Genomic DNA, 55,381 nt, shown 5'->3' with positions numbered 1-55,381 from the left:
CGACCTGAAGATCGGCCAGGAACACGCGGGCCCGGAGCCAGGCCAGCGGCCGGCCGCCGTCGCGCAACGCCTGGGCGGCCAGTCCGGTGCTGTTGGCGTTCGCGACCCCACCGGCGTTGGTGAACCCACCGTCGGCGCGTTGCACCGAGAGCAGCCAGTGCAGCCCTGCGGCGGCATCAGCCTTACGACCGGCGGCCCGCAACGCCTGCACCGCGACGGCCGTCGCGTCCACATCGGACATACAGGCCGGCTGCGCGGGCAGCAGCGGATAGCCGCCGTCGGGGCACCGGGTACCCGCCAGCCATCCAGCGGCGGTCGCCGGCGCACCTTGCGCGGTGCGGTCCAGCGCGAGAATCGCGAAGGACTGGCTGAACGCGTTGCTGAAATCACCCCACGCCGACCGGTCGGTGAAGCGGCCGCCGGGCGTCTGGAGCGATTCCAGCCGGGCGATGAGGTCGACACCGCCGACGTCGGTCGGGTCACCGCCGCGGACCGCGACGGCGAGTGCGAGCTTGGCGGTCGCGCCCGCGTACGCCTCGGTGGTGCCGTCACCGATGTACCCGTCACGCACGTCCGGCCGGGTCGCCCAGGCCAGGGCTTGCGCGCCGAAGTCGTCGGCGACACCGGCGGCGGCGAACGCGAAGACCGCGTCCAGGGTCAATCCCTGGTCCGGGTACGCGACCCCGTCGAAGACGGCCTCGAAGCGTTCCCCGTCGACAAGCTGTCGGGCCAACCAGCCCGCGGCCGCATCGGATCGGACGGTGCCGGCCTGCGGGGGCGCGGCGATCGCGGGTGTGGTCAGAGTGAGGGCGGCGAGCACACCGCAGAGCAGGGCGAGCAGGCGGTGCCGGCTCAGGCGGACGACCATCGGACGCGCCTTTCCGGCCCGGCGGTCGTCAGAAACCCGGCCCGCCCGGCGACGGCGCGGCTGGCCGGCCTCCGACCCGTGGGCCACGACGGGTGGGGAGCAGAAATCGCGGGTGCGGCAGGTATTCGGGCTCGCCGCCAGGGATGCTCCCGGCGGCCTACCGTTGCGGGCCAGCGCCGGACTTCGACCGGACTTCCCCCGCACACACACGCGGTTGTTCAGTTGTCGCGCCAGTCTCGTCTGCTCCCACAGCCACTGTCAATCCGCTACCGATCGCACACGGTGGGTCGTGGCGGCGCGGTTCGTGGCGATCGCGGCCACGGGCCGACGCTCGGCGTCGGAGTGATGGGGCAGCTCGCCGCAGGTACCCGGGCCGGACGGTCGTCGGACCGGGTCAGGATAGGGTGGCCGACGGCGCTGGTTCGCCCGACCGTAGCTGGTGGGGCGTCGTAAGAGGGAACCCGGTGAAAGTCCGGGACTGCCCCGCAGCGGTGAGTGGGAACGACAGCCGTCACCACGCACTGGGCCGCCCGGCCTGGGAAGCGACGGCCAGTAGGAGACCGGCCGAGTCCGGCACCGCCCACGAGTCCGAAGACCTGCCCGCGCTGCGTACACAAGGTGTGTGCGCTGCCGTCGACCTCGCGGGCGGGTCGGGCGGGTGACGCGCCGACACGGCGCGTCCTCGACGTGCGCGCCGACGGGTCGGTGGCTTGTTCCCGAGGACGGACGCCACAGTGCACGACACGACCACTCTCGCCGGCCGAGCACCGTCGGCCTCCCACCTGACCCTGTCGCAGATCATGGACCAGCACCACACCAACCTGATGGGCACGGTCCACGGCGGCCGGATCCTCAACCTCATCGACTCCGTCGCCGGAGTGGTCGCCGCCCGGCACTCCGACGGCCCGGCCGTCACCGCCGCCATCGACGAGACCGCCTTCCTGCGCGCGGTCCGCGTCGGCGACGTCGTACACGTCGACGCCCGCATCACCTGGGCCGGCCGCAGCTCCATGGAGGTCACCGTCAAGGTCACCGCCGACCGGTGGGACCGCGCCGTACCACCGACCGACGTGGCCACCGCCCACCTCGTCATGGTCGCCGTCGACGACAACGGCCACCCCCGCCCGGTGCCGCCGCTGCTACCCCAGACCGACGGCGACCGGCGCCGCTACCGCGAGGCACAGATCCGCCGCGAACACCGGCTGACCCTGCGCCGTGCCCTGCTCGACGGCACCGAGGAGTCCTGAGATGCTCGGACTCTCCACGGCAGCCCTCGCGTAACCCCACCGCACAACTGGTTCTGCTCGGCGCCGTCTTCATCGCAGTGAAGGTCACCGTCGACATCGGCCTCGGCGCGGGCGCCGGACGCCTCGCCCGACGGGCGGCTGACGGCCGCTGGTCACGGCGCGTCAACCAGGTCTGCGCCGTCGCGTTCGTCGCGCTCGGACTACGACTGGCCGCCGGCTGACCCCTTCGGCGTGGCCTTACAACTCCTTGCGGTGGTCCAGTCGGACGGCGCGCAGTACGACGTCGTTGACGTGGTGTGTGCTGATCGCCCCCGGGGGGCGCGACCGGGTTTCGTGCACGTCGATGCGCCAGTTACCCGAGGCCGTGATCTCGGCGGCGATCTCGTCGATGCCGACGTACGCCTGGGGGTCGTACATGCGGGTCTGCTCGGCGGGATCCGACGGCTGCTGGAGCGGCGTCAGGTCGTGGCCGACGACGAGCAGCGTCCCACCGACGGCCACGGCGTCGAGCAGGTTACGCAGTCCGCGCTGCTCGGGGGTGCGCTGGAACGAGCCGTACTGCAGGGACACCAGGTCGTAGGTCTCGCCTGCGAAGGCGGCGGGGTCGTTGGCGTCGCGGTGCAGCGTCCGAACGTCGAGTCCGCGACGGTCCGCTTCGGCCCGGATGCGGTCCAGTGCCCTGCTGGAGACGTCGGAGGCGGTCACCTGCCAGCCGCGTTCGGCCAGCCACAGGGCGTCGGCTCCTTCACCCGCGCCCACGTCGAGCGCCCATCCGGGGGGCAGGTCCGTCGCCTCCGCCATGAGTGTGCCGTTCGGGTTGGCGCTCCACATGCGTTCGTGGTCCCCGTAGCGGCTGTCCCACTCGATCGCGACGCCGGACGGGCGAGCACCCGCCGTGGTGTCCTCGGCCGCGAGGCTGAAGGCGATCTGAGCGCCGATCCAGCTACCGTTCGCCGCGGCCTGTAGGACCTGGGCGCTCGGGTCCGTCAGGTTCCCGGCGGCGAAGACGCCCGCCACGCTGGTCCGTCCGGTGGGGTCGACCGCGACGAGGTCGCCGAGTCCGCTGGGGTGGGCCGTGGTGTCGATGCCCAGCCCGGCGAGCATCTCGACCCGAGGGCGGAACCGGGCGCCGGTGAGGATCGCGTCGGCCGGCAGGCTGCGGCCGTCGGCGAGCTCGACGGCGAGTGACCCGTCCGGGTCGGCGTCGGCTAGCCGGCGCACCGCACTCTCGATGACCGGGACCCCGGAGGCGACGAGGGTCTGCACCGCGGCCGGGTCGATCCCCGTGGCGTCATGCAGCACCACGGTCAACTGGTCGGTCAGGTGCCGCATCAGCTGGGTCGGGTGCAGTCCCATCGGCGTCGTGACGATCTGTACGACCTGCAGGTCGCGGACCTCCCAGCCATGGCAGAACGGACAGTTGATCACCTGGCGGCCCCACCGCTCGGCGAGGCCCTCGATGTCGGGAAGCTCATCAGCGATGCCGGTCGCGGCCAGTACCCGGCGGGCGACGAGACCATGGCCGCCCGAGAGTGCGAGGTGGAACCCGTCGTCCTCCTTTCGGACCGCCAGGACGCGGCCGGTCAGGACGCTGCCACCATAGCTACGGATCTCCTCGCGCCCGATGGCCCGCATCGCCTCGGGCGGGGTGCCCTCGCGTCCGAGGTAGCCGTGCATGTGCGCGGCCGGCGCGTTCCGCGGCGTGCCGTCGTCGACGACGATGACCGAGCGCCGCTGACGAGCGAGCTGCAGCGCGGCCGCCAGACCCGCCGCCGATCCTCCGATGACGGCGACGTCGCACCGGCGGACGATGCTCTGGTGCGGTGTGTGGTCGGAGGCCCCGTGGGCATGATCTGTCATGCGTCAAGCGTAGGAACACCTGGCGGCACCTGAAAGGCGGCTTGCGAGATTCGCAAGACATCCTCATGCTGGAGAGATGAACGACGGCAGCGACGTAGAGCGGCTGGCGCGCACCCGGCTGCGAAGCATCCGCACCACGCTCGGCTACTCCCTGGACCAGCTCGCCGAACGCACCAACCTCAGCCCGTCGACGATCAGCCGGGTCGAGACGGGCAAACGGACGCTCAGCCTCGACGTGCTCGTGCCCTTGGCCAACGCGCTACAGGTCAGCCTCGACGTCCTTTTCGAGGCAACCAGCGACGAGGACGTGGTGATCCGCCCCGTGCAGCACCGTTCGGGCTCGCGCACCACGTGGCCGCTGAGCCGCGTCGACGGGCGCACCATGGCGATGAAGGTCCGGTTGGAGCCTGAGGCGACGATGCCGGCGCAGCGGGTCCATCCGGGGTACGACTGGTTCCTGGTGCTCGAAGGCAGGGTGCTGCTCTGGCTCGGCGAACGGCAGATCGAGGTCGAAAAGGGCGAGGCAGCCGAGTTCTCGACGATGACGCCCCACTCGATGACAGCGCTCGACGAGCCGGCCGAGCTGATCATGGTCTTCGACCGCGAGGGGCAGCGCGCACACCTGCACCAGTGAGCGTGCAACCGGCACGGGTGGAGACCGGCCGGACCACACCGATCACGCGGCATCGCCAACGCGGCGATCTCGTGGGCCGCCGCACGACCGAATTCCTTCCTCGGTCGGCGCGACGGCCACGTCGACCCGGCCGTCGCCGAGGTTCACACCGTGCCGAAGAAACTCCTGAGTGCCGGCACCCGGCGAATCAGGAGTTGGTCCAGCGCGAGGATCACCAGCAGCGACAGACCGAACAGGGGCAGGAACACGCCGAGGACGGCCATCGCGGCGAGCAGGAGCCAGTTGCCCCAGATCGGGAGTTTCGCGCGGGGCGCGGCCAGCCCGGAGGCAGTGCCGCGGCGGGTCCACCACATCATCGGCCCGGTGACGCACATGAAGATCACGGCGAGGCAGAACAGCGTGGACAGGATCTCGTTCGCGACGCCGAGACGCCGTCCCTCGTGCAGGGCGATCCCGTGGGACACGACCTTGGCCATGGCGCTGTAGTCGGCATAGCTGTACTGGCCGACCTTCTCGCCGCTGTACTGGTCGACGTGGACCGTTGTCTCCTGGGTGACGTCGGACTCGGCGGGGTTGCCGACGTTGTACCACTGGCTGCTCATCACGCTGAACACGCCTTCTTCGCCTTCGGGATACATGATCAGGTACGGCCCGGGAGCGCCCTGTGCCTGCGCCGTGGCGACGGCCTTGTCGATCGAGATCGGTGTGCCGGCGCCGGTGCTGGTGCCCTGCGGCGCGTTGCCGGAGGCCCAGCCGGCGGGCGCCGACTGGCCGTCGCTGTTCTCGATCTGCTGCCGGATGGTGGACTCGGCACCGGGATCCTCACCCCAGAGCGAGATGTTGCCGTGCGCCGCGAGTTCCGACGCTTTGGCGCCCCAGAAGCCGGTCCACGGCAGGCCGGAGACGACGAGCAGCAGGACGCCGAGCCCGACGGGGAGCCCGACGATGGCGTGCCAGCCACGGACCCGGGCACCGCGTCTGCCCTTGGCCTGGGCGCCGCTGCGGGCCTTCCGGCCGAGGAAGAAGATGATGAAACCGGTGATCGTCAGCACGATCCCCCACGAGGCGCCGAGCTCGACGATCCGGTCTCCTACGCCACCGTCGCCGATGAGCAGGTCACCGTGGATGCGCTCCGCCCAGGTGGAGACGAGTTGGTCCTGGCTGAGCGCACCGGTGACCTCGGAGGTGTAGGGGTTCACGTAGACGTTCGTGGTGCTGCCGTCCTCCTGGGCGGCGACGAACAGGGTGGCCCGGTCGCCGATGCCGTCCTGGACGGACAGGATCGAACGATCCGGGAACTCGGCGCGAACCGCCGCCTCCTGGGCGGACAAGGCGGCCCGCTGGGCGCCCTCGACCACGGAAACCTTCAGCACCCCAGGATGCGTGAGGGAGTCCACGTCGTCGCGAAACATGTAGATCATGCCGGTGACGGAGAGGGCGAAGAGCACCGGAATGACGATGAGCGACCCGTAGAAGTGCCAGCGCCAGAACGCGGCGAACCAGTTCGTCCTGCGGACTCTCGCGGCGGGCGCCGGCATCTCCGCGGGAGGCGGCGCTTCGGTCTCTGAGACGGTCATCGAGGTGGGCCCTTTCAAGGGTCGCCGGTCGCCCGGGTCACATGGTCTAAGTTGTAGTCGTGCTTGAGGCCCCATGGGTTCCCGTATTGACGGTTGTCTTTTTACTTACCGGTCTCGTCTGCGTCGCCGATCTCGTCATCCGCCGCCGGGCGGTCTCCCGTGACCAGCCCTTCTCCGACGAGGAGCTGATCGGCATCAACCACGGCGCGATGAGCGCGGCGATGATCCTCATGGTCTGGGTGATGGTGGAGGGCGCGGTCGCCTGGGCACAGATCGCGGTCTTCGCGATCCTCGCCCTCGCGCTGCTACCCGCCTACCGACGGACCCGGCACGCAGCGGACCGCGCCGATCTGTTCAGCCATGCCGGGATGGACGTGGCGATGATCTGGATGCTCGCGGCCATGCCCACACTCATGTCCGAGATGGGAACCGGCGGCGCAGGCTCCGGACACTCCCACGGCGGCGGCGCCTCCGGCGGAGTACCCGTGCCGACACCGGCATGGGCGGACACGGTCAACATCGCCTTCGTGGCACTCGCCGCTGCCACCGCCCTGTGGTGGCTCTACCGCGCCACGACGAAGTCCCGCCACCGGCTGCACTCGCTCAGCTACTCCGTCATGGCCGCCGGCATGGGAGCGATGCTGCTGCTCATGAACGTGTGAGGTGCCGCCTGGACTCGGCCTGGGACGACACCACACCGGGCTTGCGTCACCCGCACATGCCGCGCCACACGTTCGATGACCATGCTCGACGCCGGCGTCAGCCTCCGCGACGTGCAGATCGCCGCCCGCCACGCCGACCCGCGAACCACCATGCGCTACACCCGAGCCCGCGAGAACCTCGACCGGCACCCCACTCGCCCCGCCGGGGTCGGCGAGGGCCCGAACCGCGTTCCCCCAGTCCGGGCCCCTGCGTCCGTGTTGCTCAGTGTGCCGACAGCGTTCCGCTGATCTCGTTCGGAATCGCGGGCAGTTCCACCGAGCCGACCACCTTGCCGGTGGCAAGGTCGAGTCGGTGCACCTGCTTGGTGGCGGGCTCGGTGATGTATGCGGCGTCGTCGCGGACGAACAGGGCCGGACGCGGCTCCTGCCAGTTCATCGGCTCCTTCCAGGCAGCGACCACGGGCCAGGCGTTGGTGATCTCGCCGGCGGCGGGGTCGACGACGTGCAGCTTGCCGTCGGTGCCGAGGATCAGTCCCTCACCCCGCGGACCCCGGCCCAGCGAGCGAAAGCTGTAGCTGACGCCCTCGGGCATCGGCACCACTTTCAGCGAGTTGGCGGCGGTGTCGATGAGCGCGAACTGCTCGGGGAACTCCCGCTCGGCATCCGGGTCGATCTTGTAATCGCCGAGCAGGACGGGCGAGGCGTCGCTGCCGACCTGGGTGGCGACGGCACCGTACGCCCGGTCGCTCTTCACCTTGACGAAGGCACCGTTCTTGAACAACAGCACCCCGTCCTTGCAACCGAGCCCGACAACATCCCCCTGCGCGACAGCCTCGCCGTGAACGCCGGCGCACTCCTCACTGCGGGCAATCTCCTTGCCGTCCTTGTCAAGCGCGATCGCGCCGGGGCGCGATTCCTCGGTGCCCAGGGTTACCACAAGGGTGCCGTCACCCAGCTCCACTGCCACGCCGTGGTGCGGCTGCGCGGTCTTGTACTGACGTCCGGCGGGCTTGCCGTCGGCGAGACCCTTCGGGTCGAAGCTGTGTACCTCGCCGGTGCCGTCGGTGAACAGGATGGTGCGGTCGCCGTGCAGTACGACGTGGCCGGGCTTCGCGCCTGGGTAGGTGATGTCGGTCATCCGGCCGGCGGCGGCGTCGAGCAGCTCGAAGCCGGACTCGGTGGAGACGAAGACGCCGGTACCGTCGCCGGCCGGGTTGATCCGGTTGAACCCGTCGAGCGCGACCGTGCGCGCCACCTCCAGGGTCTCGCCGTCGAGCACGTGGATGCCGCCCTGGTAGGTGACCGCCACCGGCTCCTGCACCGAGACGGCCGGCGATGCGGACGGGGAGCCACTCTCACTCGTCGTGTCGGACGCGCAGGCGGTGAGCGCCAGCGCGGCTACCACCATTGCGGCCACGCCGGTGCTTGTGCGTCGGTTCACTGCATTCCCCTCCATAACGAAACTGACAATCGTTTTCATGTACCGTACATGAGTGTCCCCGACCGGTGTTGCCGGGGTCAGCTGCCGCTCAGGCCGCCGATGATTGCCTCGGTGTTGAAGCGCATCATGTCCAGATAGCTGGCGGCGTCGCCGTCCGCGTCGCTGAGCGATTCCGAGTACAGACCGACCACGCGTACCGTGATGCCGGCCTCGGCGGCGAGGACCTCGGCAAGGCGTGCCGGTTGCGCGGTGTCGGCGAAGATGGCCGGCACGCGGTGGGTCTCGATGGCGGTTACCAGCGAGGCTAGATCGCTGGCGCTCGGTGAGGCCAGGGTCGTCCCACTCGGAATGATCGCGCCGACGACCGCGAGATCGTAGCGTTCGGCGAGGTAGCCGAAGACGTGATGGTTGGTGACCAAAACCCGCCGCTGCTCTGGAATCCCGGCGAACCGCTCGACCAACTCCGCGTCCAGATCACCGATCTCACTCGCGTACGACTCGGCGCGCTGACGGACAACGTCGGCGTCCACACCGTCGACGTGCTCGATGATCTCCTCGGTAAGCAGCCGCAGAGCGGTAACGACGCGCGTCGGGTCGGTCCAGAAGTGTGGATCCGGAAGACCGGCGGCGTCGCCGCCCCGGTAATCGATCGGCTCGATCCTCGCGCCCACCTCCACGGTGGGCACCCCCTCGGTGCTCGCCGCCTGCACATGGTGCAGCACGGCCTCTTCGAGTCCGAGACCGTTGTAGACGACCAGGTCAGCCGTCTGCATGGCGTGCGCCTCCCGCGCCGAGATGGCGAACGAGTGCGGATCGGCGTTGGGCTTCATCAACACGCTGACCCGAGCCTGATCGCCGACGATCTTCGAGACGATATCGCCGAGGATGTTCGTGGTCACGACGATGCGCGTACGATCCGGCGAGGTGCAGCCGATGCCGCCGGCCAGCAGGACAGCCGTCGCGACGAGCACCGCCAGGAGTTTGGGCACCCTCATCGACCGACCTCCACCGCAAGATCCGGTTGCTCGGCGACCCGCAGTTTCCGAGCTGTACGCAGGCCGTCGCGGTAGTCGATCTCGTGAATGATCCGGGCGGCCGGTTCGGCCAGATAGGCGCGATCGATATCGAGCGTCAGGTTGGCGGCCGGCACGGATGTCTGCGCGAGCACCTTCCCGGTTTCAAGGTCGTAGCTGACGAGCGTGCCGGTGCTGTCGAGAGCAAGCACCGTGCTCCCGTCCGCCGGTGACGCCGCCGCCACCAACTGGCGTCCGGTGACGGGGAGGTACCGCAACGTGGCCTGGGCGGCGTTAACCGACCAGATTCCGGCGCGATCCGCGACCGCCGCCTCGTTGCTGCGTGGCCGGTATCCGAATGGGTCTGCGGATACCGGCGTCCGCGGACTCGGCAGGGCTTTGGCATTCAGCTTCTCGCCCTCGAGCTTGACGCGGACGAGGCTGTTCTCGCAGGTGATGACCGCACCGCCGCGCAGCACCGCCCAACCGCGCGGGGCGGCGCAGGGAACCTCCAGATCGCCGGTAGGTTCGCCACGCTCGTCCATGGCGACGATCCGGTCCGCCGGCCGGCCGGGGTCGTCGCCGACGGCGACGAGAAGTCGTTCCGCGTACGGCACCGCCAGCGCCGTGGAACTGCCAGAGTCGATCGCGGCAAGCCGGGTGACCTTGCCAGCTTCAAGGTCACGCCGGTCGAGGACGGTGATCTTCCCGTCGGCGGTACCGATCGTCGTGTGAGCCTCGAAGCCGGCGACTGCCGTGATCGGCGCGTCGAATGTCAGAGCCCCGACCGACCGAGCCGGTGCCCGGTAGTAGTGCACATGGTCGGTGTGGTCAACCGTCCAGACTCCGGCATCGACGACCTCAAGTGCTCGGTCACCGTCGCCGACGTAGACGAAACGGCCGTCCTCGGAGATCCGCTCGGCACCGAGCGACAGACCGATCTCCCCTTCCGAACCGCTGATGAGGTCGAGCAGGTGCAGCCGCTCACCCCCACGGGTCACGTACGCGATGGCCGACTGGGCTTCGGGCAGTTCTTCGGCACCGGCGACGTAGCCGTGCGGTGTCTCCTCGGCCACCGGTGGATCACCTGACGAGCCGCACGCGGACAAAATGAGCGCTACTCCCACGGCGGCGATACCGGTGAGGCGTCTGGTACTGGCGCTGATCACGAACTTCCTCTCAAGGGTGGATCGGCGATGGGCGCGGATACGTGCGATCGGAGATGCCGTACCGCGGTGGTGATCCGCCGCGCCGCGAGGGTCACAAAAAAGATCAGTACGGCGACGGCGGCGATCGTGGCGCCGGCGGCGGTGGCGGCATACCAGGAGATCCACAGGCCAAGCACGACGGCGGCCGCGCCGAGCACGAAGCTGGTCAGCATCACCGCGGGCAGCCGTCGCGCTACGAGCAAAGCCGCCGCCGACGGTGCGATCAGCATCCCGAAGGCGAGTAGGGTGCCGACGACGCTGAAACCGACCGCCATCGTGAGGGTCAGCAGCGCCAACATCACCGCGTTGGCCAGGTCCGGTCGCAGGCCGAGCGTCCTGGCCTTGCGCGGGTCGAAGGTCAGCGCGAGGAACGGCCGGTAGCACGCGGCGGTGACCGCCGCGACCACGGTGACAGCGCCGCCGAGCAGCAGCAGGTCGGGGCGCTGGATCGCCAGCACGTCGCCGAACAGGAAAGCCGTCAGGTCGGTGGCGAACGACCGCGAGTGCGACACGATGATGACCCCGACCGAGAGCATCCCGACGAACAGCAGCCCGATGCCGGTATCCCTGCCGAACTCGCGGCTGTGCCGAAGGGCGTTGACCCCGGCCGCCATGGCGAAGGCACTGGCGGCGGCCCCGACAACGAGGTTGCCGCCGAGAATCGACGCGAGAGCCACACCCGGCAGCATCCCGTGGCTCATCGCCTCACCAAGGAAGGTCATCCCTCGGGCGATCACCCACACGCCGACCAACGCACACACTCCGGCCAGCAGCACACCGCCGACGAGTGCGCGGACGACGAAGGACACGGTGAACGGCTCGACCAGGGACGACATCACCCGGCCGACTATACTGAAATGAAAACCGTTGCTGTTTAGGGGATGCGTTGAGCTTCGACGTCCTGACCGCCGAACACGTCGGCTTTCGATACGCCGACGTCCCCGTCCTGAATCATGTCAACCTGCGCGTCGAATCCGGGTCCGTGACAGCCCTGACCGGTGCGAACGGCTCCGGCAAGAGCACATTGCTGCACCTGCTGGCGGGCGTCGCGCAACCGACCGAAGGCACCATTCACCGTCGGCCGGGCACCCGCCTCGCCCTCCTGCCGCAGCGCACCGGTGACATCGACGCTCTACCGCTGACCGTCACCGAATGCGTGCAGATCGGGCGCTTCACGCTACGCCGCCGCCTCAGCCGCGAAGATCGCACGTCGGTAATGAAGATCATGCAACGGCTGGAGATCGCACACCTGGCCCGTCGACGGCTGCGCGAACTCTCCGGCGGCCAGCGCCAGCGCACCCTCATCGCGCAAGCGCTCGTCCAGGACGCCGACGTCTACCTCCTGGATGAGCCGACCGCCGCCCTCGACACCCATAGCCGACAGCAGGTCCACGAACTGCTCGCCGAACACGTCGCCACTGGCGCTGCGGCGGTCATCGCCAGCCACGATCCCGCCGAGACGGCACTGGCCGAGCACACCATCCACCTCGAGCGGTGATACACGGCGGCTGATATCGGGCGGCGAGTCGCGCGTCAGGTGTCGAGGCCTGCGAGGTTGAGGCGTTCGAGCAGGCTGGGCCTGCGGGCATGTACCGCCCGTAGCTCGGCCAGCCGCTGTTGGAACGGCCCGCTGTCTCCGTCGCGTTCGGCGAGGTCGCGCAGGACCCACGGAAAGTCGACGCGTGGGAGACTGGCACTGTGGTGAGCGTCCTGGAGCGTGAGGTCTTCTCGGAGGCGGAGGCTGCCCGGCTGCTGCGGGTGGCGCAGTCGACGCTGCACTACTGGCTGGAGGGCGACGAGCGTAAGGGGCGCAGACACAAACCTGTGCTGCGCACGGAGCCGCGCGGCGCCCGTTCGGTGACGTGGGCTGAGTTCGTCGAGGCCGGGCTGTTGCGGGAGTACCGACGTACCCACCGGGTGCCGATGGTCGAGTTGCGGGCTTTCATCGACCTGCTCCGCGAGCAGTTCGGGGTGCCCTACCCTCTCGCAGACCGCCGGCCCTACGTCGCCGGCAAGAAACTTGTGCTGCAAGCTCAGGCCGAGGCCGGTCTCGACCCGGAGTACTGCCTGGTGGCTGCCGTCGGCAATCAGCTGCTGCTCACTCCTCCATCGGCGGCGTTTGTCGAGCGGGTCACCTGGGACGGCGATGTCGCCGCCGGCTGGCGACCGGACCCCAACCCCCAGTCACCGGTGCGGATCCTGCCAGATGTCCGGTTCGGTCGGCCGTCGATCAAGGGGATCAGCACCGAGGTGCTCTGGGAGCAGGACGAGGCAGGGCTGGACGTCGAGGAGATCGCCGAGACGTACCAGCTCGACGTGCCCGACGTGCGGTGGGCGCTGGCGTACGAGAACTCCCAACGCGCGGCGTGAGCAGGATCAAGCCTGCCGAGGTCCGGTTCTACATCGACGCCGACCTCCTCGGCCTCGCGCGCCTCCTCGCCGGACTCCGATCCGACGTCACCTACCCCGGCGACCCCGGCACGGTCATCCACAAACGCCAACGCCCGCCGTGCCCCATCGCCTCACCCGCCGTGAAGGACTCGGAGTGGATCCCGCAGGTCGCCAGCCGGGGATGGCTGATCATCACCCGGGACCGTCACATCCAGGAACACCGACTGGAGATCACCGCCGTACGAGAGCACCGGGCCAGGATGGTCGCCCTGACAGCCGCCGACGCGGGCAGCGTCTTCGGCCAGTTGGAGGTCGTGATGAGCCGCTGGCGCGATATCGAGCGCTGCCTCGCCGAGCCGCCACCCTTCATCTACGCCGCCACCCGAACCACGATGCGGCAGATCCCGCTGACCTGACGCGGTCGTAAACTGATCGTCTGGTTCCCCCGCCGACCCTCACCGCGGCGGCTTGAATAGCTGGGGTGCGGTCCTCCCTACGCAAGTGGGGGTGCTCCGGGTCCACTGGACCCCATTACTCAGCTCATCGCGTCCTTCCCACGCACGCGGGGGGGCTCCGATGGGACAACTGGCCCGGTCGCTGGTCCTCCCCACGGCGGTGTTCCACTCTGCGACTTCAATCGTGTCCGCGGTAGGTCCTCCCAACGGAGATGGTTGTTGCTCCGGCTGGGTGGGTGTGAGCCCGATCTGAGCCCAGAGGATCCGGTATTCGGCACCACCAAGCACCATGGAGGAGGATCCGCAGGGGCATCTAGCTGGACAGATAGATACCCCTGCGGACTGCTAAGCACCCGGGATCACGGTTCGGGTTCAACTTCTAATCCCAAGGCCGCAGGTTCGAATCCTGCCGGGCGCGCCCTTGTCACTTCGGCGTCAGCGGTCAGCAGTGCGTCGGTTCTGCCGCAGCAGAGCCAGTAGCCCGTGGCCGTCCTCGGCGCGGGCGTCCGGTCGCAGGTCGGGGTGGGACGGTTCGCGGTCGGTGCGCGGCGAGCGCATCAGGATGGCGGCTCCGGCGCCGGCCCGACGAGCGCAGGCCACGTCGCGGTGCACGCTGTCGCCGACGAACCAGCAGTCCCCGATCGGTACGCCAACGGCGTCGGCGGCCAGCCAGGCCAGCCGGGGATTGGGCTTCCGAAGGCCGGCCTCGTCGCTGTAGAACTCGGCCACGAACAGGTCGGAGAGCCCGGCTGCGGCGAGGAAGTCCCGATGGGCGGCTCCGCAGAGGGCGTTGCTGACCACCGCCATCGGCAGACCCGCATCGGCCGCGGCCCGCAGTGCCTCCGGAATCCCCGGGCGGACATGCCATTCCGGTCGCCAGGCCCAGGCGTACGCCAGCGGGGTTGCCGCCTCCTCGACCGCAGTGCGGGCCTGCGGGGGCCAGGCTCGGGTCACGAAGTCCGCCCACACCCGGGCGTGCGGCAGCTCGATCGGGTCGCCGGAGCGGCCGACGTCGTCGCGCCACCGGGCGTAGGCCCGACCGCCCTCGGTCAGGTCGACGGCGATCCGCTCCGCCGGCACTACGCCGCCCACCAGGTCGAACAGCCGACGCACCAGCTCCGGTGGTGCCGGTGGCTGTCGCGGTGCGTCGGCCAGGACTCCGCCGAAATCCAGCAGGAGCGCGCGCGGTGATCGGAGCATGTGGTCATCTTTCCGCACCAGGTGTGTGGGCTGAGCGCGGACCGCTTGCCGTCGTTTCGCACCGGCGGCACGTCTCAGCCTGAGCCAGCGAGCACCAACGTCAATCTTGGACAGTTTCCGTAAGCGAAGAACGGGAACTGTCCAAGATTGAGGCAACCTGGCTCGGGCGGTCAGGTGGGCTGGCAGGGGGTGCCGTTGAGCTGGAAGGCGGTCGGGCGGTCATTGGTGCCGGAGTAGGTGGCCTGGAAGCCGAAGCTCACCGTGCCGTTTGTCGGTAGGTTGCCGTTCCAGGCGGCGTTGCGCGCGGTCACGTTCCTTCCGGACTGGGTGACCTGCGCGTTCCACGCGTTTGTGACCTGCTGGTTGCCGCTGAACGCCCAGGTCACGGTCCAACTGGTCAGGGCGGTGCCCCGGTTGGTGACCCGGACGTCCGCGGTGAAGCCATTGCTCCACTGGTTCGCCGTCCAGCTCACCGTGCACGCAGCCGGCCCGCTGGTGGGCGGCGGTGTGGTGGGCGGCGGTGTGGTCGGGGGCGGCGTGGTGGGCGGGGGCGTGGTGGGAGGCGGGGTGGTCGGGGGCGGCGTGGTGCCGTCGCGGGGTGGGAAGCGGAGAATGCGGTCGTCGGTGGCGGCCGGGGTGCCTCGGCCGTCCCGGTTGCTTGTGGTGACCCAGAGCCAACCGTCCGGGCCGTACTCGACCGTGCGCAGCCGCCCGTAGCTGCCCGTCAGATCGGCGGTGGGGGTGCCGACGCCCCCGGAGCCGTTGAGCGGCACGTTCCAGAGTCGGTTGCCGCGCAGGCTGGCCACGAAGAGGCGGTTCCCCGCGATCGTCGCACCGCTCGGGGAGGCCTCCGCAGGGGTCCAGGTGAGCAGCGGGTCACGGAAGCGTGGGTCGTTGGCACGGCCCTCCACTGTGGGCCAACCGTAGTTGCCGCCGGCGACGATCAGGTTGATCTCGTCCCAGGTGTTCTGGCCGAACTCGGTGGCGTACAGCCGGCCCTGGGCGTCCCAGGCCAGACCTTGCACGTGGCGGTGGCCGAGGCTGTAGACAGGTGAGCCGGCGATCGGGTTGTCCGGCGGGGCGGTGCCGTCCGGCCGGATACGCAGGATCTTTCCGTTGCGGCTCTGCGGGTCCTGCGCCGAGGCGGTCTGTCCGGCGTCGCCGACGCCGACGTAGAGCATCCCGTCCGGTCCGAACGCGATCCGGCCGCCGTTGTGGATGGCCGCCCGGTTCAGCCCGGTGAGGATCGGTTGCTGGGTCTGCGGTGCGGTGAGCCGGAACCGGGCGATCCGGTTGTCGGTCGCGGTGGTGAAGTAGACGTAGATCCAGCCGTCCTGGGCGTAGGTCGGCGAAACGGCGAGGCCGAGTAGGCCGCCCTCGCTGACCGGAGTCACCCCGGAGACGGTGACGATGGGCTCCGGCGACTGGCCGGGCCGGACCCGCACCACCTGCCCGGTGGGGCGCTGGGCGACCAGGGCGCTGCCGTCCGGCAGGAAGTCCATCCCCCACGGCACCTGGAGGCCGGTGGCGACCGTCTCGGGTCGGGAGAAGTCGAACTCGCCTACCGCGAGCAGCGCGGGTGGCGCGTCGTCGAGGGCACCGGCCGGGCGTTCGGCGTTCGGGACCGCGCCGGCCAAGCCGGCGACGCCGACGCTGCCGGCGACCAGACCGGCGGTGAGTACGGCCCCGACCGCGAGTCGGATCTTCATGCCACCCCCTAATGCATTGAAAGTGGTAAATGTAGCACGCGACTTCGAACGCGCCGGCCGCCACCACCCCACCGGATATCGCTGGCCCGGGCCGTGACGCCGGCCGTACGGTCACCGCCATGCAGATACGCGACGAGTTGGCCGCCGATCGGGATGCCGTCCACGAGTTGCACCGGTTGGCCTTCGGCAGCCACGGTGAGGTGGTGGCGGCGTTGGTGCGGGCGCTGCGCGACGACGATCCGGAGGCCCTCAGCCTGGTCGCGGAGGAGGATGACGAGATCGCCGGGCACGTGCTGTTCACCAGCAGCCTGCTCGACGCCCCGCGTCGACTCGTGACGGTGCAGGTGCTCAGCCCGCTCGCGGTCACACCCGACCGGCAGCGGCGTGGCATCGGTGGCGCCCTCGTCAGACACGGCCTGCGACTGCTGGACCAGCGCGGCGCACCCGCCGTCTTCCTGGAGGGAGACCCCGGGTACTACTCCCGCCTCGGCTTCGCCGCCGCCGGCGAGCTGGGCTTTCGCCGACCATCGCTGCGCATCCCGGTGCCCGCCTTCCAGGTGGCCAGGCTTTCCGGGTACGAGCCCTGGATGACCGGAACCTTCGTCTACTCGGCCACCTTCTGGCAGCAGGACTGTGTCGGCCTACGCGAGGAGCACAGCGGCTGAGGGTGACGGATCGGCGACGCAGGGTCCAACTCGACGTCACCCACGGTCATCAGCGCCACTGCCGTGTGTTATTCTCCGGCGTCGATCTCCGCAGCGCGGACCCGGATCGGGTCGTTTGTCGCAAAGGACGCTTTCCCGATGCCGGCCGTGCCAGACCCGATCACGTCACCCGCCAGGGTGGACCGTCCAGCCGCAGGCGCATTCGCGTTCATCTTCACCCGGTTGCCGGCGCTGCTGCGGCTCTCCTGCGGCCTGTTCTGTCTCGCGGTCGCCCTCGCCGTCCGTACCCCGCCGGTACGTGTGGAACTGCTGCTGCCGACAGTGGCGGTACTGACCGGGTGGTCGGTCTGGTACGCGCTGCGTGCCTGGCGGGACGGGGTCGGTGCGCCGGTCGTCGCCGTCGACGTGACGCTCACCAGCGCGGCGTGCCTGGCTATTCCGGTCCTGGTCGCACCTGAGGTGCTGCCCGGTGAGGCCAGCTGGATCGCCGTGCTGGCCAGCACCACCGTGATCAACGCACAGGCGACCGCCCCGGCCCGGTTGTCGGTTCCGGCCGGGCTGCTGGTCACCGTCGCCTACGCGACGGGTGCGCACCTGGCCGGAAACTCGACCGAGGCGAGGGCCCACGCGGCCACCCTGCTGGCCCAGACCGCCTGCACCGCGATGATGACAGCGGTGATGCGCCGACGCATCGTCCGGGCCGACACCGCGTTCGTGGCCGCTCAACGGGCCGCCCGTCACGCCATGGTCGCCCGGATCGCCCGCGAGGCGGAACGGCAGCAGAACCGCGACCTGCACGACACCGTCCTGGCCACGCTCACCATGGTCGGGCAGGGGGCGGTGGCCGGTCCGTCCACGGCGCTACGCGAGCGGTGTGCCGCAGATCTGCGTACGCTCGCCGCCCTGGCGGAGGCACGCTCGGTGCCGCACGACGCCACGGCCCGGCTGGACGAGCGACTCCGGACGATGCTCGCCCGGTTGCCGGGCCTGCCGGTGGCCGCCGACCTGCCACCGTGCACGGTGTCGGCACCCGTCGCGGAGGCCGTCGCGGAGAGCGCGCACGCCGCGCTGGCGAACGTGGCCAACCATGCTCCCGGCGCGCGGGCGACGCTGCGACTGCGGCAGTTCGCCGGTGCCCTGACCGTCGACGTGACCGACGACGGCCCCGGTTTCGACCCGGCCACCGTGCCGGCCCACCGATACGGCCTGCGCGAGTCGGTACGCGGTCGGATGGAGACCATCGGCGGTCGGGCCGACATCGACTCCGCGCCAGGTCGGGGCACCCGCATCCGGTTGGAGTGGTCGGATGTCGGCTGAACCGGGTACGACATTCCTCCCGCAGCACACCCGGCCAGCTTCGGTACCGACCCCGAGGGTCACATCCGGCTCGGACGAGGTGGGCGCGGTCCGGGCGGCCGCCGCGGTGGCCCACACCTCCGACCGGGGGGCCCGGATCGTCGCGGTCACCATCGCGCTGGTCTGGCACCTCGCCATCGGGCTGCCGGCGGTGCTGACCGCCGGCCCGGCGCTGGCCGTGCCGCAGGTGGTGCTCGGTGGCTGGTTGCTGGTGGCGGTGCTCGGTGTGATCGCCGGGATCCGGCTGCTCCGCGACGCACCGCTGCCCGCCGCGCCGCTGGCCGGGCTGCTGCTGGTCGTCGACGTGGCGGTCTTCGCCTCGGTGGGCAGGGCACATCTGTTCAGCCCGGCCAACTGGGTCTGGGGCACCCTCGCCTGGTTCTTCCTGGTGGTGCTCTGGGGACGGCCGGTGCACCGGCTGCTCGCGCTGCTGGCCGCCCACGCGGCCACCGCGCTGACCGCCGTCGTGCTGCACGGCGCGACGGGTGCCGCCGACCTGGCCCGTGCCACCATGGCCCTCTACGGCACGTCGTCACTGCCGGTGGCGGTCTTCGCCGGTGCGGCGGCGCTCGCCACGCTGTCCCGGCAACGGGCGGCCACGGCGGCGACCACGAACGCGATGGTGGCCGAGCGGGAAGCCGCCGAACAGGCCCGGCACGAGCGGGGCGAGCGGTTGAATCTGGTCAGTCGTGCCGCCAGCGAGGTGCTCACCGAGTTGGCCGACGGGCGGGCCGACCCGGCCGACCCGGAGGTGCAGCGGCGCTGCGTACGGGCCGCCGCCCGGCTGCGTCGCCTGATCGCCGAGTCCGACGACGTGCCCCACCCGCTCCTGCACGAGCTGCGGGCCGCCGTCGATCTGGCCGAGCGCAACGGCCTCCCGATCGACCTGGTCACAATTGGTTCACCGCCACCGTTGCCGGTGCGGGTCCGCCGGAGCCTGGCGGACCCGCTCACCGCAAGCCTCGCGGATGCCCGGGACTGGGCCCGGTTGACAGTGGTCTCCGGCCCCGACGAGGTGGTGGTCAGTCTCGTCACACCCGACCGGGAGGGGCCGGACCCCACCGGGCATCCGGCCGAGGACGTCGACGGGCAGGTAGAGCACCTCTACGAACGGGACGGGAAGATCAGATGGACGCAGACGCGCTGGCACCGGTGACGCCGGGGCGGCCCGTCGGGGTGGCGATCGTGGATGACCATCCGGTGGTCATCGACGGGGTGCGCGCCTGGCTCGCCACCGAGCCGCGGTTGACGGTGCTGGCCACCGGCGACGATCCGGACGAGGTGTTGCGGGCCGCGCCGGAGGCCGACGTAGTCCTGCTCGACCTGCGGCTGCACGGCAGGTTGGTGTTGGACAAGCTGGCCGAGCTGAGTTCCGCCGGGCGACGCGTGGTGGTCTACTCGGAACACTCCGACCCCGCGACAATGCTGGCCGCGCTGGACGCCGGGGCGGTGGCGTTCCTCGCCAAGCACGAGGGACGGGAGCACTGCGTGGCCACCGTGCTGGACGCGGCGAGCGACCGGCCGTACGTCCCACCGGCGCTGGCCGGCGCGATGGTCGGCGATCCGCGCCCGGACCGGCCGGTGTTGTCCGATCAGGAACGTGAGGCGCTGCTGCTGTGGTTCCAGTCGATGTCGAAGGCGTCGGTGGCCCGGCGGATGCGGATCAGCGAGCACACCGTCAAGCAGTACGTCGACCGGGCGAGGATCAAGTACACGCGGGCCGGCAGACCAGCCGCCACGAAGGCGGCACTGCTCGCCCGGGCGATTGAGGACGGACTCGTCCGACCGGAGGAAATTGGTATCTACCGGTCGCGTGCGTCAACCGATCAGCCGACCCCCTAACGGGCGTCATGACAGCGGTGGCCGCCTGGGCGAGGCTCGGGGGTAGATGCCGTCCGCACCGGAGGTTCCGACGATGCCCGATGACGTCTCCCCGTTCTTCATCGCACCGCACCGGTTCGACGCGGTGGGCGACGGCACCGGCCCGGTGCTGGACCGGCGGCACGAGCTGGTGCCGGAGTCCGGCGAGCAGGTGCTCGATCGCCACCGGGTGGACGTTGCCGGATACCTGCTCGGTCCCAGCGACGCCTACCGCGCCTGGGCGCTGCCCGCCCCGGTCGCCGTCACCGTCACCGACCACCGCCTGACGTATGTGGGCGGCGGCACGCAGCTCGCAGTCGTGGGGCCTGGCCCCCGTGCGTCGGCCCGACTGCCGGGGCTGGTCAGCGGGCAGATCCGCTGGCAGTGGCCGTCCCGGCTGGAGCTGCTGCCTGCCGACGGCAACTCGACGACCTTGCTGGTGATCTGCGACGCGTTGCGTACGATCCGACAGCCGGCGCTCGCCCTGACCGGTCCGGCGGACCGGATCGGCGAACTCGCCCGGCAGCTCCGCCACGCGATCGCCACGTTCCGGCTGGTCCGGCCGGAGTTGGTGGACCTGTCTCCGCCGGAGCGGGACGCGCTTGCCCGCCTGGCGCGGACCGCGTCACGCGTCAGCACCGGGCGGGTGCTGCTGCCCGGCGCCCTGCCCGTGGAGTTCCACTCCCGGGACGACTACTACCGGCCGAGGCACACCGACGCGCAGCCGTACGACGCGGCGTCCGGACAGCGATAGGCCACCGCGTCACCCGCCGGGCCGGTCGAGCGCTGTCACGTCGGTTGGTCAGGACGTCGCGGAGCGCCTGTCGTCGGCGTCGAGCACGAGCGCCTCCTGCGGCGTCGGCGCACCGCCACCGAGGTGCGCCGGCAGCCACCACCTGTCCTCGGGCGTGGCGGGCTGGTCCGGGTACTCCCGCTGGGCCCGGTCGACGAGCGCGGTCAGGCGGGTACGCAGGTCCTCGGTCATCGCTGTGGGGTCCGGATACGCGGTGGACTCCATCGGCTCGCCGACCAGGATGGTGATCGGCGTGTGCCGGCGGGTGAGCGTGCGCGCACGCCCCTTCGTCCACAGCCGCTGGGTGCCCCAGAGCGCCACCGGCAGCACCGGCACCTCCGCCTCACGGGCCATCCGGGTGGCCCCGCTCTTGAGATCCTTGACGGTGAAGGAGCGGCTGATCGTCGCCTCGGGGAACACGCCGACCACCTCGCCCGACCGCAGCGCGGCGACCGCCGCGGCGTACGAGTCGGCGCCGGCACGCCGGTCCACCGGGATATGCCGCATGCCGCGCATCAGCGGTCCCGACACCCGGTGCCGGAACACCGAGTCCTTGGCCATGAACCGGACGAGTCGCCGGGACTCGAGCGCGCCCAGGCCGCAGAAGATGAAGTCCAGGTAGCTGACGTGGTTGCTGGCCAGCACCGCTCCGCCGGTGCGGGGAACGTGGTGGTCACCCTCGACGGTGAGCTTCAGGTCGAGGACCCGGAACATCGTCTTGGCGGCGGCGATCACGGGCGGGTACACGAGTTCCGGCATTCCGGAACTTTACCCCGAGTAGGTTACGCACCGGTAGGGACGGTGGTAGCCGCGATCTTCGGGGCTCCGCCGGGTCACCCGTCGTCCGCTCGGGCAACCCGGCCGCCGTCGATCAGCCGGCGAGCGAGTGCAGGTCGAGCCGGCCGCGCGCGAAGGCGTCCACCCGCCCCCAGCGGCCCGGGATGTCCAGCACCTCGATCCGGCCCATGCCGATGGGCAGACGCGGCTCGACCGCCAGATGCCCCTCGTGTGGTTCCAGGCCGAGCATGGTACGCAGCAGCAGCAGCGGCGCCCCCGTCGACCATGCCTGTGGGCTGCACGCCGTCGGATACTCCACCGGGAACTTCGTCTGCTCACGCGGATAGCCGCCGAACGCCTCCGGCAACCGTCCGTCGAAGTACCGGGCGGCGTCCAGGATGCCGCTGGCGATCGTGGCGGCCTCCTCCGGGAAGCCGTACCGGCGCAGACCCCAGGCGCAGAACGAGGTGTCGAACGGCCAGACGGTGCCGTTGTGGTAGCCGATGGGGTTGTACCGCACCTCGCCCTCGGCGAGGGTCCGCACTCCCCAGCCGGTGAACAGTCGCGGCCCGACCAGATGGTTGGCGATCTGCTCGGCCCGGTCGTCGTCGACGATCCCGCTCCAGAGCAGGTGACCGATGTTGGAGCTGAGCACGTCGCACTGTCGTCCGTCCGGATCCAGCGCGAGCGCGTAGTAACCGCCGTCCTCCACCCACCAGTCCCGGTTGAACCGTTCCTTGAGGGCCGCCGCCTCCCGCTCCAGTTGCTCGGCGTACGCCGGGTCGTCCCAGAACTCGCGGGCCAGTCGGGCCCCGCGCATCTTCGCGTCGTACGCGTACCCCTGCACTTCACAGGTGGCCCGGGGGAACGGCGGCAGGGTGCCGTCACGGTAGGAGATGGAGTCCCAGGAGTCCTTCCAGCACTGGTTCTCCAGGCCGGTGTCGGTGTTCCGCCGCTCGTACCAGATGTAGCCGTTGCCGACCAGGTCGGCGTAGTCGTCGATCCACTTGAAGGCCCGGCGGCACTCCTGCTCCAACTCCTTGACCAGCGCGGCGTCACCGCTCCACTGCTCGTACTCGTCGAGCAGCACCACGAACAGCGGCGTGGCGTCGACCGATCCGTAGTACGGCGAGTGCGGCTGCTCCTCGAACGCGGCGCTCTCGCCGTACCGCATCTCGTGCAGGATCCGGCCAGGGTCCTCCTCCCGGAAGTCGTCGAACCGGGTGCCCTGCAACGAGGCCAGGACCCGCAGTGTGGTCGCGCTCAGCTCCGGCGTGAACGGAAGCGTCTGCAGACAGGTCAGGATGCTGTCCCGGCCGAACATGGTCATGAACCACGGCAGACCGGCGGCAGGAAGGGTCTGGCCCCCCAGCGAGAGCGGCGAGAAGCGCAACGCCGCCAGGTCGACAATGCACTTGCGGTACGTCGCGGCCACCTTGTCGTGCTCGCTGTTCACCTTCGGCGCCTTCGCGATCCACTCCTCCAAGTCGTGCTGCAGGGCGAGCCGCTCGGTGCCGTGCACCTGCAACCCGAACCGCAGGTCCCGGCCGCCCGGGCCGACTGCCAGAGTCTGCACGTCGATGTCCGTGTCCCACTGTTCGTTCGGTTCCAGGTGGATGGAGTACGCGAAGCCGTTACGGTCGTACCGGGCCGGCACGGAGGACGAAATGATCGTCTCGCGCTTGAAGTTGCCGCGCCGGTAACCCAGGCGCAGCCGGTCCGGTTCGGCCTCGGCGTAGATCTCACCCTTCTTGTTGAGGATCTCGTCCTTGACCTCGAACAGGTCGGCGAAGTCGCATCCGGCGTCCATCCGGATGTCCAGGTCGACCGCCTTCTCGTCGTGGTTGAGGATGGTGATGTGCTCCCGGAAGCTCCCACCGACCGCCCGCTCCCGGATGATCGACAGTTTCGCGTCGACGTAGTGGGTGGCCAGCCCGGGTACCAGGAAGAAGCGCGACTCGTAGTACTGGAGGTCGTCGTAGGAGAGGGCGTTCAGTCGCTCGCCGTTGACCGTCAGCACCCACTTGGAGAGAAAACGGGTGTCGATGGAGAACAGCCCGGTCGGTTCGGTGGGGGTCGCCTCGATGTCCCCGGTGGCCTCACAGACCACGAAGTTGTTGCCGTCGAGGATCCGTACGGTGTGGCTGGGCGCCATCACTGCACCCCCTTCCGGTAGCGCTGCGGTCCCCGGGCGTACGGCGACCCGGGGAAGATCCGGTCCACCTGCACCACCAGACGGGCGTCACCGGTGACCGTCATGTCCCCTCGCAGCAGCGCCGCCAGCCCGTTCTCCCGGCCGGTGACAAGTTCCTCGAAGAGCGCGGGGCTGGTGCCGACCACCGTGTCCGCCTCCATGTCCTCCCGGCTGACCTGGATGCTCCCCCGGTCGATCCGCACCAGCCAGTGCGTGGTCTGCGGCCCCTCGTGCAGGTCGAAGCGCAGGGCTCCGGAGATCTTCGCCAGCAGGGGCTCGTACCCCTGTTGGTCGAGGTCCTCGAAAAATCGCGTGATCGCGTCCGCCATCGGGCCCTCCTCCCGGTCGCTCGATGTCCCGCAGGAGGGGTCCCCGACGCCCGGTGGCTCAACCTCACCCGCATGGGGTGAGCTGGCTGGCCGTGACCTGAGCCAGGCGGGTACGGGCGTGCCGCGCGCGGCACGAAGCCGGCTCCCGACGGCTCGGGAACCGGCTTCGGTCGGCGGATCGCTCAGTTGTTGGGGTCGTCGGCGCTGATGTCGGCGAGCACCGACTGGGGCTCCCGCTCGACCGCCAGGTCACCCATGGACACCAGGCCGATCAACCGGCCGTCCTCCACCACGGGCAACCGTCGCACGGCGTACGTGCGCATCAGGTCGGCGGCGGCGACGGCGTCGTCGTACTGGCTCACAGTCACCACGTCCTTGGTGGTGATCTGGTTCAGCCGGGTGGTGTCCGGGTCCATGCTCTCCGCCACGCCGCGGACCGTGATGTCCCGGTCCGTGACGATGCCGACCACGTTGTCCCCGTGGGTCACCACCACGTCGCCGATGGCCGAGTCACGCATCTCCTGGGCCGCCGCGACGAGCGTGGCGTTGCCGTCCATGGTCACCAACCGGGTCGTCATGAACTCTCCGACAGTTGTCATGGCGCGCCTCCCTCTCCGGTGTCGGGCAACCACGGGTCTACCCGACCGCCGCCGCCAGTAACGTGACAGGTGGCCACGCGGACGGCGGTTCGGCCCCCGGCGGTTCAGCCCTCGGCGGCGACCAGTTCGGCGAGTTGCACGGCGTTGAGCGCCGCGCCCTTGCGCAGGTTGTCGTTGGAGCAGAACAGCGCCAGGCCGTGCTCGACCGTCTCGTCGGCGCGGATCCGGCCGACGAACGTCGGATCCTGACCGGCCGCCCGCAACGGGGTCGGCACGTCCGCCAGCGCCACCCCGGGCGCGCCAGCGAGCAGTTCGTACGCCCGCTGCGGACTGATCGGCCGGGCGAACCGGGCGTTGATCTGGAGTGAGTGACCTGTGAAGACCGGTACCCGTACGCAGGTGCCGGAGACCTTCAGGTCGGGAATCTCGAGGATCTTGCGGCTCTCGTTCCGGAGCTTCTGCTCCTCGTCGGTCTCCGCCGACCCGTCATCGACGATCGAGCCGGCGAGCGGGAGCACGTTGAAGGCGATCGGCTGGGCGAACGACCGGGGGGCGGGGAAGTCCACTGCGGCACCGTCGAAGGTGAGCCCGGTGGCGGTCTCGGCGACCTTGCGGACCTGCTCGTCCAGCTCGGCGACGCCGGCCAGGCCGGCACCGGACACCGCCTGGTAGGTGGAGACCACCAGGGCGACCAGTTCCGCCTCGGCGTGCAGCGGACGCAGCACCGGCATCGCGGCCATCGTGGTGCAGTTCGGGTTGGCGATGATGCCCCTGGGTCGGGCTGCGGCGGCGTGCGGGTTGACCTCGGCGACGACCAACGGCACCTGGGGGTCCATCCGGAACGCCGAGGAGTTGTCGATGACGACCGCACCCGCGGCGGCCACCCGCGGCGCCAGCTCCTTCGCCGAACCCTTGCCGGCCGAGAAGAGCACGATGTCCAGCCCGCTGTAGTCCGCGCTGGCCGCGTCCTCGACCGTGATCGCCTCGCCGCGCCACGGGAGCGCACGCCCGGCCGAGCGCGCCGAGGCGAACAGCCGCACCTGCTCCGCCGGGAAGTTCCGCTCCGCCAGCACCTGCCGCATCACGCCACCGACCTGGCCGGTGGCTCCCACAATGCCGATCCTCATGCCCGCGAGGCTACCCAGCCCGCAGCCCGGACCGGGAACGCTTTCCCACCGTCGGAGATTCCAGCGGCAGGGCGTAGCTGGTCCGGGCCGGGACAGTCGCCCCTCGCCGGCCGGTTCCGCCGGAAGAACAGCGCCGCACCACCACTGCCGACCGCAGCATCTCAGCCCGGACCGCCGACGCCGCGACCGACGTCACAGTCCCGGCCGGTGGGCTTGTCGATCAACCCGCCGGCGGGTGGTCGACCAGCTCACCGAGACCGGTGGCCACCAGTTCGTCCCTGATCACCGCGGCGTCGCCCTCCACCACCAGGGTCAGCGACTCCGGGCGCAGGTGCGTCTCGGCGGCCGCCGAGACCTGGGCCACCTCGGCGGCCAGCAGTTCCTCCCGCAGCCGGGCGTGGTAGTCGTCCGGCAGGTCGTGCACCACGAGCGTGCTGAGCGCTCCGGCGATCGCCCGTGGACTCTGCAACTCGACCGAGAGCTGGCCCGCCCGCCAGGACCGGGCCACCGCCAACTCGTCCTCGGTCACCCCACCGGCCTGGGTACGCGCGATCTCCCCGACCGCCTCGACGAGCGCCGGTGCGGTGACGGCGGTCTGCACGCCGGAGCTGACCGCGAACCGACCGAACCGACGGGACGAGCCGAAGTCGCCCCGGATGCCGTACGTGTAACCGCGCACCTCCCGGATGAGGTGGTTGAGCCGGGACGTGAACGCCCCGCCGAGCACCGTGCCGGCGAGCGCGATCGGCACGTGGTCCGGGTGCGCCCGGTGCGGTCCGGGATGACCGAGCCGCAACGTGGACTGCACCGATCCGGGCCTGTCGACGAGGATGATCCGCCGCCCGGCACGCACCGGCACGTCGATCGGCGCGCCCCGGTCCACCGGCCCGCCGCCGGTGCCGGCGAACGCCGTGGCGGCGAGGGCGTCCAGGTCGAGCCGGTCCAGGTCACCGGCGACGACAAGGGTGCCCGGCCGGATGAACCACTCCGAGTGGAAGACTGTGACGTCCTCCACGTCCAGTCCGGCCACCGAGTCGGGGTCGCCGTACATCGGACGGCCCCAGCGGTTGCCGGCACCGAACAGGTCGGCGCGCAACGCCGCGTCGGCCCGTGGCCCCGGGTTGGCCCAGTCCATCCGCAGCGCGGTCACCTCGTCGTCGCGGACCCGCCGCACGTCGTCCGGGTCCAGCCTCGGGGTCCGCACCGCCTCGGCGAGCAGTTCCACAGCCGCGCCCAGCCGGCCCACCGGCACCTGCACGCTCGCCTGGAAGGTGTCCCAGTCCAGCCCGGTCACCAGCTCGGTGCCGAGCGCCTCGATGGCCAGGGCGTACGCGGTGGCGTCGCGCTGGGTGGTGCCCTCCTCCAACGCCTTGGCCAGTACCCCGCCGAGCCCTTCGCGGCCCACCGGTTCACGACCGGCCCCCGCGTCCAGCAGCAGCATCGCCACGGCGAGGTTCTGCCCCGGCAGGTGCGCGGCGACGACCTCGCCGCCAGCGACGGACCGGCGGACCACCTGCGGAAAACGGTACGGACGGGCGGCACCCGGGCCGGGGCGGTCAGCGATCAGGGTCACTGAGGGCCGCTCACTGCTCGCACTCACTGGTTCTCCTCGGGGAGGTAGGTCAGGGTCGCCCGGTTGTCGGCGGCGAGGGTGTCGGCCGCCACCTCGGCGATCTGCTCGGCGGTCACCGCGAGCCAGGCCGGTAGCCGCTCGGCGAGTGTGGCCGGGTCACCGAACTGGGTGGCGTACCGGCTCAACGCGTCCGCCCGGCCGTCCACCGTGGACATCTGCCGCCACCAGGCGGTGGTCAGCAACGCCTTCGCCCGGTCCAGTTCGGCGGCGGTGACCGGCACTGTCGCCAGTTCGTCGACCACCTCGGCGAGGCCGGCGGCCAGCCGCTCACCGCTCACGCCCGGTCGGGCGGTCGCGGTGGCGATGAGCGGTGCCGGGGCGTGCGCGAGATCCACCCCGTACGCCCCGACCAGATCGGGTTGGGCGATCCGTTCACCATCGGCGAGCCGCTGGTAGAGCCGGCTGCCCCGACCGCTGCCGAGCACGGTGGCCAGCACTGTCACCACGTCGTATCCGGGGCTGCCGAACGGGTGGGTGCGGTGCGCGACGTAGACGCGGGGCGCCGGAACGTCGGTGACCACCGTCTCCTCGACGGGCACTCCGGTGGCCGGCACGACGCGGCCGTCGGGGGCCGGCGGGATCTCCGGCCGGGGCGGAATGCCGCCGAAGTACTTCTCGGCCAGTGTGACGACCTCGTCCACTGTGGTGTCGCCGACCACCGTGAGCACGGCGTTGTTCGGTGCGTAGTAGGTCTGGTGGAACGCCTGGAAGGTGGCCAGGTCAGCGGCGTTCAGGTCGGCCATCGACCCGATGGTGGCGTGATGGTACGGGTGGCCCGGCGGATAGAGCAGCGGCAGCAGCCGCAACCAGGCGTCGCCGTAGCGGACGTTCTCGTAGCGTTGCCGCCGCTCGTTCTTGACCACGTCCCGCTGGTTGTCCAGCGTCTCCTGGGTCAGCGCCGGCACCAGCCCGCCCATCCGGTCGGCCTCCAGCCAGAGCGCCAGTTCGAGGTGCTCCGCCGGGACCGTCTCGAAGTAGTTGGTGCGGTCCGGGTTCGTGGTGGCGTTGAGCGAGCCGCCGGCGCCCTGGACCAGCTTCATGTGCTCGGTCTTCGCGACATGCGTCGAGCCCTCGAACATCAGGTGCTCGAAGAGATGGGCGAAGCCCGTCTGGCCGGTCGGCTCGTGCCGGGAACCCACGTCGTACCAGAGGTTGACCGCGACCGCCGGGGCGGTGCGGTCCTCGCTGACCACCACGCGTAGGCCGTTGTCCAGTCGGGTCGTCGAGATCGGCCAGGGGTAACCGCTGTCGGGCATGGCACCGACGCTATCCGATCTTTCGTCCCGGCAGGCCCCGGGACGCCCCACCGGCGTGCCGCACCGACGCCCCGGCCGCCTGCGACAACGCACCAGCCGGCGGGCTGGCATCGACGGTACGGCCCTGGGTATGCGGAAAGGCATGCCGACGATCCCCTGGCCGCAGCCCGCAGTCACAGCCGAACGAGCGGCCCGGGCGCTGGCCCGGCTGCGAGGAACCCGGCTGCTGCACCCGGCCGGGCGGTCCTTCACCGGTGAGGTGCTCGTCAGGGGTACGTCCGGCCCGCCGACGGGTGTCCGGCTGGTCGATCGGCCGGGCCGTTACCCGGCCACGATCAGATTCTCCAAGGGAAGCCCCACCCCGGGTGGCTGGCCCGACGTGCTGGGCCTGGCGGTACGCATCCACCGCCCGACCGGACGGCCGTTCGACCTGCTTGTCAGTTCCAGCACCGCCGCGCCGGGGCTGCGACACCTACCGCTGCCCCGGCGCAGGTTCACCGGCACGTACAGCTCGATCATGTCCTACCGGACCGGCCGGCGGCGGCTCTGGTTGGCCGCGCTGGCCGACCCGGAGTCACCCGACCTGGGCCACGACCTGGCCGGCCTCGCCACCGCGGTGGCGACGGAGAGGGCCGGGCGGCGTGCGCGCTCAGTCCGGCGGCTCGACGGGGTTGACGGTCTGATCCGAGGTACGCCGCTCCAGCACGGTGTCGGGGGCGGCGTTCTGATCGGCCTCCCGGGCGTCGGACTCGGCGAGGATCGCGTCGGCCTGGGCCCGCGCGTCATCACTGCCCACGGCCGCCTCCTCCGGTAGCAGGTGGGCGCGGGACTCCACCCGCTCCTGGTCGCTTCGCTCGTCAGTCATGCCGCTCCTCATACCCAACCGGCCTCCCCGGCACGCAGGCCACCCCTCAGCGGAACGGGCCACGCACCTCGTAGGTGATGCCGCCGGAGGAAGAGCCGGAGGTGCCGCGCTGTGACGAGAAGTAGAGCCGGGCGCCGTCCGGCGAAAAGGCCGGCCCGCAGATCTCCGAAGCGGACTGACCGGTTATCCGCAGGAACGGCGCGACCACCCCGGCCGGAGTGATGATATTGATCTCCATGTTGCCGCCGTCCTCGGCCACGTAGAGATCACCCGAACCGGTGCCGGTGATGTTGTCCACCCCGGTCAGCGGCGCGGTGCCGGAGACCAGCGAGTCGTCGTACGCCAGGTCGATGCGCTGGTTGACCGCGTCGTACGCCCACACCCGGTTGTCGCCCTTCGTGGTGAACCAGCAGGTGCCGTCGTCGTACCAGCAGCCCTCGCCACCGTTGAACCGCTTGGCTCCGGAGACCTGACCGCGGGTCACCGTCGGCGACCCGTCCGGGTCCGGCACCCGCGCCCAGGTCACCGGGCCGCTGGTGGCGGTCCCGGCGACCAGCACCTCCAGGGTGCCGGCGGAGAGGTTGCCCCAGGTGTTCGGCCGGAACCGGTAGAAGCAGCCGTTGCTCTCGTCCTCGGTCAGGTAGATCACCCGACGGTCCGGGTCGCAGGCGGCGGCCTCGTGCTTGAACCGTCCCATCGCCGGCCGCTGCACCGCCGCCGTGCCGCCCTGCGGGTACGTCTCGTAGACGAACCCCCGGTTGACCTCCTCGCAGGAGAGCCAGGTGCCCCACGGTGTGGCGCCGCCGGCGCAGTTCTGGTTGGTGTTGGCGAGGATCCGGTACGCCGAGGCGATGCTGCCGTCGGCGTTGAAGCGCACCGCCGAGGCGCCGCCGCCGGGGGTGATCTCGGAGTTCGAGACGTAGATCCAGCCGGTGCCGGCGACGAAACAGGCACCACCGTCGGGCGCGTCGTGCCAGGTGTACGACGTTCCCGCCACGCTCTGCCGGGACCTGGCGATCACCCGGCTGGTGAATCCGGTGGGCAGTTGGATGCCGTTGCTGTCGGCGCTGCGCAGTGCGCCGTAGGGACTGGGGCCGGGCTGGGCGGGAGCGGCCGCGGCGGCACCCGCCCACAGGCTGCCGGAGAAGGCGGCGGCGCCACCGGCGACGGTGGCGCGCAGAACGGTACGACGATCCATCGCGAGACCTCCGGATGAGCAGCGTTCGGTGACGCTGAAATTACCGGCGGTTTCATTGATGTCGGTGAACACAAGACGAGGTCCAGTCGACGAGATGGTGAGCGCTCGCACACACTCGGGCACGGTCGGGTACGCTTACCGCCGTGACGCGCTCGTATCGATGGTTTAGGCAGCCGGCTCGGCCGGTGACCTCACCATGATCTGACGTCACCGAATTCGAGCCGGCCGGGCAGGAGCTTTCGTTCCTGCCCTTTCGCGTACGAGCAGCCGGCTCGACCCGGGCACCGGCCCCGGGTGCGGTCGGCGGAAGGATGCCCACCGTGACGACCCCGGAACACCATCCGGTCATCGACCAGCGGATCGACCGTGTCGTACCGCTGACCACCCCGGCCCTGCTGCTGCACGAGTTGCCGTTGGACGACTCCCTCACGGCCGCCGTGCTGTCCGGGCGCCGGGCGGTCGGACAGGTGCTCGACCGGGCCGACGACCGGCTGCTGGTGGTGGTCGGGCCGTGCTCGGTCCACGACCCCGCCGCCGCCCTCGACTACGCGCACCGGCTGCGGGCGGCGGCCGAGCGGGTCGCCGAGGACCTGCTCGTGGTGATGCGTGTCTACTTCGAGAAGCCGCGCTCCACAGTGGGCTGGAAGGGCCTCATCAACGATCCGGGGCTTGACGGTTCCGGCGACGTCAACACGGGCCTGCGGCGGGCCCGGGCGCTGCTGCTCGACGTGCTGCGTCTCGGTCTGCCGGTGGGGTGCGAGTTCCTCGACCCGATCACCCCGCAGTACATCGCGGACACCGTCGCGTGGGGGGCGATCGGGGCGCGCACCGTGGAGAGCCAGGTCCACCGGCAACTCGCCTCCGGGCTGTCCATGCCGATCGGCATGAAGAACCGCCCCGACGGCAGCATCGCCACCGCCGTGGACGCGATCCGGGCAGCCGGCGTACCGCATGTCTTCCCCGGCATCGACGTCTCCGGCACCCCGGCGATCATGCACACCCGGGGCAACGCCGACGGCCACCTGGTGCTGCGGGGCGGCGGCGGCCGGCCGAACTACGACGCGGCGTCGGTGTCCGGCGCGCTGGACCTGCTGCGGGCCGCCGGGCTGCCGGAACGGCTGGTGGTCGACGCCAGCCACGCCAACAGCGGCAAGGACCACCGGAACCAGCCCGTGGTGGCCGCCGACGTGGCCGCGCAGATCGCCGCCGGCCAGCGCGGCATCGTGGGGATCATGCTGGAGAGCTTCCTGGTGCCGGGGCGACAGAACCTCGACCCCACCCGCGAACTCACCTACGGCCAGTCGGTCACCGACGCCTGCATCGGCTGGGACACCACCGACGAGGTGCTCGCCGACCTGGCCGCCGCCGTCCGCACCCGCCGCGCCACCACCACCCTCCCCACCCCCGCCTAACCACCCCCGCACCCACCCACCACCCCCAGCCCGTGTTGATCATGAGGTTAGCGGCAGTGTTCGATCTCCACGCTGCCGCCAACCTCATGATCAACGCAGTGGGAGGGTGGGGGGTGGGGGTGTTTTGCCGGGTCGGGGACGGGTAGGTCACGAGGGTGACCGATGACGTACCTGTGACCGAGGCGCCCACGACGCAGGCGCGGCTGCCCGAAGCCATCCTGGCCGACGTGCCGGTGGTGGACACCGCGGCGCTCGATCCACCCACCACCGACCTGCCGGGAACGGCTGCCGCGGTGGGGGACGAGCTGGAGGTCGAGGAGGTGGACACCCGACCGCTCGACGAACTGCTCGACGATCTCTATCACGGCCAGGAGCGGATCAGTCAGGTGGACATCTACCGCCGGGCGGTCGCCGCCGAACTGCCGGCGCAGTTGCTGTCCCGTCTCAACGCGCTTCCGCAGGGTGAGTACGCGGTCGACGAGGTGACCGACCTGCTTGGCGGCTCGGCAGGATGATCGGCCGGCCGATGCCGGCGACGAGGAGAGGAACAGCATGACGAAGCGCGAGGAAGATCAGCATCCCCGTACGCCCGCGCTCGGCCAGCCACCGGAGGGCACCGACACCCTGCCCGAGCCCGACTTCGCCAACGAACACGACCGCACCGCCGTCGACCGGGACATCATCACCGGAGCCGACGAGGACGAGCGGGAGCCGGAGTCGCCCCGTGGCTGGTCCGGCATGCAGCGCTGAGCCCGCGACTCGGCTCGCCCGCTGCCCGGCCGGTCGGACGGTCGGACGGCCCCTCCGACGAGCGAGAGGCCGGCCCGGATCACCGGGCCGGCCTCTCGTCGCTGTCGGTCACTCCTCCTCCTTGCCACCGCCCTCGGCCGCCTGCTGGGCGACCGCGTAGCCCATCTGAAGGAAGTCGGAGGCGGCCACAGCTGTCAGCGCAGTGGCGACGAGCCGGGTCAGCCGCGGAGCGAGCACCAGCCCTCCGGTGAGGCCGGTGGCCACCCATACGGCCAGGCAGAACGGGCAACTGAGCAGCTCTCCGATGGCATGGCGGGTGGAGCTGCCCGAGTCCCGGACCTGCTCCATCACCTCGCCGCTGCCGATCGGCCGGTCGTACCGGGTGAACGGGGCCCGCAACGGGCTGGTCACCGCGTCCTTGGACAGCAGCCGGCTGAGCTTGTGGGTGGCGACGGCGAGCAGCACCACGTCCGATGTGGCGGGTCGTTCGGGCACGCTCCGGCCGGTCGCCTTCACCAGGCCGGCGATCGCACCTGTCACCCCGGCGTACGTGCCCATCGCCACCAGGTAGCCACCGAGTGGGCGGTGCTCGTGCGGCGCGTACGCCTGGCGCAGTCGCGCCACCTTCTGCCTCAGGTCGCTCACCCGGCCTCCTCTTCGGGTCACGCTACGGTCAGCCGCGTCTCGGCGGCCGGTTCGGACCGGCTCAGCCGGCCTGCAGGTTGTCGGCCACCTCGCGGGCGAGGCTGTCCAGTACCTCGTCGGCGAGCCGGTCGACGTCCTCGCCGCCCCCGGCCAGTTCGAGCCGGAGCCGGGAACCACCGGCGTCGACCGGCTCCACCGTGAGGTCGGCCGACCAGTCGGTGCGGCGGGCCGTCCAGCGGGCCCGCAGTTCCCCGGCGTCGCCCTCCGGGGCCGGGTCACCCGACAGCAACTGATCCGGCAGCCAGGAGGAGATCCGGTCGGGATCGGTGGCCGTGTTGAAGACGACTTCCGGGGGTGCGGACACGCCCCGCTCGGCGTACGCCATCACGCGTCCCGCAGCCGGCTCGGATCAACCTCACGCCCCGGGTGTCGCGCGAGGTACTCGGTCTCCAGCTCGGCGGTGCGCCGCAGGTGGTTGGCGAGCGCCGAGTCGGTGGCGTGGCGGAGCGTGTCCAGGCGGGTACGGTGCAGACTCTGCATCTCCCGCACGAGGTCCTCCTCGTCCAATTCGGCAGGGTCGATGCCGAGCAGGTCGGCGTCGGGTGCCGGGGCCGGCATCCGGTCGTCGCCCCACTCGGGAATCCGCTGCTCGGGGCTCACCTCCGTACCACCGGCGGGAAATCCGTCATGTCGTCCCGATGCCGTCATCTCGCCCCCTCGTCCGTCCTGGGCTGGCGTCTGTACGGTTGCCCGCGCCGGGTGTGGCCAAACCAGAAGGCACTACGACACCGCGTCGGAGACCGCTGCCGCTCCCGGTACCCTCGTGGCATGAAGCGGCTCTGGACCCCGGCGTGGATCGCGCGCCACGTGGCCATGGTCGTGCTGGTGACCACCTTTCTCGGGCTCGGCTGGTGGCAGGTCAGCCGGGCCGCCGCGGGTAACGCCATCAGCTGGGGTTACGCCGTGGAGTGGCCGATCTTCGCGGGCTTCGTGGTCTTTGTCTGGTGGCGCGAGGTACGCCATGCGCTACGCGGGGTTCCGCCACCGGACGAGGACGTGGCGGCGTCGGCGTCCGCCAGCAGCCCGGCCATGTCAACCGCTCCCGACGCCGCCGACGACGCCCGTACCGAGCAGTCACGGCCGGCGATCCGGCGCCCGGTGCGGATCGCCCGAGTTCCCGCCGGTCCCGGTGCGGACGACGCCGATCTGGCCGCCTACAACCGCTACCTGTCATGGTTGAACGCCAACCCGGGCGCGAAGCCCGGCGACTATCCCGGCTGAGCCGGGCCCGGAAGGACTGACGAGAAGTGCGCGCTGCCCTCACCCGCTACCGCGTGATCGCCTGGGTCGTCGGTGTGGTGCTGATCCTGCTGGTCGTGATCGGCATGCCACTCAAGTACGGCTTCGACAACCCGATCGTGGTGGAGACCGTTGGCCAGGCACACGGCTTCCTCTACATGGTGTACCTGGTCGCCGCCTTCGACCTGTCCCGGCGGGCCGACTGGCCGCTCAAGCGGATGATCCTGGTGATGCTCGCCGGCACCGTGCCGTTCGTCTCCTTCTGGGCGGAGCGACGGGTGAGCGCACTGGTCATGGCCGAGCAGCGGCACCGGGAGCAGGCACCGGCACCCGAGCCGATCGCCGGGTAGGTCGTGCCTCGACGACCGCGACGATGATCCTCACCGGCGGGGTCGCCACGGCTCGGCGCCGGCCAGCGGGTCCTCCCAGCCGCCGTAGCTGTTCATCTCGCGAGCCCGGCGCAGCGCCCGGCTCACCTGCCCGAACTGGTGCTCGTCGTCGCTGCTGAACAGCAGTTCGTCGGTCCCCGCCCGACGGCCCCACAGCTCGTACGCCGGTGGGCGCCAACGGTCGCCGGCCGCCGCGAGCAGCACCGGCACCAGAAACACGGCACCGAGCAGGAGGTACGCCCCGGCGGTGAGCCGTTGCAGCCCACCGGAGAAGCCCAGCAGCAGTCCCACGCCGCTGATCACCACCGTCGAGACCAGAACGGCCCGGGTCGCCGCCCGGTCGTGCGGCCCCCGGGTGCTGTGCAGATGGGTCAGCTCGGCAACCCGCCAGCTGCTGCGACCGACGGTGAACCTGTCGACCGTGACGATGATCCCGGGCCGGGCGTAGAGCAGCGTCGGCTCGCTGCCGGCGCCTCGGGGTGTCCGTGGCTGTCGCACTGTCGCGCCATCAGGATTCACGACCCCTCCTCCCACGGCTGGTGGCACCGGGTCGGCTCCCGCCGGCCCTGTTCATCGACGTAAGTCGACGGGAATCCCGGCCGCGCGATTCATTGTGGGCCGCTCACGCCACTCCGGCTCGAACGTTTCCGATGGTCACGGGCTTGCGAAGGACCATCGGTGCCGGAAAGAGCGCACCAAGTCCGGCTTGTCGGTCAAAACTCCCTGGCATCCGACGGCATATGCCGGGAGCGACCAGTCCGACATGTCGGTGATTACCCCTCTGGGCGTTGCGTGCTTCGCCACAGCACCCCCATTGGTCTCGGCTTTCCCTGCGGATGACTCCCGTCCCGTACTAGGTTGGGCGGGTCGGCTCGGCCGGCCGCCGTCCGCCCGGATGGCACCGGGCCGTCGCCGTCGCGGAGCCTCAGCCGCCCGCGTCGGCCCCGGGAGAGGAGCATTCGGGCTCTTGTCGTCCCTTACGCACACGCTGCGTGCCCTGACGGCCGCCGCCTTCACACTGGCGCTGCTCGCGCCGGCGACGGTGGCCCGAGCCGAACCTTCCCCCGCCGAGCTGACCCGGCGGATCGAGAAGGCCTCAGTCGAGTTGGAACGCGTGGTGGAGGCCCACAACGAGCTGCGGGAGAAGATCAAGGAGAACCGCGGCGCTGTGGCGCGGTTGCAGGAGCAGATCGGCCCGCTGGAGCAGCAGGCCGAGCAGAGCCGGGCAGACGTCGGCGAGCTGGCGGTGACCGCGTACAAGACCGGCAACCTGGGCACCGTCGACGCGCTGCTGCACGGCAGTGACTCGGCCTCCGTGCTGGACCGGCTGGGCACGCTGGACCACCTGACCCGGCAGCGGCAGGCCACCATCGCCAGCTATACCGCCGACCAGCAGCGGCTGCTTGACGAGAAGACCCGACTGGACGTCACGCTCAGCCGGCAGGCGGCGCAGTCACGCGAGCTGTCCTCGGCCAAGAAGCGCATCGAGCGCGATCTCGCCAAGCTCTACGAGTTGCGCCGGCAGGCGTACGGCCGGGCCACCGAACGACCGACGAACCGGGCCAGCAGCGCCCAGGACGCACCCGCCGTCTCCGGCAAGGCCGGCGCAGCCGTTCGGTACGCCTACGGCGCGCTGGGCAAGCCGTACGCCTGGGGCCAGGACGGGCCGGGCAGTTACGACTGCTCCGGGCTGACCTCTGCCGCCTGGCGGGCGGCCGGCCGGTCCCTGCCACACAACACCCGCATGCAGTGGGGTGTGGTGGCACACATCAGTCGCGCCGAGCTACGCCCCGGCGACCTCGTCTTCTACCGCAGCCTCGGCCACGTGGCCATCTACGTCGGCGACGGTCAGGTCATCCACGCACCGACCTTCGGCAGGAACGTGGAGAAGCGATCCGTGGACCTGATGTCACCGTACGGATACGGTCGGGTGCGCTGAGCGGCCGACCGCGCGGTGCCGCCTCGCCTGCGTCGTGGCTGACAACCGAGAACGGCGAACGGCCGGCGTCCCCCTATCGGACGCCGGCCGTTCGCCGTTGTTGTCGCCTGCTCAGGCCGCCTGCAGCCCTTCCGCCCGGGCGAGCTCGCGGAGCCGGCCGAGCGCCTGGATCTCCAACTGCCGGATCCGCTCCCGGGACAGGGAGAACCGCGAGGCCACCTCGGTCAGCGAGTGCTCCCGACCGTCCTCCAGTCCGTACCGGGCCCGCATGATGCCTGCCGAACGGTCGTCCAGGTGGTTGAGCAGCCCCTCGATCCGCTGACGCTCCAACCCGGTGAGGACGATCTCCTCCGGCGAGGGTGCGTCACTGTCGGCGACCAGATCACCGAGGTTGGTGTCGCCGTCGTCGCCGACCGGCGTGTCCAACGACACGGTGTCCTGCGACCAGCGGACCAGCTCGTTGACCCGCTCGACGGTCACGCCGAGCGCTGCGGCGATCTGCTCCGGCTCCGGGTCGCCACCCAGCTCACGGGTCAGCTGACGGGCCACGTTGCGCATCCGGTTGACGTCCTCCACCAGGTGCACCGGCAACCGCACGGTGCGCTCCTGCTGGGCGATCGCCCGGCTGATCGCCTGACGGATCCACCACGTCGCATAGGTCGAGAACTTGTATCCGCGCTCGTAGTCGAACTTCTCGACCGCCCGGACCAGACCGGTGTTGCCCTCCTGGATGAGGTCCAGCATGGGCATACCGGACCGGACGTACCGGCGCGCGATCGACACGACAAGTCGCAGGTTGGCCCGGATGAACAGGTCCTTTGCCCGCTCGCCGTCGGCGATCAGCCGCTCCAGTTCCTCCCGGGTGGCCCCGTCGGGGACGCGGTCCTCGCCGAGCAGGTGCTCGGCGTACAGGCCGGCCTCGATGGCCTTGGAGAGGTCGACCTCCTTGGCGGCGTCCAGCAGCGGCGTCCGGGAGATCTCGTGCAGGTAGACTCCGACCAGGTCGCGCTCCTCGGCGACCTCGTCAGTTCGCATTCCGATGTTCTTGTCCACGGTGCCCACGGTCCCCTCGCTCGCGCCGGTTGCCCGGTTCCTTGCCATCCCCACGCCCATCAGCCCTCCCCCGTAACCTCCGCTGTGCCCATCGGTGCTGACATCTACACAACAGATGAGACGTGTCGGGGATTCCATGTCGTGGGTCGAAAGTGTCACGAATGCCTGATAATCCGCTGAGAGCAGCGTCCACGTTTGCTGTCAGCACCCTGGCTGACCACCGCCGGCAGACACCCCGTGAGGTCGACGGATCGACGGATCGCCGACCGTCCCGGTCCATGGCAGCACTGCCCGGCCGATAAGCGCAGCGACCCGGGTCACCGCCGTGCTGCGATCCTGGTCACTGCCTGATACGCGTACGTGGACCGCTTGGTTCATCCACGCCGGTGGTATTACCCCACGCCCTGATGAACAATCCGTGCCCCGGTCCTATGCCCGCCGCCGCAGCGCGGTTCAGCCGGCTGTCGGGTTCGCGACGCCGGTAGGGTCAACGCCGCGCGTACCTCGTCGATCGGGTTCGCGTGGACCCGCCCTCGGACGCACCCTGACCACCGTCGACAAACCCTTCATGCCCGCCTGCGGCCGGACCCACCCGGCGGGCGCGAACCGCCTGGGCGGTCACCTGCCGGGCCTGGGCACGGTCGCCCAGGCACCGCACTAACCTCAGGTCATGGCGAATCGAAGTGTGTTGGTCACCGGGGCCACGGGCGGGCTGGGCACGGCGGTAAGCGCCGCGTTCGTGGCGGCGGGGTGGCGCGTGGTCGCGACCCAACGTCAGCAACCGGACCCGACAGGTGGGACCGGGGTCAACGCGCCGGTCCGGATCGCCGCGGATCTGACCGACCCGCAGGAGGTGGCCCGGGCGGCCGAGGTGGCGGCCGGGGACCCCGAGGCACCCCTGCGCGCGGTGGTCAACCTGGTCGGCGGGTACGCCAGCGGCGGGCTGGTGCACGAGACGCCGGTGGCGGACTTCGAACGGATGCTCACCCTCAACCTCCGCCCGACCCACCTGGTCACCCGGGCCGCGTTGCCGCACCTGGTCGCCGCCGGAGGTGGCGCGGTGGTCTGTGTCGCGGCCCGCGCGGCGGTCGCGCCCTTTCCCGGTGTCGCCGGATACGTGACCGCGAAAGCCGCGGTGCTCGGCTTCGCCTCCGCGGTGGCCGTGGAGTACAGGTCGGCCGGGGTCCGCTGCAACACGGTGCTGCCGAGCGTCATCGACACCCCGAGCAATCGCGACGCGATGCCGGACGCCGATCACACCCGGTGGGTGGACCCGGCCGAGATCGCCTCGGTGGTCCGCTTCCTCGCCTCGGACGAGTCTGCGCCCACGAGCGGCGCGGCCGTACCCGTCTACGGACGGGCCTGAAGCGGCACCAGTTCGTTCACCGGCACGGCGCCACCGACCGGTGCCGGCCCGACCGACTCGTCCCCGGCTGTCAGCCAGTGGCTCAGATGCCCACGGATCTCCAGGGCCGTCTCCTCGGCGGGACGATCCGCATTCACCGGCACGAAGGTCGGATACTCCGGCAGAGTGCGGTAGGCCAGGTCGGCGGCGGCCAGAAAGTCCAGGCTCTCGTGATCGGTGCCCCGGCGCTCGATCCGCCGGTACGCCTCGATCGGCGCGACGGTCAGCAGGAACGTCACCTGTGGTCGGGGGAAGATCCGGTAGGCGGCCCGGACCAGGCGCTCCCAGCGGTGCCCGCCGTGTGCGCGAAGGCTCGCGTACTGGCAGGCCGCGTAGCGGTCCATCACGGCCACCCGCCCGGTGAACAGGCCACCGAGCAGTGTCATCGCGATGGCCAGCCAGCGCAGCACGGATTCCACAAGCAGCATGCCGTCCCGGCCGAGTAGCCCCTGGGCGTCCGCCCGGCCGAGGCGGTGTGCCGCCCGGCCGAGCCAGCGCCGTCCACCCGCGTTGCGGTGGTAGGTGGCCGGATGACCGGCCACGGTGAGCGCCTCGGCGAGCCGGTACGCCTGGGTTGTCTTGCCTGAGCCGTCGATGCCGATCAGGGCTACGGTGCGGAGCCGGCCTCTGCTACAGCGGACTCCCGTCGAATCGGGCGTTCCCGTCGATCTGGCCACCCTCGAAAGGTTATCCGACAGGCGCATGGCAGCTGCGTCATAGATCCCGGTTGAGACATGTTCATCCGGTTGCCCCCGTCGTGCAGGTGTGGCCGACCGGATTGCCGGGTACCGATCGGAGATCCCACCCGGTGGCACCCGGACGAGTCGACAGGAGAGGCGAGATGGCCGAGCGCGACGACGAGACTCTCCTACACACCCTCAAGAAGGTCGCCGCCGTGCTCAAGCAGTCGGAGATCCCGTTCGCGCTCGGCGGCAGCTTCGCCGTCTACGCGCACGGTGGGCACTCCAGCGAGCACGACGTCGACTTCCTCATCCGCGAGTCCGACGTCGAAGCCGCGCTGGAGGCGCTGGTACAGGGCGGCTTCACCGCCGAGCGACCCCCGGAGGACTGGCTGGTAAAGGTCTACGACGGCGGCCGGATGGTGGACCTGATCCACCGACCGATCGAGACGCCGGTGACCGAGGAGACCTTCGCCGACACGGTCATGCGTCCGGTCGACGCCATCCACATGCCGGTGCTGTCCGCCACCCAGCTGATGGTGCACAAGCTGCTCAGCTTCTCTCAGCACTACTGCGATTTCGCGCGTGGGCTGCCGCTGGCCCGCTCGCTGCGTGAGCAGATCGACTGGGAGCGGGTACGCAAGGAGACGCAGCACTCGCCGTACGCCGAGTCGTTCCTGGTGCTGCTCGACAGGCTGGACGTCGTGCCGCACGTCGGCACGGCCGACGGGAAGGAATGACAGTGACCGTGCACTCCGATGCCGGATCGCCCGACGAGTACGTCGAGGCGGAGATCCACCGGCTGCTCACCGAGGATCCGGCCGTCGCCGAACAGGGAATCACAGTGGTCCGCACCGAACGCGCCCTCGTGCTGCACGGCGAGGTCGAGAGCGCAAACCGGCGGGAGGAGATCCTGCGCCGGGTGGCCGAACGCTTCCCGGACGTGCAGATCACCAGCGACATCGGGGTGATCCGCACGCAGGCGCCCACGGAGATCGAGCAACTGCCCTGAGGGAGGTTCGATGGTTATCCGGATCGCCGCTGTGGGCGACGTACATCTGGACGAGGACGTGCTCGGCCGGTTCCGGCCGGCCCTGGAGGAACTGCCCGGCAGCGTCGACGCGGTGCTGCTCGCCGGCGACCTGACCCGGCACGGCACCGAGGCCGAGGCCCGCTGTGTGGCCCGGGAGTTCGGCGGCCTGGGCGTACCTGTGATCGCCGTGCTGGGCAACCATGATCACCAGTGCGACCAGGTGCCGCAGGTGATCGGGGCGCTTGAGGAAGCGGGCATCACCGTGCTGGAAGGCGACGGGGTGGTGCTGGACTGCCCGGGTGGTCGACTCGGCGTCGCCGGGGTGAAGGGGTTCGGTGGTGGTTTCGCCGGCCGGTGCGCCAGCGACTTCGGCGAGCCGGAGATGAAGGCGTTCGTCCGCACCACCACCGAGAGCGCCAACCGGTTGAGCGAGGCGCTCCGCTCGCTCGACTGCGACGTCCTGGTGGCGCTCACCCATTACGCCCCGGTGCCGGACACCCTGGCCGGTGAGCCGTTGGAGATCTACCCGTTCCTCGGCTGCTATCAGCTGGGTCAGGCGATCGACTCCGCGCCCACCGCACTCGCCCTGCACGGGCACGCCCATCACGGCTCCGAGCGGGGGACCACCCCGGGCGGAGTACGCGTCCGCAACGTGGCCCATCCGGTGATCAAGCAGGCGTACAGCATCTTCCACCTGGGCGATCACCTTGATCAGGGTGAGGTTTCCGGAGTCGCTGTGGGGGGTACTCAGCAACCATGGAGCTGATTCTCTGGATTCTCGCAGTCGTACTGGTGGTTGCCGGCATCCTCGCGCTGTTCCGCCGGCAGATCCTCTGGGGCATCGTCCTCATCGTTGTCGGGCTGCTCGTCGGCCCGGGTGGGGTCAGCATCTTCAATTGACATGGCGGCGCAGGGCGTCGCTAACCGGACCCACCGGGGTCGTCGTGACCGGTACTCCGTCCTCCCGACAGGAGTCACCGACCACGGCGACCCCGGTGTGCTGTCCACGAGTTGGCCGGCCCGGAACGAACGCCGCCCGCGAAGGTTTGCCGCCCCCGCTCAGCGGAGAACCATCGACCATGCGGACGAGGGCGGAACAGACCCGACGAAACGGTGCCGGTCAGTGGTGGGCGCTCGCCGGTTTCGCGGTGGCCGTCGTGGCCGCCGCCGCCATCGGCAACCTTGCCGCGTCGGGCGCCGCCGACCAGTACGCGAACCTCGACCGGCCCGCCTGGGCCCCGCCCTCCTGGCTGTTCGGCCCGGTCTGGACCGTGCTCTACGTGATGATCGCGGTCGCCGCCTGGCTGGTCTGGCGCCGGGTGGGGTTCGGAGCGGCTCTCGGCGCATGGGCGGTCCAGCTCGTCCTCAACGCCGCCTGGACACCGCTCTTCTTCGCCGGTGACCGGTACGGGCTGGCGTTCGTCGAGATCGTCCTGCTGTGGCTGGCGATAGGTGTGACAGTGCTGCTGTTCGCCCGGGTGAGCCGCCTGGCGGCGGTGCTGCTTCTGCCCTACTGGGCCTGGGTCACCTTCGCCGCGGCGCTCAACTACTCGATCTGGCAGCTGAACGCCTGACCGGCTCGCCGGTCCGCCACGACAGCAAGCGGCACAGCCCGTCAGCCCGACCGTCGGGGCCGGTGTGCCGCAACCCGCCCGCCACCTGCGCCGAGAACCCTTCCTGCCGCTCGTCCAGGCTGACGCACGTATCCGCTGATAGACAGGGGTCGTTGCGGCCGATGGGAGCGTGATCATGGCCGCTTGCCAGATTTCCGGATTGTTACTCGCTCGTGTCCGTCCAAGGGGTGGACCCCGGGAGATGCAAGCGCTTACATGTGAAAACGCCCATCGGACCGGCGCCAGGTCAACCGGATGCGATCCCGGCCAGCGCCGGCTAGGAAGGAGGACGGCATGGCGATTTCTGCCAGGCCACGCCAGGCCCTCGCGATCGCTGGCGCGATCGGACTGGCGCTCAGCGCCACCGCCTGCGGCACCGGAAGCAGCAGCAACAGCGGCAGCAACAACGCCGATTCCGCGGAGTGCGCCCCGTACGAGAAGTACCAGGGCCACGACGGTAAGACGGTAACCATCTACTCGTCGATCCGGGACCTTGAGGCCGACCGGCTGGCGGAGTCCTGGAAGCAGTTCGAGGACTGCACCGGCATCACGATCAACCACGAGGGAAGCGGTGAGTTCGAGGCCCAGCTTCCCGTACGCGTCGACGGCGGCAACGCGCCCGACCTGGCCTTCATCCCCCAGCCCGGCTTGCTTGCGCGGTTCGCCGAGCGCAACCAGCTGAAGCCGGCCAGCGCCGACACCAAGGCGATGGCCGAGGAGAACTACCCGGCCGACTGGCTGAAGTACAGCACCGTCAACGGCACCTTCTACGGCGCGCCGCTCGGGTCGAACGTGAAGTCGTTCGTCTGGTACTCGCCGAAGATGTTCCAGGAGAAGGGCTGGACCGTCCCGACCACGTGGGAGGAGATGATCAAGCTCAGCGACACCATCGCGGACAGCGGCACCAAGCCGTGGTGCGCCGGCATCGAGTCCGGTGAGGCCACCGGTTGGCCGGCCACCGACTGGATCGAAGACGTGATGCTGCGGACGCAGACCCCCGAGGTCTACGACCAGTGGACCACGCACCAGATCCCGTTCAACGACCCGCGGGTCGCCGAGGCGCTGGACCGCGCCGGCACCATCCTGAAGAACGAGAAGTACGTGAACGGCGGCTTCGGCGGCGTCCGCAGCATCGCCACCACCGCCTTCCAGGAGGCCGGTGTGCCGATCACCCAGGGCAAGTGCGCCCTGCACCGGCAGGCCTCGTTCTACGCCAACCAGTGGCCTGAAGGCACCCGGGTGGCCGAGGACGGCGACGTCTTCGCCTTCTACTTCCCGGCCATCGACCCGGCGAAGGGCAAGCCGGTGCTGGGCGGCGGCGAGTTCGTGACCGCGTTCAACGACCGCCCCGAGGTGCAGGCGGTGCAGACCTACCTCGCTTCGGGTGAGCACGCCAACAGCCGCGCCAAGATCGGCGACTGGGTGTCCGCGAACAACAAGGTCGACCTGGCCAACGTCGCCAACCCGATCGACAAGCTGTCTGTGGAGATCCTCCAGGACGACAGCTCGGTCTTCCGGTTCGACGGTTCCGACCTGATGCCCGCCGCCGTCGGCGCCGGGACCTTCTGGAAGGGCATGGTCGAGTGGATCAACGGCGGGAACACCGCAAGCGTCCTCCAGGGCATCGAGAGCAGCTGGAAGTAACCCCAGTGGTGGGCCGGTCCGCGTACGGCGGGCCGGCCCACCGGCTCTACCGAGGACCCGGGGAGGGTTGATGAACTTCGACTTTGCCGAGCAGTCACCCAAACTGATGATGCTGCTGTGGGGTTTGATCGCCTTCGCGGTGGTGGTGGGTGGCCTGCTCGTGCTGCTCGACGCGGTGCCGGCGTTCTTCGCGCGGCGACGCGAGGCGCGACTCGTCGCCGCCTCCGCCAGCGGGGCGCCGCTGCCCGGGCGGAGCAGGTCCCGGGAGGGACTGTTCGCCACGTTCTTCCTGTTGCCGACGATCCTGCTGCTGATGATCGGCCTGGTCGTCCCGGCGCTGCGGACCACCCTGCTGTCCTTCATGGACGGCGGCAGCCAGAACTTCGTGGGCCTGGACAACTACCGTTGGATGTTCGCCGACGACGCGATCGTGCGGGTGCTGCTCAACACGTTGATCTGGGTGACCCTGGTTCCGTTGGTCGCCACCTCGATCGGACTGCTCTACGCCGTGCTCGTGGACAAGGCCCGGATGGAGGCGGTGGCCAAGTCACTGATCTTCATGCCGATGGCGATCTCGTTCGTCGGGGCGAGCATCATCTGGAAGTTCGTCTACGCCTACCGGGGCGAGGGCGAGGAGCAGATCGGTCTACTCAACCAGATCGTCGTCAGTCTCGGTGGTGAACCCCGGCAGTGGCTGCTCGACTCGCCTCTCAACACCCTGCTGCTCATCGTGATCATGGTGTGGATCCAGGCGGGCTTCGCCATGGTGGTGCTGTCGGCGGCGATCAAGGCCATCCCGGCCGACATCGTCGAGGCCGCCCGCCTCGACGGGGTCAGCCCGTGGCAGATGTTCGCCCAGATCACGCTGCCCAGCATCCGGCCCGCGTTGATCGTGGTGGTGGTCACCATCTCGATCGCCACGCTGAAGGTCTTCGACATCGTTCGGACCTCCACGAACGGCAACTACGACACCAGCGTGATCGCCAACGAGATGTACAACCAGGCGTTCCGGTACGGCCAGAACGGGCAGGGCTCCGCCCTGGCGGTCTTCCTCTTCGTGCTGGTGGTGCCAATCGTGATCTTCCAGATCCGCAACATTCGTCAGCAGCGACGGGAGGGCTGAGATGACCACCACCACTCCCCCGGTCGCCGCCGGCACCCAGGACGAGACACCCACCACCCGGGCGTCCCGGGTCCGCAAGCGGCTCAACAGCCGCACCGCGACCCTTGTCGCGATCGTCATCGCGGTCGTCTGGACCATCCCCACCTTCGGTCTGTTCGTCTCCTCGCTGCGGCCGGAGAACCAGATCAAGACCACCGGCTGGTGGACCTTCTTCCGCGACCCGGAGTTCACCCTCCAGAACTACCAGGACGTGTTGTTCGGCCAGTCCTCCGGATCCGGGCAGCTCGCCAACTACTTCGTCAACTCGCTGGTGATCACCCTGCCGTCGGTGCTGTTCCCGTTGGCGTTCGCGGCGATGGCCGCGTACGCGCTGGCGTGGATCAACTTCCGCGGCCGGGACTGGGTCTACATCGCCATCTTCGCGCTCCAGATCGTGCCGCTGCAGATGGCCCTCGTGCCGCTGCTGAGCTTCTTCTCGCGCGGAGTCAGCCTGGGCGGCGTCACCCTGATGCCGGCCTGGAATCTGGACGGCGCGCAGAACTTCGCCCAGGTGTGGTTCGCACACACCTGCTTCGCCCTGCCGTTCGCCGTGTACCTGCTGCACAACTTCGTCTCACAACTACCCGGGGACCTGATGGAGGCGGCCCGGGTCGATGGGGCCACCCACCCCAAAATCTTCCGCACCATCGTCCTGCCGCTGATCGCACCCGCGCTTGCCGCATTCGGCATCTTCCAGTTCCTCTGGGTCTGGAACGACCTGCTGGTGGCACTCATCTTCGCCGGGGGTAGCGACGTCACCGCGCCGCTCACCGTCCGGCTCGCCGAGCTGGCCGGTACCCGGGGCAACGAGTGGCAACGGTTGACCGCCGGAGCGTTCGTCTCGATCGTCGTACCGCTGATCGTGTTCCTGTCCTTGCAGCGCTACTTCGTTCGGGGGCTGCTCGCCGGCAGCGTCAAGGGTTGATCCGCCGTGGTGCCGCCGCCCACGGCGGCGGCACCACGCGGGACGTGAGCGGGGTTCCACGTGACGAAGATCGACGATGTCGCCCGGCTGGCCGGCGTCTCCACGGCCACCGTCTCCCGGGCGCTGCGCGGGCTGCCGACGGTGTCGGCGGCAACCCGCAGCCGGGTGCTCGCCGCCGCCGAGCAGTTGCAGTACGCCGTGTCGCCGAGCGCCTCCCGGCTGGCCGGTGGCCGGACCGGCACGGTGGCGGTGGTGGTTCCCCGGATCACCAGGTGGTTCTTCGGCGTGGTCGTCGAGGCCGCCGAGGACTTCTTCCACCGGGCCGGCTACGACCTGTTGCTGCACAACCTGGGCGGGCGGGAACAGAACCGGCAGCGCGTACTGCACGCCGCCCACCTGCACAAACGGGTGGATGCCATCATGTTGGTCGCCACCCCGCTACGGGCCACCGACGTGACCGCGCTGGCCGCGCTGGACCTGCCGGGCGTCACCATCAGCTCCGGCACCACGGTGCCGGGCTGGCCCTGCGTACGCATCGACGATGTGGCGGCGGCCCGGACCGCCACCCGGCACCTGCTGGATCTGGGGCATCGCCGGATCGCGCACATCTCCGGTGACCCCGACGACGAACTCGCCTTCAGCGCCCACCTGGACCGACGCCGCGGGCATCAGGAGGCGTTGCGGGCGGCCGGGCTGCAGCCGGACCCGAGCCTCGACGTGGAGTCCAGTTTCGACATTGCCGGCGGCACCCGGGCCACCGAGGAACTGCTCCGCCGGGGTGACCCGCCGACGGCCATCTTCGCCGCCTGCGACGAGATGGCGATGGGTGCGCTGACCGCGCTGCGCGACGCCGGTCTGCGGGTTCCCCAGGACGTCAGCGTGATCGGCATCGACGACCACGCGCTCGCCGGTGTGCTCGGGCTGAGCACCATCGCCCAGCCGGCCGTGGAGCAGGGCCGGCTGGCCGCGCAGTTGCTGCTCGACCCGCTCTGCGGACGGGTGGGTAAGCCCGACGCGGCCAAACCGGACTCGCCGGTGATCCTGAACACCCGGCTGGTCGTGCGTGATTCGACAGCGCCCGTCCGGGCACACTGAACGGCAGCCAGCACGCTGTCCGGGCCCGCCGGCCCGTACGGCTCGACCATGGGAGTACGCCCTGAACCACGACACGACGCACCAGAACCCACCGACCGGCTGGTGGACGGAGGCGGTGATCTACCAGATCTACCCGCGCTCGTTCGCCGACTCGGGTGGCGACGGCATCGGCGACCTGCCCGGGATCACCGCCCGCCTGGACCACCTGGCGGAGTTGGGTGTCGACGCGGTCTGGCTCTCCCCCTTCTATCCGTCCCCGCAGGCCGACGCCGGTTACGACGTGGCGGACTACCGGGACGTCGAGCCGTTGTTCGGCACGCTCGCCGACGCCGACGACCTGATCGCGAAGGCCCACGCCAACGGGCTGCGGGTGATCGTCGACCTGGTGCCCAATCACACCTCGTCGGCCCACGCCTGGTTCCAGGCCGCCCTGGCCGCCGGTCCGGGCAGTGCCGAGCGCGGGCGGTACATCTTCCGCGCGGGGCGGGGACCGGGCGGGGCCGAGCCGCCCAACGACTGGCAGAGCGTCTTCGGTGGCCCGGCCTGGACCCGGTTGCCCGACGGCGAGTGGTACCTGCACCTGTTCGACACCGCCCAACCCGACCTGAACTGGGACAATCCCGAGGTCCGCGCCGAGTTCCTGGACGTGCTGCGGTTCTGGCTGGACCGTGGCGTGGACGGCTTCCGGGTCGACGTGGCACACGGTCTGATCAAGCAGGCCGACCTGGCCGACTGGCAGGAGCCGCAGGAGATCCTCTCCGGGCAGGAGGCGGACAAGCCCCGCCCACCGATGTGGGACCAGGACGGCGTGCACGAGGTCTACCGCGAGTGGCGGCGGCTGCTGGACGGCTACCCCGGCGAGCGGATCCTGGTCGCCGAGGCGTGGGTGGAGCCCGCCGAGCGGCTGGCCCGCTACGTACGCCCCGACGAGATGCACCAGGCGTTCAACTTCGAGTACCTGCTCGCCTCCTGGACCGCCCCCGCCCAGTACGCGGTCATCACGCGGTCGCTGGAGGCCACCGACGCGGTGGGTGCGCCCACCACCTGGGTGCTCTCCAACCACGACGTGGTGCGCCACGCCTCCCGGCTCGGGCTGCCGGTCGGCACTCCCCGCCCCAACGGCATCGGCGTCGGTGACGAGCAGCCGGACGCCGCGATCGGGCTGCGGCGCGCCCGCGCGGCCACCCTGCTGATGCTTGCCCTGCCCGGCTCGGCCTACCTGTATCAGGGCGAGGAACTCGGGTTGCCGGAGCACACCACGCTGCCCGACGAGGCCCGGCAGGACCCGACCTGGGAACGCAGCGGGCGCACCCAGCGGGGCCGCGACGGGTGCCGGGTGCCGATCCCGTGGGAGGCCGACGCGCCCTCGTACGGCTTCGGGCCCACGGACGCGAGCTGGCTGCCGCAGCCCCCGATCTGGGCCGAGTACGCGCTGGACCGTCAGCGTGGGGTACCCGGCTCGACGTACGAGCTGTACCGGGAGGCGCTGCGGCTACGCCGTGCGTACGGCCTCGGTCCGGGCACCCTGGAGTGGCTCTCCTCCGGCGACGAGGTGCTGACCTTCCGCAACGGCGACCTGGTCGTCCTCACCAACTTCGGGGCGGACGCCGTCCCGGCGCCCGCCGGCGAGCTGGTGCACAGCAGCGCACCACTCGACGAGGACGGTTCGGTGCCCACCGACGTGACCGTCTGGGTCCGCACCGCCTGAGCCGTCCCGGTGGGGCCCCTCGGGCCCCACCGGTGGTCACTACAGCTTCTCGGCGCGGCTGTGCAGCAGGTCGCGGACGTCGGCGATGTCCTTCGGCGAGGTACGGGCGGCGAGCCAGTACATGACACCTGTCGGGATGAAGAAGAGCTGGAAGGCGGCCAGCCCGACGGCGTAGTTCAGCGGCGGCGGGAAGGCCACCCGCAACCCGTGGAAGACGACACCGACCAGCCCGTTGCCGGCCGCCCGACCCACCCCGTTGACCAGGTTGCCGAGGCTGTAGACGGTGCCCCGGTTCTCCGGTGGGTTGACGTCGGCGATCAGCGCGAACCAGTTCGGTGAGTTCGCCGAGGTCAACGCCAGGGCCAGCAGCGCGGCGAGCAGGCTCAGCCCGACCGTCGGTTCGCTCACCACGCTTGTCAGCACCGCCCGCACGACCGCGCCGCTCCCGGCGCCGTCGGGCACGTCGATGCGCATCGGCACGAAGAACAACACCAGGTAGAACGGGAGCGCGGCGAAGATGCCGACCGAGGCGACAATGGCCCGACCCGAGGGCGTACGCCGTTGCAGCGCGTCGCCGATCAGCCCGCCGACTATGGAGAACACCCCGCCGAGTTGGAACAGTGCGGCGAAGACGCTGCCCACCACGATGGCGGTCGCCGTGGTGTAGCCCTGGTCCTCGGCCCGCTCGCGGAAGAGCACCGGCAGCCAGACCAGCGAGCCGAAGGCGGCCTGCGCGGTGAGTCCCTGGAGGATCAGCCAACGGTTGGTCCGCCTACCCAGGATGACGGGCAGGTCGGCCCGGCTGATCCGGTAGTCGTAGTCGTCGCCGGTGGCGAGCGCGGCGGCAAGTGCCGGCTCGCTCTGGCCGCGCCGGATGTCGTAGGTGAACAGGTAGGCCGCCGTGGCGGCCAACCCGACCACCGTGAGCAGCAGGAACGGCCGACGCCAGTCGGCCGCGCCGAGCAGCCCGCCGACGAGGCCACCGGCCACCGTGCCGACCCCCTGGGAGAGCCCCCAGAAGCTCATCACCAGGCCCCGACGGCGAGGCGTGATGAGGTCGGTGACGACCGAGTAACCGACCGAGCCGACCGCGCCGAGGCCCACCGCGGCGAGCAGTTGCGCGACGAGGAATGTGGGATAGTTCCCGGCCAGCGCGCTGCCCCCGGTGCCGGCCGCCCAGAGCAGTGTGCCGATCATGAGCAACGGCTTACGGTTCGTTCGGTCGCCGAAGTACGCCCAACCCACCGCCGCCACCGCGCTGACCAGGAAGCTGGTCGCGGTGACCAGGCCGAGCAGCCGTTGCGGCACCTCGAAGGAGTCGGCGATCGCGCCGTACAACGGGGGCACCAGACCGATCGCCACGTTGTCCAGCGAGGCGAGCAGCACGAAGACCACGACGCTGTAGAGCCGGCGCGGCGCGCTCCTGCCCCACACCCGCGCGGGTCGGCCTGTGGTCGAGGTCATGCGGGCAGCCAACCAGGGCGGGATAACGAGCTGATCACCGGGTCGCCCCCCCGGCACGGGCGGGATCGTGCCCGATCCCGGATCGGCTGGCTCCTCGTCACGCGGATGCCAACCGACCCGGGATCGGTGGTGGTCAGCCCTTGGCCAACCGGTCCAGGTGGAGTTCCCGGGCCTGTGCGTAGCGCTCCCGGATGCCGGGCACCGGCTCGGCGGCGTACTCCTCGACGCCGGACGGTGTCCAGGACGGCGCCTCCCCCGTGCCGAGCGCCAACCACGCGGCCTGTCGGGCGGCACCGTCGGCGACGTACTCACCGGGCGGTGGGACGACCACCGGGCAGCCGAAGACCTGCGCCGCGATGCGACGCACCGCCGCCGACCGGGCACCGCCGCCGACCAGGATCACCCGGCGTACCTCCGCGCCGTGAGCGGCCAGCGCGTCGAGCCCGTCGGCGAGGGCGCAGAGCATCCCCTCCACGGCCGCCCGGGCCAGATGCGCCGGGGTCGAGGTGCGCAGCGTCAGCCCGTGCACCGCCCCGGTGGCGTCCGGCCGGTTCGGGGTGCGCTCGCCCTCCAGGTACGGCACCATGACCAGCCCGTCCGCGCCGGGTGGCGCGGCCAGCGCCAGATCGGCCAGCTCGTCCAGACCCACCCGCAGCATCGCCGCGGCGGCGTCCAGCACCCGGGCCGCGTTGAGCGTGCAGACCAGTGGCAGGAACCGGCCGGTCACGTCGGCGAAGCCGGCGACGATACCGCTCGGGTCGGCCGCCGGGGTGTCCGCGACGCTGAAGACCGTGCCGGAGGTACCTATCGACACCACCACGTCGCCGGGACGCGCCCCGACGCCGAAGCCGGCGGCGGCGTTGTCGCCCGCGCCGGGCCCGAGCAGCGCCGCGCCGGAGCCCGGGGCGGCACCGGAGCCGGACAGCGCTGCCAGATCAAGATGCCCGGCGGCCTCGGTAGGGCCGAGTACCGTCGGCACCCGCACCACCCGACCGAGCGCCTGCTCCAACAGATCCGGCCGGTACTCGCCGGTGGCCGGGGACCAGTAGCCGGTGCCGCTGGCGTCGCTGCGGTCGGTACGCAACGCGTCCAGCCCGGGGGCCCCGGCCAGTCGCCAGGTCAACCAGTCGTGCGGCAGGCAGACCGCCGCCACCCGGGCCGCGTTCGCCGGCTCGTTCCGGGCCAGCCAGCGCAGCTTGGTGACGGTGAAGCTGGCCACCGGCACGCTGCCCACCGCGTCGGCCCAGAACCGGCGTCCGGCCTGCCCCTCGCCCGCCTCCTGGACCAGCTCGGCCGCTGCCCCGGCGGACCGGGTGTCGTTCCACAGCAGCGCCGGCCGGATTACCTCGCCGGCCTCGTCAAGGCAGACCATGCCGTGCTGCTGACCTCCCACGGAGACCGCGGCGACGTCAGTCAGCCCACCGGCGGCGTCGATCGCCGTCTGGAGGGCGGACCACCAGGCCGACGGGTCGACCTCGGTGCCGTCCGGGTGCGATGCCCGGCCCTGCCGGACCAGGGCACCGGTCTCCGCGTCCCGGACGACCACCTTGCACGACTGGGTGGAAGAGTCCACCCCGGCGACGAGCGGCATGCCGGCCGCCTCAGCGTGCGCCGAGCACGTGCTCGACGGCGAGCTGGTTCAACCGGATGAATCCGAAGCCCTTGGCGGCGGCCGCGTCGACGTCGTAGTTCTCGAACGCGCCGGTGTCGGCGAGCAGCTCGGTGTAGCCCTCACCGTCGCCCAGGGTCGGTACGCCCAACTCGCCCACCTTGCTCGCGGCCAGCGCCTCGACCACCTCCGGGTCGGCCCGGAACGCCGCCGCCCGCTCCTTGAGCAGCAGGTAGGTCCGCATGTTCGCGGCGGCGGAGACCCACACTCCGTCCATGTCCTCGGTGCGGGAGGGCTTGTAGTCGAAGTGGCGCGGCCCCTCGTACGCCGGGCCGCCGCCCGGTGCGCCGTGCTCCAGCAGGTCGACCAGGGCGAACGCGTTGAGCAGGTCGCCGTGGCCGAAGACCAGGTCCTGGTCGTACTTGATGCCGCGCTGGCCGTTGAGGTCGATGTGGAACAGCTTGCCCTGCCAGAGCGCCTGGGCGATGCCGTGGACGAAGTTGAGCCCGGCCATCTGCTCGTGGCCGACCTCCGGGTTCACCCCGACCCGCTCCGGGTGGGCGAGGGTGGAGATGAACGCCAGAGCGTGCCCGACGGTGGGCAGCAGGATGTCGCCGCGCGGCTCGTTGGGCTTCGGCTCCAGCGCGAAGCGCAGGTCGTAGCCGCGGTCGATGACGTACTGGCAGAGCAGGTCGACCGCCTCACGGTAACGCTCCAGCGCGGCCTGGACGTCCTTGGCCACGTCGTACTCGCCGCCCTCGCGGCCGCCCCACATGACGAAGGTCTTGGCACCCAGCTCGGCGGCCAGATCGATGTTGCGCAGCACCTTGCGCAGCGCGTACCGCCGCACGTCTCGGTCGTTGCTGGTGAAGCCACCGTCCTTGAAGACCGGCTGCTGGAACAGGTCGGTGGTGACCATCGGTACCACCAGGCCGGTCTCGTCGAGCGCCTTGCGGAACCGGGCGATCTGGGCGTCGCGGGTCGCGGCGTCCGCCCCGAACGGGACCAGGTCGTCGTCGTGGAAGGTGACGCCGTACGCGCCCAGCTCGGCGAGTCGGTGCACCGACTCCACCGGGTCCAACGCTTCGCGGGTGGCGTGGCCGAACGGGTCGCGGCCCTGCCAGCCGACCGTCCAGAGCCCGAAGGAGAACTTGTCGGCAGGGGTGGGACGGGGTGCCATGGCAGACCTCCGGTGGTGTCATCCGCTATTTGTTCAGTGGTTGAATTAAATGACTGTGGTGTGGCAGTGTCAAGGGGTGAAACCACCCGCAGCCCCGGCCGGTGCGGTGCGGCAGGGCAGCCTGCGTGAGCTGAATCTCGCCCTCGTGCTCGGCCGTATCGCCGCCGCCCGCCGCCCGCCGTCGCGCGCCGCGCTGGCCGCCGAGACCGGCCTCACCCGAGCCACCGTCTCGGCCGTGGTGGAGGACCTCGTCGCCGGTCGGCTCGTCACCGAGGCGGACCCGACACCCCGGGCCGGCGCCGGTCGCCCGGCGCGCGGTCTGATGCTGGCCGGCGACGGCCCGGCCGGGCTGGGGCTGGAGATCAACGTCGACTACCTGGCCGCCTGCGTCGTCGACCTCGCCGGTCAGGTCCGGCACCACACCGTGCACCGGGCCGACCAGCGACCCGTCTCTCCGGCCGACGCGCTCGGCCGGCTCGCCGAGCTGGCCGGACAGGCCCGCGCCGACGCCGACGCCCAGGGCCTGACCCTGGCCGGTGCGGCCCTGGGGGTGCCCGGCCTGGTCGACGACGCCGGGCGGGTCCGTCTCGCACCGAACCTGGGCTGGCGGGACGTGCCGGTGCCGGAACTGCTGGCCGACCACCCCCCACTGACCGAGACCGTCGACGGCGTGCCGCCCCTGGTGGTCGACAACGAAGCCAACCTCGCCGCCCTGGGCGAGCTGCACGCCGGTGCCGCGCCGGGCAGCTTCCTGCACATCTCCGGAGAGGTCGGCATCGGCGCCGGCATCGTGCTGGACGGCGCGCTGTTCCGGGGCACCCGCGGTTGGAGCGGCGAGATCGGGCACATCCCGGTCCGCCCGGACGGGCCACCCTGCCGCTGCGGCGGCCGTGGGTGCCTGGAGCTCTACGCCGGCCAGGAGGCGATCCTCTCCGCCGCCGGCCTGGCCGGAGCCGACCTGCCGGCCGATCGGGCGTCAACCCGGCTGACTCAGCTCGCCGCAGCCGAACACCCCGCGGTCCTGCGCGCCCTGGCCGAGGCCGGTACGGCGATCGGAGTCACCGTGGCGAGCGTGGTCAACCTGTTGGACCTCGACACGGTGGTGCTCGGCGGCGGTTACGCCCCGCTCACCGGCTGGCTCCGGCCCCCCGTACTCGCCGAGATCGAACGCCGGGTGCTCACCGCGGCCTGGTCCCCGGTCACCGTCCGGCCGGCCACCCTCGGCGCCACAGCCGCCGCGGTGGGAGCGGCCGGTTCGGTGGTACGCCGGATCATCGCCCGCCCCGGCGGCTGGTTGGCCCGACTCTGACTCTCTGGACAGGTGCGGCTCAGCGACGGGTCGGTACGCTTGCTCCCAGGCAACCAACCGTGACCCCGAGGAGTGCACCACCGGCATGCGTACTGGTCGACAGCGCCCGGCGCCCGGCGACCGCCGGTGACCAGCACCGGACAGGGCGCC

58 protein-coding genes and 2 riboswitches (2 of these 60 only partly in view) are annotated in these 55,381 nt (G+C 70.7%); of the genes, 32 read left to right on the top strand and 26 right to left on the bottom strand.

The window, feature by feature from the left end:
• Positions 1-868: the 5' portion of a prenyltransferase/squalene oxidase repeat-containing protein gene (locus Van01_RS22030; RefSeq protein WP_204010792.1), read on the bottom strand. It extends 176 nt beyond the left edge of the window; 868 of the gene's 1,044 nt are visible here — the first part of the coding sequence; it begins with the start codon at positions 866-868; the stop codon falls past the left edge of the window.
• Between the two features lie 100 nt (positions 869-968).
• A riboswitch (cobalamin riboswitch) is annotated at positions 969-1,089 on the bottom strand.
• A gap of 180 nt (positions 1,090-1,269) precedes the next feature.
• Positions 1,270-1,486, top strand: a riboswitch (cobalamin riboswitch).
• A 116-nt stretch (positions 1,487-1,602) separates the two neighbouring features.
• Here Van01_RS22030 and Van01_RS22025 point away from each other — a divergent pair.
• Positions 1,603-2,115: an acyl-CoA thioesterase gene (locus tag Van01_RS22025; protein ID WP_204010789.1), complete on the top strand. Its 513-nt coding sequence runs from the start codon at positions 1,603-1,605 to the stop codon at positions 2,113-2,115.
• 77 nt (positions 2,116-2,192) lie between these two features.
• Positions 2,193-2,336: a hypothetical protein gene (locus Van01_RS22020; RefSeq protein WP_239099218.1), complete on the top strand. Its 144-nt coding sequence runs from the start codon at positions 2,193-2,195 to the stop codon at positions 2,334-2,336.
• A gap of 16 nt (positions 2,337-2,352) precedes the next feature.
• On the opposite strand, the gene Van01_RS22015 is transcribed toward Van01_RS22020, so the two are convergent.
• A complete protein-coding gene (locus tag Van01_RS22015) occupies positions 2,353-3,975 on the bottom strand; it encodes a bifunctional NAD(P)/FAD-dependent oxidoreductase/class I SAM-dependent methyltransferase (protein WP_204010786.1) in 1,623 nt (540 codons plus the stop codon).
• Positions 3,976-4,051: 76 nt separating this feature from the next.
• Here Van01_RS22015 and Van01_RS22010 point away from each other — a divergent pair, with 76 nt between their 5' ends.
• A complete protein-coding gene (locus Van01_RS22010) occupies positions 4,052-4,609 on the top strand; it encodes a helix-turn-helix domain-containing protein (RefSeq protein ID WP_204010783.1) in 558 nt (185 codons plus the stop codon).
• Between the two features lie 143 nt (positions 4,610-4,752).
• Here the strand turns inward: Van01_RS22010 and Van01_RS22005 are convergent, their stop codons facing one another.
• A complete protein-coding gene (locus Van01_RS22005) occupies positions 4,753-6,186 on the bottom strand; it encodes a PepSY-associated TM helix domain-containing protein (RefSeq protein ID WP_204010780.1) in 1,434 nt (477 codons plus the stop codon).
• 59 nt (positions 6,187-6,245) lie between these two features.
• Here Van01_RS22005 and Van01_RS22000 point away from each other — a divergent pair, with 59 nt between their 5' ends.
• Complete coding sequence (locus Van01_RS22000; protein ID WP_204010777.1) at positions 6,246-6,848, top strand: DUF5134 domain-containing protein; 603 nt, start codon at positions 6,246-6,248, stop codon at positions 6,846-6,848.
• Between the two features lie 262 nt (positions 6,849-7,110).
• Here the strand turns inward: Van01_RS22000 and aztD are convergent, their stop codons facing one another.
• The 4 genes from aztD to aztB all read right to left on the bottom strand — a co-directional run bounded on the left by aztD (position 7,111) and on the right by aztB (position 11,346).
• The gene (gene aztD / locus Van01_RS21995; protein ID WP_204010774.1) at positions 7,111-8,289 is read right to left on the bottom strand and encodes a zinc metallochaperone AztD; all 1,179 of its coding nucleotides are present in this window, start codon (positions 8,287-8,289) and stop codon (positions 7,111-7,113) included.
• Between the two features lie 77 nt (positions 8,290-8,366).
• Complete coding sequence (aztC, locus tag Van01_RS21990; protein WP_204010771.1) at positions 8,367-9,284, bottom strand: zinc ABC transporter substrate-binding protein AztC; 918 nt, start codon at positions 9,282-9,284, stop codon at positions 8,367-8,369.
• Positions 9,281-10,429, bottom strand: a complete 1,149-nt coding sequence (locus tag Van01_RS21985) for a hypothetical protein (protein WP_239099222.1) — start codon at positions 10,427-10,429, stop codon at positions 9,281-9,283. Before Van01_RS21985 ends, aztC begins: the two co-directional genes overlap by 4 nt.
• A gap of 38 nt (positions 10,430-10,467) precedes the next feature.
• The gene (aztB, locus tag Van01_RS21980) at positions 10,468-11,346 is read right to left on the bottom strand and encodes a zinc ABC transporter permease AztB (RefSeq protein WP_204010853.1); all 879 of its coding nucleotides are present in this window, start codon (positions 11,344-11,346) and stop codon (positions 10,468-10,470) included.
• A 50-nt stretch (positions 11,347-11,396) separates the two neighbouring features.
• Here aztB and aztA point away from each other — a divergent pair, with 50 nt between their 5' ends.
• The 3 genes from aztA (at position 11,397) to Van01_RS21965 (ending at position 13,317) form a co-directional block, all read left to right on the top strand.
• A complete protein-coding gene (gene aztA, locus Van01_RS21975) occupies positions 11,397-12,008 on the top strand; it encodes a zinc ABC transporter ATP-binding protein AztA (protein ID WP_204010768.1) in 612 nt (203 codons plus the stop codon).
• A 200-nt stretch (positions 12,009-12,208) separates the two neighbouring features.
• A complete protein-coding gene (locus Van01_RS21970; protein WP_204010765.1) occupies positions 12,209-12,880 on the top strand; it encodes a DUF433 domain-containing protein in 672 nt (223 codons plus the stop codon).
• Positions 12,877-13,317, top strand: coding sequence for a PIN-like domain-containing protein (locus Van01_RS21965; RefSeq protein ID WP_155220988.1), 441 nt, complete (start codon positions 12,877-12,879; stop codon positions 13,315-13,317). The genes Van01_RS21970 and Van01_RS21965 overlap by 4 nt, the downstream gene beginning before the upstream one ends.
• Positions 13,318-13,791: 474 nt before the next feature.
• On the opposite strand, the gene Van01_RS21960 is transcribed toward Van01_RS21965, so the two are convergent.
• The gene (locus Van01_RS21960; RefSeq protein ID WP_204010762.1) at positions 13,792-14,556 is read right to left on the bottom strand and encodes an HAD family hydrolase; all 765 of its coding nucleotides are present in this window, start codon (positions 14,554-14,556) and stop codon (positions 13,792-13,794) included.
• Positions 14,557-14,726: 170 nt separating this feature from the next.
• Positions 14,727-16,265 carry a PQQ-dependent sugar dehydrogenase gene (locus tag Van01_RS33530; protein ID WP_204010759.1) on the bottom strand — a complete coding sequence of 513 codons (1,539 nt, stop codon included), beginning with the start codon at positions 16,263-16,265 and terminating at the stop codon, positions 14,727-14,729.
• A 119-nt stretch (positions 16,266-16,384) separates the two neighbouring features.
• On the opposite strand from Van01_RS33530, the gene Van01_RS21950 reads away from it, so the two are divergent.
• From Van01_RS21950 to Van01_RS21930, 5 genes are all read left to right on the top strand, one after another.
• Positions 16,385-16,930, top strand: a complete 546-nt coding sequence (locus tag Van01_RS21950) for a GNAT family N-acetyltransferase (protein ID WP_204010757.1) — start codon at positions 16,385-16,387, stop codon at positions 16,928-16,930.
• Positions 16,931-17,068: 138 nt separating this feature from the next.
• Entirely contained in the window at positions 17,069-18,247 is a 1,179-nt protein-coding gene (locus Van01_RS21945) for a sensor histidine kinase (RefSeq protein WP_204010755.1), read from the top strand.
• Positions 18,237-19,442, top strand: a complete 1,206-nt coding sequence (locus Van01_RS21940) for a hypothetical protein (protein WP_204010754.1) — start codon at positions 18,237-18,239, stop codon at positions 19,440-19,442. Before Van01_RS21945 ends, Van01_RS21940 begins: the two co-directional genes overlap by 11 nt.
• A complete protein-coding gene (locus Van01_RS21935; protein ID WP_204010753.1) occupies positions 19,415-20,128 on the top strand; it encodes a response regulator transcription factor in 714 nt (237 codons plus the stop codon). The genes Van01_RS21940 and Van01_RS21935 overlap by 28 nt, the downstream gene beginning before the upstream one ends.
• Before the next feature lie 73 nt (positions 20,129-20,201).
• Positions 20,202-20,900, top strand: a complete 699-nt coding sequence (locus Van01_RS21930) for a hypothetical protein (protein WP_204010752.1) — start codon at positions 20,202-20,204, stop codon at positions 20,898-20,900.
• Positions 20,901-20,948: 48 nt separating this feature from the next.
• Here Van01_RS21930 and Van01_RS21925 read toward each other — a convergent pair whose 3' ends face one another.
• The 7 genes from Van01_RS21925 to Van01_RS21895 all read right to left on the bottom strand — a co-directional run bounded on the left by Van01_RS21925 (position 20,949) and on the right by Van01_RS21895 (position 28,854).
• Positions 20,949-21,698 (bottom strand): lysophospholipid acyltransferase family protein, encoded by a 750-nt coding sequence (locus Van01_RS21925; protein WP_204010751.1) that lies wholly within the window; start codon positions 21,696-21,698, stop codon positions 20,949-20,951.
• 112 nt (positions 21,699-21,810) lie between these two features.
• Positions 21,811-23,871: an amylo-alpha-1,6-glucosidase gene (locus Van01_RS21920; RefSeq protein WP_204010749.1), complete on the bottom strand. Its 2,061-nt coding sequence runs from the start codon at positions 23,869-23,871 to the stop codon at positions 21,811-21,813.
• A complete protein-coding gene (locus tag Van01_RS21915) occupies positions 23,871-24,239 on the bottom strand; it encodes an SCP2 sterol-binding domain-containing protein (protein ID WP_204010747.1) in 369 nt (122 codons plus the stop codon). Before Van01_RS21915 ends, Van01_RS21920 begins: the two co-directional genes overlap by 1 nt.
• Positions 24,240-24,421: 182 nt before the next feature.
• On the bottom strand, positions 24,422-24,838 hold the full coding sequence (locus tag Van01_RS21910; protein ID WP_204010745.1) for a CBS domain-containing protein: 417 nt from the start codon (positions 24,836-24,838) through the stop codon (positions 24,422-24,424).
• A gap of 104 nt (positions 24,839-24,942) precedes the next feature.
• The gene (locus Van01_RS21905) at positions 24,943-25,965 is read right to left on the bottom strand and encodes an aspartate-semialdehyde dehydrogenase (protein ID WP_204010743.1); all 1,023 of its coding nucleotides are present in this window, start codon (positions 25,963-25,965) and stop codon (positions 24,943-24,945) included.
• A gap of 220 nt (positions 25,966-26,185) precedes the next feature.
• The gene (locus Van01_RS21900) at positions 26,186-27,538 is read right to left on the bottom strand and encodes a M16 family metallopeptidase (protein ID WP_204010852.1); all 1,353 of its coding nucleotides are present in this window, start codon (positions 27,536-27,538) and stop codon (positions 26,186-26,188) included.
• Positions 27,539-27,561: 23 nt separating this feature from the next.
• Positions 27,562-28,854 carry a M16 family metallopeptidase gene (locus Van01_RS21895; RefSeq protein ID WP_204010741.1) on the bottom strand — a complete coding sequence of 431 codons (1,293 nt, stop codon included), beginning with the start codon at positions 28,852-28,854 and terminating at the stop codon, positions 27,562-27,564.
• Between the two features lie 142 nt (positions 28,855-28,996).
• Between Van01_RS21895 and Van01_RS21890 the strand changes: the two genes are divergently transcribed.
• Positions 28,997-29,668, top strand: coding sequence for a hypothetical protein (locus Van01_RS21890; RefSeq protein WP_239099217.1), 672 nt, complete (start codon positions 28,997-28,999; stop codon positions 29,666-29,668).
• Between the two features lie 97 nt (positions 29,669-29,765).
• Here the strand turns inward: Van01_RS21890 and Van01_RS21885 are convergent, their stop codons facing one another.
• Complete coding sequence (locus Van01_RS21885) at positions 29,766-30,917, bottom strand: alkaline phosphatase PhoX (RefSeq protein WP_204010740.1); 1,152 nt, start codon at positions 30,915-30,917, stop codon at positions 29,766-29,768.
• 311 nt (positions 30,918-31,228) lie between these two features.
• Between Van01_RS21885 and Van01_RS21880 the strand changes: the two genes are divergently transcribed.
• The 3 genes from Van01_RS21880 to Van01_RS21870 all read left to right on the top strand — a co-directional run bounded on the left by Van01_RS21880 (position 31,229) and on the right by Van01_RS21870 (position 33,079).
• Positions 31,229-32,329 carry a 3-deoxy-7-phosphoheptulonate synthase gene (locus Van01_RS21880; RefSeq protein ID WP_204010739.1) on the top strand — a complete coding sequence of 367 codons (1,101 nt, stop codon included), beginning with the start codon at positions 31,229-31,231 and terminating at the stop codon, positions 32,327-32,329.
• A 272-nt stretch (positions 32,330-32,601) separates the two neighbouring features.
• Positions 32,602-32,844, top strand: a complete 243-nt coding sequence (locus Van01_RS21875; RefSeq protein WP_373306278.1) for a hypothetical protein — start codon at positions 32,602-32,604, stop codon at positions 32,842-32,844.
• Positions 32,845-32,881: 37 nt separating this feature from the next.
• Positions 32,882-33,079 carry a hypothetical protein gene (locus tag Van01_RS21870; RefSeq protein ID WP_204010729.1) on the top strand — a complete coding sequence of 66 codons (198 nt, stop codon included), beginning with the start codon at positions 32,882-32,884 and terminating at the stop codon, positions 33,077-33,079.
• Between the two features lie 108 nt (positions 33,080-33,187).
• Here Van01_RS21870 and Van01_RS21865 read toward each other — a convergent pair whose 3' ends face one another.
• From Van01_RS21865 to Van01_RS21855, 3 genes are all read right to left on the bottom strand, one after another.
• Entirely contained in the window at positions 33,188-33,724 is a 537-nt protein-coding gene (locus tag Van01_RS21865; protein WP_204010726.1) for a DUF1360 domain-containing protein, read from the bottom strand.
• Between the two features lie 61 nt (positions 33,725-33,785).
• On the bottom strand, positions 33,786-34,109 hold the full coding sequence (locus tag Van01_RS21860; RefSeq protein WP_204010724.1) for an SRPBCC family protein: 324 nt from the start codon (positions 34,107-34,109) through the stop codon (positions 33,786-33,788).
• Positions 34,109-34,432: a DUF6158 family protein gene (locus Van01_RS21855; RefSeq protein WP_204010721.1), complete on the bottom strand. Its 324-nt coding sequence runs from the start codon at positions 34,430-34,432 to the stop codon at positions 34,109-34,111. The genes Van01_RS21860 and Van01_RS21855 overlap by 1 nt, the downstream gene beginning before the upstream one ends.
• 120 nt (positions 34,433-34,552) lie before the next feature.
• Between Van01_RS21855 and Van01_RS21850 the strand changes: the two genes are divergently transcribed.
• Both Van01_RS21850 and Van01_RS21845 read left to right on the top strand, forming a co-directional pair.
• Positions 34,553-35,005 carry a hypothetical protein gene (locus Van01_RS21850; RefSeq protein WP_204010719.1) on the top strand — a complete coding sequence of 151 codons (453 nt, stop codon included), beginning with the start codon at positions 34,553-34,555 and terminating at the stop codon, positions 35,003-35,005.
• A gap of 26 nt (positions 35,006-35,031) precedes the next feature.
• A complete protein-coding gene (locus tag Van01_RS21845) occupies positions 35,032-35,373 on the top strand; it encodes a DUF3817 domain-containing protein (RefSeq protein ID WP_204010717.1) in 342 nt (113 codons plus the stop codon).
• A gap of 30 nt (positions 35,374-35,403) precedes the next feature.
• On the opposite strand, the gene Van01_RS21840 is transcribed toward Van01_RS21845, so the two are convergent.
• A complete protein-coding gene (locus tag Van01_RS21840) occupies positions 35,404-35,931 on the bottom strand; it encodes a DUF6232 family protein (RefSeq protein ID WP_204010716.1) in 528 nt (175 codons plus the stop codon).
• Between the two features lie 448 nt (positions 35,932-36,379).
• Between Van01_RS21840 and Van01_RS21835 the strand changes: the two genes are divergently transcribed.
• Positions 36,380-37,351, top strand: a complete 972-nt coding sequence (locus tag Van01_RS21835; RefSeq protein WP_239093097.1) for a C40 family peptidase — start codon at positions 36,380-36,382, stop codon at positions 37,349-37,351.
• A 111-nt stretch (positions 37,352-37,462) separates the two neighbouring features.
• On the opposite strand, the gene Van01_RS21830 is transcribed toward Van01_RS21835, so the two are convergent.
• Positions 37,463-38,452: a sigma-70 family RNA polymerase sigma factor gene (locus Van01_RS21830; protein ID WP_204010848.1), complete on the bottom strand. Its 990-nt coding sequence runs from the start codon at positions 38,450-38,452 to the stop codon at positions 37,463-37,465.
• Positions 38,453-39,074: 622 nt separating this feature from the next.
• On the opposite strand from Van01_RS21830, the gene Van01_RS21825 reads away from it, so the two are divergent.
• On the top strand, positions 39,075-39,770 hold the full coding sequence (locus Van01_RS21825; protein WP_204010704.1) for an SDR family NAD(P)-dependent oxidoreductase: 696 nt from the start codon (positions 39,075-39,077) through the stop codon (positions 39,768-39,770).
• Here Van01_RS21825 and Van01_RS21820 read toward each other — a convergent pair.
• On the bottom strand, positions 39,755-40,513 hold the full coding sequence (locus Van01_RS21820; protein ID WP_204010688.1) for a dTMP kinase: 759 nt from the start codon (positions 40,511-40,513) through the stop codon (positions 39,755-39,757). The two genes, Van01_RS21825 and Van01_RS21820, sit on opposite strands and share 16 nt — an antisense overlap.
• Positions 40,514-40,617: 104 nt before the next feature.
• Here Van01_RS21820 and Van01_RS21815 point away from each other — a divergent pair, with 104 nt between their 5' ends.
• The 10 genes from Van01_RS21815 to Van01_RS21770 all read left to right on the top strand — a co-directional run bounded on the left by Van01_RS21815 (position 40,618) and on the right by Van01_RS21770 (position 49,669).
• Complete coding sequence (locus Van01_RS21815; protein WP_275410383.1) at positions 40,618-41,229, top strand: nucleotidyltransferase family protein; 612 nt, start codon at positions 40,618-40,620, stop codon at positions 41,227-41,229.
• A 2-nt stretch (positions 41,230-41,231) separates the two neighbouring features.
• A complete protein-coding gene (locus tag Van01_RS21810) occupies positions 41,232-41,501 on the top strand; it encodes a hypothetical protein (RefSeq protein WP_239099215.1) in 270 nt (89 codons plus the stop codon).
• A gap of 10 nt (positions 41,502-41,511) precedes the next feature.
• Entirely contained in the window at positions 41,512-42,288 is a 777-nt protein-coding gene (locus Van01_RS21805) for a metallophosphoesterase family protein (RefSeq protein WP_204010672.1), read from the top strand.
• Positions 42,279-42,422, top strand: a complete 144-nt coding sequence (locus tag Van01_RS21800) for a GPGG-motif small membrane protein (RefSeq protein WP_007464364.1) — start codon at positions 42,279-42,281, stop codon at positions 42,420-42,422. The genes Van01_RS21805 and Van01_RS21800 overlap by 10 nt, the downstream gene beginning before the upstream one ends.
• Positions 42,423-42,601: 179 nt before the next feature.
• Positions 42,602-43,096 carry a TspO/MBR family protein gene (locus Van01_RS21795; protein WP_204010670.1) on the top strand — a complete coding sequence of 165 codons (495 nt, stop codon included), beginning with the start codon at positions 42,602-42,604 and terminating at the stop codon, positions 43,094-43,096.
• A 333-nt stretch (positions 43,097-43,429) separates the two neighbouring features.
• Positions 43,430-44,779 (top strand): ABC transporter substrate-binding protein, encoded by a 1,350-nt coding sequence (locus Van01_RS21790; protein WP_204010667.1) that lies wholly within the window; start codon positions 43,430-43,432, stop codon positions 44,777-44,779.
• Positions 44,780-44,849: 70 nt separating this feature from the next.
• Complete coding sequence (locus Van01_RS21785) at positions 44,850-45,902, top strand: carbohydrate ABC transporter permease (protein WP_204010665.1); 1,053 nt, start codon at positions 44,850-44,852, stop codon at positions 45,900-45,902.
• A 1-nt stretch (position 45,903) separates the two neighbouring features.
• On the top strand, positions 45,904-46,866 hold the full coding sequence (locus tag Van01_RS21780; RefSeq protein ID WP_204010663.1) for a carbohydrate ABC transporter permease: 963 nt from the start codon (positions 45,904-45,906) through the stop codon (positions 46,864-46,866).
• A gap of 60 nt (positions 46,867-46,926) precedes the next feature.
• Positions 46,927-47,961, top strand: a complete 1,035-nt coding sequence (locus tag Van01_RS21775; protein ID WP_204010661.1) for a LacI family DNA-binding transcriptional regulator — start codon at positions 46,927-46,929, stop codon at positions 47,959-47,961.
• Positions 47,962-48,022: 61 nt separating this feature from the next.
• Entirely contained in the window at positions 48,023-49,669 is a 1,647-nt protein-coding gene (locus Van01_RS21770) for a glycoside hydrolase family 13 protein (protein ID WP_204010846.1), read from the top strand.
• Positions 49,670-49,708: 39 nt separating this feature from the next.
• Here Van01_RS21770 and Van01_RS21765 read toward each other — a convergent pair whose 3' ends face one another.
• The 3 genes from Van01_RS21765 to xylA all read right to left on the bottom strand — a co-directional run bounded on the left by Van01_RS21765 (position 49,709) and on the right by xylA (position 53,922).
• Positions 49,709-51,133: an MFS transporter gene (locus Van01_RS21765; RefSeq protein WP_204010659.1), complete on the bottom strand. Its 1,425-nt coding sequence runs from the start codon at positions 51,131-51,133 to the stop codon at positions 49,709-49,711.
• A gap of 133 nt (positions 51,134-51,266) precedes the next feature.
• On the bottom strand, positions 51,267-52,724 hold the full coding sequence (gene xylB, locus Van01_RS21760; RefSeq protein WP_204010658.1) for a xylulokinase: 1,458 nt from the start codon (positions 52,722-52,724) through the stop codon (positions 51,267-51,269).
• 10 nt (positions 52,725-52,734) lie between these two features.
• Positions 52,735-53,922: a xylose isomerase gene (xylA, locus tag Van01_RS21755; RefSeq protein WP_204010657.1), complete on the bottom strand. Its 1,188-nt coding sequence runs from the start codon at positions 53,920-53,922 to the stop codon at positions 52,735-52,737.
• A 49-nt stretch (positions 53,923-53,971) separates the two neighbouring features.
• Between xylA and Van01_RS21750 the strand changes: the two genes are divergently transcribed.
• Positions 53,972-55,231, top strand: a complete 1,260-nt coding sequence (locus Van01_RS21750; RefSeq protein WP_204010656.1) for an ROK family transcriptional regulator — start codon at positions 53,972-53,974, stop codon at positions 55,229-55,231.
• A gap of 126 nt (positions 55,232-55,357) precedes the next feature.
• A protein-coding gene (locus Van01_RS21745) for a PP2C family protein-serine/threonine phosphatase (RefSeq protein ID WP_239099214.1) crosses the window boundary here: on the top strand, positions 55,358-55,381 show its 5' end (the start). 1,656 nt of this gene lie beyond the right edge of the window; 24 of the gene's 1,680 nt are visible here — the first part of the coding sequence; it begins with the start codon at positions 55,358-55,360; its stop codon lies off the right edge, out of view.

This window comes from Micromonospora andamanensis (assembly GCF_016863495.1).
GTDB classification, from domain to species: domain Bacteria; phylum Actinomycetota; class Actinomycetes; order Mycobacteriales; family Micromonosporaceae; genus Micromonospora; species Micromonospora andamanensis.
This window is presented reverse-complemented; position numbering and strand designations above follow the sequence as displayed.

Excerpts from the sequence above, each read along its gene's own strand:
- Van01_RS22015 (WP_204010786.1), bottom strand. The coding sequence starts at position 3,975 with ATGACAGATCATGCCCACGGGGCCTCCGACCACACACCGCACCAGAGC.
- Van01_RS22010 (WP_204010783.1), top strand. The coding sequence starts at position 4,052 with ATGAACGACGGCAGCGACGTAGAGCGGCTGGCGCGCACCCGGCTGCGA.
- Van01_RS22005 (WP_204010780.1), bottom strand. The coding sequence starts at position 6,186 with ATGACCGTCTCAGAGACCGAAGCGCCGCCTCCCGCGGAGATGCCGGCG.
- aztC (WP_204010771.1), bottom strand. The coding sequence starts at position 9,284 with ATGAGGGTGCCCAAACTCCTGGCGGTGCTCGTCGCGACGGCTGTCCTG.
- aztB (WP_204010853.1), bottom strand. The coding sequence starts at position 11,346 with ATGTCGTCCCTGGTCGAGCCGTTCACCGTGTCCTTCGTCGTCCGCGCA.
- Van01_RS21960 (WP_204010762.1), bottom strand. The coding sequence starts at position 14,556 with ATGCTCCGATCACCGCGCGCGCTCCTGCTGGATTTCGGCGGAGTCCTG.
- Van01_RS33530 (WP_204010759.1), bottom strand. The coding sequence starts at position 16,265 with ATGAAGATCCGACTCGCGGTCGGGGCCGTACTCACCGCCGGTCTGGTC.
- Van01_RS21950 (WP_204010757.1), top strand. The coding sequence starts at position 16,385 with ATGCAGATACGCGACGAGTTGGCCGCCGATCGGGATGCCGTCCACGAG.
- Van01_RS21945 (WP_204010755.1), top strand. The coding sequence starts at position 17,069 with ATGCCGGCCGTGCCAGACCCGATCACGTCACCCGCCAGGGTGGACCGT.
- Van01_RS21940 (WP_204010754.1), top strand. The coding sequence starts at position 18,237 with ATGTCGGCTGAACCGGGTACGACATTCCTCCCGCAGCACACCCGGCCA.
- Van01_RS21935 (WP_204010753.1), top strand. The coding sequence starts at position 19,415 with ATGGACGCAGACGCGCTGGCACCGGTGACGCCGGGGCGGCCCGTCGGG.
- Van01_RS21930 (WP_204010752.1), top strand. The coding sequence starts at position 20,202 with ATGCCCGATGACGTCTCCCCGTTCTTCATCGCACCGCACCGGTTCGAC.
- Van01_RS21925 (WP_204010751.1), bottom strand. The coding sequence starts at position 21,698 with ATGCCGGAACTCGTGTACCCGCCCGTGATCGCCGCCGCCAAGACGATG.
- Van01_RS21920 (WP_204010749.1), bottom strand. The coding sequence starts at position 23,871 with ATGGCGCCCAGCCACACCGTACGGATCCTCGACGGCAACAACTTCGTG.
- Van01_RS21915 (WP_204010747.1), bottom strand. The coding sequence starts at position 24,239 with ATGGCGGACGCGATCACGCGATTTTTCGAGGACCTCGACCAACAGGGG.
- Van01_RS21910 (WP_204010745.1), bottom strand. The coding sequence starts at position 24,838 with ATGACAACTGTCGGAGAGTTCATGACGACCCGGTTGGTGACCATGGAC.
- Van01_RS21905 (WP_204010743.1), bottom strand. The coding sequence starts at position 25,965 with ATGAGGATCGGCATTGTGGGAGCCACCGGCCAGGTCGGTGGCGTGATG.
- Van01_RS21895 (WP_204010741.1), bottom strand. The coding sequence starts at position 28,854 with ATGCCCGACAGCGGTTACCCCTGGCCGATCTCGACGACCCGACTGGAC.
- Van01_RS21890 (WP_239099217.1), top strand. The coding sequence starts at position 28,997 with ATGCCGACGATCCCCTGGCCGCAGCCCGCAGTCACAGCCGAACGAGCG.
- Van01_RS21885 (WP_204010740.1), bottom strand. The coding sequence starts at position 30,917 with ATGGATCGTCGTACCGTTCTGCGCGCCACCGTCGCCGGTGGCGCCGCC.
- Van01_RS21880 (WP_204010739.1), top strand. The coding sequence starts at position 31,229 with ATGCCCACCGTGACGACCCCGGAACACCATCCGGTCATCGACCAGCGG.
- Van01_RS21870 (WP_204010729.1), top strand. The coding sequence starts at position 32,882 with ATGACGAAGCGCGAGGAAGATCAGCATCCCCGTACGCCCGCGCTCGGC.
- Van01_RS21860 (WP_204010724.1), bottom strand. The coding sequence starts at position 34,109 with ATGGCGTACGCCGAGCGGGGCGTGTCCGCACCCCCGGAAGTCGTCTTC.
- Van01_RS21855 (WP_204010721.1), bottom strand. The coding sequence starts at position 34,432 with ATGACGGCATCGGGACGACATGACGGATTTCCCGCCGGTGGTACGGAG.
- Van01_RS21850 (WP_204010719.1), top strand. The coding sequence starts at position 34,553 with ATGAAGCGGCTCTGGACCCCGGCGTGGATCGCGCGCCACGTGGCCATG.
- Van01_RS21830 (WP_204010848.1), bottom strand. The coding sequence starts at position 38,452 with ATGGCAAGGAACCGGGCAACCGGCGCGAGCGAGGGGACCGTGGGCACC.
- Van01_RS21825 (WP_204010704.1), top strand. The coding sequence starts at position 39,075 with ATGGCGAATCGAAGTGTGTTGGTCACCGGGGCCACGGGCGGGCTGGGC.
- Van01_RS21820 (WP_204010688.1), bottom strand. The coding sequence starts at position 40,513 with ATGCGCCTGTCGGATAACCTTTCGAGGGTGGCCAGATCGACGGGAACG.
- Van01_RS21805 (WP_204010672.1), top strand. The coding sequence starts at position 41,512 with ATGGTTATCCGGATCGCCGCTGTGGGCGACGTACATCTGGACGAGGAC.
- Van01_RS21800 (WP_007464364.1), top strand. The coding sequence starts at position 42,279 with ATGGAGCTGATTCTCTGGATTCTCGCAGTCGTACTGGTGGTTGCCGGC.
- Van01_RS21795 (WP_204010670.1), top strand. The coding sequence starts at position 42,602 with ATGCGGACGAGGGCGGAACAGACCCGACGAAACGGTGCCGGTCAGTGG.
- Van01_RS21790 (WP_204010667.1), top strand. The coding sequence starts at position 43,430 with ATGGCGATTTCTGCCAGGCCACGCCAGGCCCTCGCGATCGCTGGCGCG.
- Van01_RS21785 (WP_204010665.1), top strand. The coding sequence starts at position 44,850 with ATGAACTTCGACTTTGCCGAGCAGTCACCCAAACTGATGATGCTGCTG.
- Van01_RS21780 (WP_204010663.1), top strand. The coding sequence starts at position 45,904 with ATGACCACCACCACTCCCCCGGTCGCCGCCGGCACCCAGGACGAGACA.
- Van01_RS21765 (WP_204010659.1), bottom strand. The coding sequence starts at position 51,133 with ATGACCTCGACCACAGGCCGACCCGCGCGGGTGTGGGGCAGGAGCGCG.
- xylB (WP_204010658.1), bottom strand. The coding sequence starts at position 52,724 with ATGCCGCTCGTCGCCGGGGTGGACTCTTCCACCCAGTCGTGCAAGGTG.
- xylA (WP_204010657.1), bottom strand. The coding sequence starts at position 53,922 with ATGGCACCCCGTCCCACCCCTGCCGACAAGTTCTCCTTCGGGCTCTGG.
- Van01_RS21750 (WP_204010656.1), top strand. The coding sequence starts at position 53,972 with ATGACTGTGGTGTGGCAGTGTCAAGGGGTGAAACCACCCGCAGCCCCG.